This is a genomic window from Daejeonella lutea, assembly GCF_900168015.1.
GTDB classification, from domain to species: domain Bacteria; phylum Bacteroidota; class Bacteroidia; order Sphingobacteriales; family Sphingobacteriaceae; genus Daejeonella; species Daejeonella lutea.
In genome coordinates this window covers 1,887,717-1,945,387 of the sequence record NZ_FUYR01000001.1, presented here as the reverse complement: position 1 = coordinate 1,945,387, position 57,671 = coordinate 1,887,717, and the positions used below count along the sequence as shown (strand labels likewise).

Below are 57,671 nucleotides of genomic sequence, written 5' to 3'. Positions count from 1 at the left end.
TTGTCTAAATCCTTGAACTCGTCCATAATACGTGGAATGTATTGCTCGATCTGAGCCTCATTTACTTCCACATTATGAACTTTATGGATCAAAGCAAATAATTGCTTTTCGCAGACATCAAAGCCGCTTGGAATTTCAGCCTTCGTAAACTGCTTTCCAATGGTACGCTCAATGTGACGGATTTTTCCTAATTCCTTAGAATTGATAATTGCGATCGAAATACCTGTTTTTCCTGCACGACCTGTACGGCCACTACGGTGGGTATAATTTTCAATCTCATCCGGTAGTGAGTAGTTGATTACGTGTGTTACGTCGTTAACATCAATTCCGCGTGCAGCAACATCCGTAGCAATCAATAATTGTAGACTGCGGTCACGGTAGCGTTTCATTACTTTATCGCGTTGTTGTTGTGACAGGTCACCATGCAGTGCGTCTGCGTTGTAACCGTCCTTCATTAAAGATTCGGCTATTTCCTGCGTTTCGATCTTCGTACGACAGAAAACAATTCCGAAAATCTCAGGATTGAAATCTACAATTCGTTTAAATGCAGCATACTTATCGCGCGCTTTCACGATATAGTATTCATGTTCGATATTGACGTTACCAGTGTTTTTGGTACCCATTGTCAATTCGAAGGGGTCTGTCATGTATTTTTTTGCAATACGACGAACTTCGCTTGGCATGGTAGCCGAGAAAAGCCATGTTTTTTTATCGTCAGGGGTAGTCGATAAAATACTGTCAATGTCTTCCTGGAAGCCCATGTTCAGCATTTCATCAGCTTCGTCCAGAACAACATATTGAACTTGAGTAAAATCAATCGCTTTACGATTGATGATGTCAAGCATACGGCCTGGCGTAGCTACTACGATCTGTACGCCGCGTTTGATCTGGCGTAACTGATCTGAAATGTTTGCACCTCCATAAACAGCAACAACGTTAACGTTTTTCATGTTTTTGGAGTAGTTCTTAAGGTCACTTGTGATCTGTAAACACAGTTCACGCGTTGGGCATAAGATCAGCGCTTGTGGATAATTTTCTTCAAAGTCCAGTAATTCTAAAAGGGGCAGGCCAAAAGCAGCCGTTTTACCGGTTCCTGTTTGAGCTAATCCGACAAAATCGTTGCTGCCTGAAAGTAATACCGGGATAGATTGTTCCTGGATTGGTGTGGGATTTTCGAATCCCAGTTCAGTTATGGCATTAACAATATCATGACGGATACCCAAGGTACTAAATGGGTTCATGATAATATTTAAAGCTATCAGCCTTATTGCTGAAAGCGCCGCAAAGGTACGGATTTAATTTCACATACCGAACGACGTGTCTAAGATGACATATCTAATACCAATGTGGGTTAATGCACTACTACTTCCTCTTTGTTACATTGCATAGGTTGCGATTAAGGTTTTGCATCTGGTATAAATGAGAAATTAGTTCTAATTTACATTTCATAAAAAGCAAATATTTTATGAATCGCAGAGATCTGCTTAGGTACATTTCGGTCTTGCCCCTGGCCACCACGAGTCTGGCATCCGAGGCGGGAAAATTCGAATCTGAGTCAGTAGAGAAATTTATCAAATCTTCGCAAAACGCCCCTAAAAGAATTGCAGCCATAGTTACCGAATATCGTCTTGGTTCTCACGCCGACGTTATAGTGGGTAAATATCTTGAGGGATTTAATCAGGACGACCAACCGCCTTATCCCCGCTCTAAAATTATTTCTCTTTTCACCGAGCAGGTACCAGCAAATGACATTAGCCGTAAAATTGCAGCAAAATATAATGTACCGATCTTCAGGACGGTAGTGGATGCTTTGACATTGGGCGGTGATAAACTAGCTGTTGACGGGGTATTGCTCATCGGAGAACATGGTACGTATCCCTCAAATGAAAAGGGTCAAAAGCTTTACCCGCGATTTGAAATGTTTCTTAAAATAACCGACGTTTTCCGACAGTATAATAAATCCGTTCCTGTATTTAACGATAAACACCTATCATGGAGCTGGCGGCAGGCGAAGCGAATAGTTGAAATATCCAGGGAACTCAAATTCCCAATGCTGGCAGGGTCATCTGTTCCGGTAGCCTGGAGAATTCCTGCAATTGATTCTCCATACGGGCTTAAGCAGTCTTACGCAGTTGCTCTTTCCTACAGTGGGTTGGATGTGTACGGATTCCATTTGCTGGAAGCAATGCAAGCAATTACAGAGCGTCGAAAAGGAGGCGAGACAGGGATTAGATCTGTGCAATGTTTGGAAAATAATGATTGCTGGAACTTCCTCGATGAAAATTTACAGGCAAAAAAATTATTTGATGTAGCACTTTCAAGAAGTGCTACAAAAAAGCCTGGAGAACTAAAGCAATTAGTTAAAAATCCAGCAGTATTCATAGTCAATTATAATGACGGCCTTCAGGCTGCAGCTTTTTTAATGACAGGACTGGTTGAGGATTTTACAGTAGCAGTTGACATCGAAGGCCAGGCTGAACCATTTTCTACCTTGATGAAACTACAGTCAGGCAGACCTCACCATCATTTTGGGTGCTTAGTTAAAAATATTGAAATTATGTTTCAAACAGGAAAGTCTCCCTATCCTGTGGAAAGAACCATGCTAACCAGCGGCATGCTCGACTTCATTTTAGAATCGAAATTACAAGGAAGTAAAGAGGTAAAAACCCCTGAATTAGCTGCGGTAAATTATAAATCGCCCCCGGGGTCCCATTACTTTGCGAAAGGGTGGGACAAAGATGGAAAGCGTCTGGATTAATGTAATCTCATTTTAATCATCGGTTATGATATTGAAATTATGAAACGCAGAGAAATTTTAAAAGCCCTGACACTGGTGCCTTTATCTGGAACTACCGCAGGTGTATTAACTCCGTTCGAATCTTATTCGGCACCGCTTCCTAAACGTGATTTAATAGCGGAACTTGGCATCCGGAAGTTTATAAACGCGGCGGGATATTTTACTGCACTTAGCGGATCGCTGATGCATGATGAGGTGTTGGATACTATAAACCAAGCTGCGAAGGAGTTTTGTACACTTGACGAGGTTCAGGACAAAGTGGGAGCAAGAATTGCTTCTCTACTTCATGCCGAATCAGCAACTGTGACCTCGGGGGCGTTTTCTGCTATTATGTTAGGGATGTCGGGTGTTTTAAGTGGTAATGATGCAAAAAAGGCAGCGATGATCCCGAGGTTAGAAGGCTCAGGAATGAAAACGGAGGTGATCGTTCAGAAGGCCCACGACGATGGTTACTCTCATGCCTTAACAAATTGTGGCGTGACCTTGGTGCGGGTGGAAAGCCGCAAGCAGGCAGAAGATGCAATAAATGCGCGGACGGCTATGATGTATTTTGTAAATTATCAGGCAGACCAAGGTAAAATATCACATGATGAATGGTTACAAATAGCAAAAAAATCAGGCGTTCCAACGATGATTGATATGGCTGCCGATGTTCCTCCAAAGGAAAATTTGTGGAAATTTCATGATATGGGTTTTGACCTCGTATGTGTCTCAGGTGGTAAACTGATGCGGGGACCACAAAGTGCAGGAATATTAAGTGGCAAGAAGGATTTGATTGCAGCAGCGCGGTTGAGTGCACCACCACGTGGCAACAACCTAGGCAGAGGAATGAAGGTAAATAAGGAGGAAGTCCTGGGGATGTATATCGCCTTAGAGAAATTTATAAAACACGATCAGGATAAAGAATGGAAAGTTCTGGAAGATCGTATTGCGGTAATAGCAAATGCCGCTCGTTCAGTGAGCAGCGTGAAAGCAGAACTAATACCCCTGCCCGCTATTAACCGAGTCCCAACCTTGAATATTTCCTGGGACAGCACCAAAATCAAGCTGACCAATCTGGCAAAGGTTTTACGGGAGGGTACACCGTCAATCGAAGTGATGAACGGGCCCCGCGGGACCATAAATGTAACAGCCCACATGCTTAAACCTGAGCAAGTAAAAATTGTGGCGTCACGAATCAGAGAGGAACTTATAAAAGCATCCATTTAACGAATATTAACCTAATCACCATGCGAAAATTATTACTTCTTATTTTCTTTAGTGTTTCTCAGTTGGTCTCGAACGCGCAGTCCTATACAATTATTCTGAAGGGTGGGCATCTGATAGATCCCAGGAATGGCATCAATGAGGTGATGGATGTAGCAATTCAGGACGGGAAGATTGCCGCTGTTGCGAAGAATATCGATCCTAAACTGGGTAAGCTTGTTATCGATGCGGTTGGCAAATACATTACACCCGGCTTGATCGATATTCATGGACATGTTTTCGCAGGTACCACAGCAGACGGCCAGTTGGAGAATGGCTTTTCTTCTCTTCCTGCAGATGGATTTACTTTCCGCGTCGGCGTCACAACCATAGTGGATGCGGGCGATGCCGGGGCAAAGTCCTTTCCGGTCTTTAAAGCCAACGTTATTGACAGATCCCAAACCAGGGTTTTGGCGTTCCTTAATATCTCTAATGAAGGAATGCGCGGCGACGAAATGTCAGTATGGCAACAAAATACTGAGTTTATGGATCCCGAAATGGCTGCAAAGGTGGCTAAGCAATACCCTGATCACATTGTTGGCATCAAAGTAGCTCACTTTCACAGCCCAGACTTTATAGCCGTTGACCGGGCTTTACAAGCCGGTCGACTGGCTAACCTGCCAGTAATGATCGATTTTGGCGGAGCTAAACCCAGATTATCAATCGAAGATCTGTTTATCAAAAGACTTAGGAAAGGAGACATTTTTACACACACATTCGGGCAATTACTAGAAACAAAGGAAACCATAGTTGATGTTGAAACTAAGACATTAAAACCCTTTGTCATCGAAGCTCGGAAACGCGGGGTTATCTTTGATGTTGGTCATGGCGGTGGTAGCTTTGCTTTTTCTCAAGCCATACCGGCCGCCAAAGTGGGGTTCTTTCCAGAGACAATTAGCACCGACCTCCATACCGGAAGCATGAATAGTGCTATGAAGGATATGCTAAATGTAATGTCGAAGTTCCTTGCGATAAAAATGCCTTTTAATGATGTAATAAAAGCCAGTACCTGGGCGGCTGCACAGGCTATCAATCATGAAGAATTGGGACATCTTTCGGTTGGAGCGATTGCTGACATCACCATGCTGAATTTGCGCCAGGGAAAATTTGGTTTTTATGATGTGGCGCGTTTTAAGGTTGAAGGTGAGCAATTATTGGAGTGTGAAATGACCATTAAAGGTGGACGAGTAGTCTACGATCTCAATGCCAGATCAATTATTCAGGAAAGCAAATGAGCAGTGGGTCGGTCTCGAGTGCAGTTCTCAAAATCGTTTATGAAACCAGCAAAGAAAAATTATAGATCATGAATTGGAATAGGAGAATTGTCGTATTCTTTGCATTCGTTGCGGGTGCAACTTTAACAGTCGCATTCGGGGATTTGGCAATCCAGGAACCGTGGAAAGCCCCAGAATGGACTGACGGTTTAAAAAGTACATTGAAAGTAACACCCGAATTGCTTGCAGAGGGCGCGCAAATTTATAATACGAACTGCGTGACTTGTCATGGTCTGGCCGGCAATGGTGATGGCATCCTCGGTAAGGAACTGCCCATTAAACCGGCAAATTTTCATACTCCCGTAGTTAGGGATCAAAAAGATGGAGCATTGTTCTGGAAAATGAGCGAAGGAAGAGGTGCAATGCCATCTTACAAAACGCTCTTAAACACTGATCAGCGATGGAAAGTGTTGGCCTATATTCGACAACTTTCGCCTCAGGCTAAATTGGAAAAGGCAGTTAACCTACTGCCAGTCGCTAACTATGTTATTCCCAAAAATCTGTCAAGTAAGTATATTCCACTGCCTAAGAAGATAACTAATGCTGTAGGTTCTGAATCGCTTGTTTTTATGGTTGATACTGTCATTACTCAATTAGTCAGGCCCTGGAGTATGGCTTTTCTGCCTGACAATTCGATTCTGATCACGGAGAGATCAGGTAAGTTGAAAATAGTCAGAGATGGCATAGTACTTCCGAACCCAATCGCTGGGAATGTTCCGAAAGGACTAAGGGATGTGAAAATCCATCCTCAGTTTGTAAAAAATAGAATGGTCTACTTATCGTATTATATTGAACCTGCAAAACCCGACGGAGGTTACACAGTCTTGATGCGAGGCAGGCTGGATGGAGACAAACTTGTCGATGAAACAATAATTTATAAAGCAGGACCCTTCAAGGATGGCGGAGAAACTTACGGCAGCCGGATTGCCTTTGATAAGGCAGGTTTCCTGTACTTTACCGTAGGACAGAGAACTATTGATGAACGTCACCGCTGGAAGACGGTGCAGGATAAAAGCAATCCTTCAGGCAAGGTTTTAAGGTTTAATGATGACGGTACTATTCCGAGGGATAATCCTTTTGTGGATAGTGTTGGAGTGCTGCCGGAGATATATACTTTTGGACATCGGCAGCCGCAGGGTCTGATCAGGCACCCTCAAACCGGGGAGATTTGGGAGAGTGAGCATGGCGAGATGGGAGGGTCGGAAGTTAACCGACTGAAAAGCGGGGGCAATTATGGATGGCCGGATGTTACCTACAGCCGCAATTATGACGGAAGTTTAATTTCGCCAGACACTGCCCGGGTGGGTATGGAGTCTCCGATGCATCATTGGGTCCCATCTATTGCTCCCTCAGATTTTGATTTTTATTATGGAAGCACGTATCCGGGATGGAACGGCAACCTTTTTATCGGTGCAATGATTCAGGGAAAGCTTAACAGGACGGTGTTTAAAGATGGAAGTCCGGTTCACGATGAGAAACTGCTCGACGGTATCGGTCGGATAAGGGATGTAAAAGCTGCACCTGATGGATTTTTATACCTGATGATTGAAGACACTGGTAAAATTGTTAGGTTATTACCGCTGCAGAAAATCAAAAATTAAGCTGAACTCTTGTGATAAAACCTCCTGTGGATAAACCAGCCGAATCAGGCAGCATTAACGTCTCGGGAGCCGTCGTGAACCCGGCGATGCCTATGAATCGGGTTGCATCAGTTGATGTTTATCGTGGATTTGTTATGTTTCTGATGATGGCTGAGGTGCTTTCTCTCTCCGAAGTCTCTGACCTACTTCCGGAAAGTTCATTCTGGAAGATAATGGCTTTTAACCAAAGTCATGTAGAATGGACCTGGTTGAGTCTGCATGATATGATCCAGCCATCTTTTACCTTTTTGGTTGGAGTTGTATTACCCTATTCCATTGCAAGCCGAAAAAATAAAGGAGCTTCGGTCAGCAGACTCATGCTTCATACTTTTAATCGTTCCCTGATCCTCATCCTCCTTGGTATTTTTCTTCGGTCAATGCATTCAAACCAGACTAATTATACTTTCGAAGATACGCTCACTCAAATCGGCCTCGGATACACTTTTCTGGTGTTGCTCGCATTATCATCCCAGCGGGTTCAACTTATAGGTTTGGCAGTAATCTTGGTAGGCTACTGGCTTGTATTTGCTCTGTACCCAATACCCGGTCCCGACTTCAATTATGCGGCCGCAGGGGTTAAAGCTGGATGGGAACACAATCTTAACGGATTTGCTGCCCACTGGAATAAAAATACCAACGCTGCCTGGGCGTTTGACAACTGGTTTATGAACTTGTTTCCCCGAAGTAAGGAGTTTCAATTTAACAGGGGCGGGTACTCCACGCTTAGCTTTATCCCCACTCTGGGGACGATGATACTTGGTCTGCTGGCAGGTAATATTTTAAACTCGTCCCGCGCGCAGATCGAAAAGGTGAAATCTTTCTTGATGATCGGGACAGCACTGATAGCCTTTGGTATATTGTTGCATTCCTTTGGCATAAATCCTATAGTAAAGCGGATCTGGACTCCATCCTGGACTGTTTTCAGCGGAGGTATCTGTTTCCTGTTTTTGGCTTTCTTTTTTTGGATGATTGACATTTCTCAAAAAGGCTCATGGTCATTTTTTCTGGCGGTGATTGGCATGAATTCCATCGCTGCTTACTGCATCGCAGACGGCGGGCTTAAAAATGTAATTAATGATTCTTTGTTCATTCACCTCGGCCAAAATTTTGACAAAGGTTTTGGCCCGTACGCAACACTGGTCAGTGGCGGCCTTGTTTTACTGATTGAATGGCTGATCCTTTACTGGATGTACAGACGAAAAATCTTCATAAAGGTCTAAAGCTTGTGGACAATTTTCGGACGAAATTTGATTTGTTACACACGATCTCATGAAAGTTTCGCATTTTAAGGACTCGAAAATTGCCGGAGGAAGGACATCATTAAAATTATCAATCATCCGGATCCATTTTGGTTAATTGATCCTAAATCGACATACACAACTGAACAATAATAAATGAAAAACAATCGCAGAAATTTTCTAAAAGCGAGCGGCCTGGCTGGTCTCGGTCTTGCTGGGGGTGGAATTTTAAATGGCTTAGCAAGCGAATCGAAAAGTAGTTTGTTTGCTAACCCAGTTTCGGGGAGACCATACATCCAGAAATTCAATATGAGCGGCTATGGAGCACCAAAAATTGAAAACGTTCGTGCAGGCTTTATCGGTCTGGGTTCAAGGGGACCTGGTCACGTGATGAATCTTACCAAGTGTGAGGGCGTTCAAATCGTAGGCTTATCTGACCTTTTGAAAGAAAATGTTGAAAAAGTTCAGAAAAGGGTCGAACCTCTCGGACATAAGCCAACGCTTTATTCGGGGGCTCCGGATGAATGGAAGAAATTATGTGATAGGAAGGATGTGGATATTATTTACATAGCTACTCCATGGCACCTGCATGTACCCATGGCATTATACGCTATGGAAATGGGAAAACACGTTTTCATCGAAGTTCCGGCCGCAGTTACTGTTGAAGAATGCTGGCAGATGGTGGAAACCTCTGAACGGACAAAGAAGCATTGTATGATGCTGGAAAACTGCTGCTATGACTTTTTCGAGCTACTCACTTTGAATATGGCAAGACAGGGTTATTTCGGTGAGCTGGTTCATGTTGAAGGCGCTTACATTCACAATTTAATAGACCTGAATTTTAGCAAAACTGGCTATCAGGACATGTGGAGGCTGAAGGAAAATGCGACCAGGCGCGGTAGTCTATATCCCACTCATGGTCTAGGGCCTGTATGCCAGGTGCTGGACATCAATCGCGGGGATAAGCTCGATTACCTGGTTTCAATGCAAAGCAACGACTTTCAAATGGCAGCAAAAGCGAAAGAACTGGCTGCAACGGATGCGTTTTACAAGCAATTTTCTAATGATACCTTCAACGGAAATATGAATACTACCACCATCCGTACCAACAAGGGGCGGACGATCATGATACAACACGACGTCACCTCTCCACGACCCTACTCACGAATTCACCTGGTTAGTGGCACTAAGGGTACGGCAATGAAGTATCCATTGCCTGGACGCATATCAAACAGTCATAACGGTTGGCTGTCTGCTGAGGAGTTTAAACTGGTTGAAGAGAAATATGCCCCACCCATTGTGAAAAAGGTAGGGGAACTGGCAAAACAGGTAGGCGGACATGGTGGAATGGATTTCTTGATGGACTGGCGGGTAATCGATTGTCTTAGAAATGGCCTCCCTTTGGATCAGGATGTATATGATGCTGCTGCCTGGAGTGCTGTGTTTCCGCTGAGCGAATGGTCTGTTAATAACCGTTCAAATTCAATCGATATACCCGATTTCACCGGCGGCTCGTGGCGGTCGAATAAACCAGTAGATATCGACTTGAAATTCGGAGGAACTACTCAGGTCAAGATTAAATAGATTACTGAATACTTTGGGACTTGATTAAATCAATTATCGGCAATAATAAAGACGATGAATAAGAAAGTACTTGCCTTACTAATTTGTGGATTTGGTGCAATGTTTTTCGCATCATTCAAAACATTCAACGTTGTACAGGAGCCCTGGAAAGCGCCTATAGAAGCCGATACCATTAAGAGTCCTTTCACCTTCAGCCCTGAAGTGATCAGGGAAGGTGAAAAGCTGTTCACCGCTTATTGCGTTTCCTGTCATGGCAAAACAGGATTAGGAGATGGTTCACCTGGTAAATTCAAAATTGAGCCAGCGAATTTTCATAGCAAAAGAGTAGTTGATCAAACAGACGGAGCATTGTTTTGGAAACTTTCCAACGGCCGTGGAATTAGTATGCCTTCGTATAAAGCAGTTTTTTCTGAGGAGAAGCGATGGCAATTGATCGCCTATATCCGTCAATTTGCGAAACAGCCTGTGGCCGCGCCGACTTCATCCACCTCAGTTATTATCAAGGATGTAACGAACTACAAGTTTGACGCAGGAACGCCAGGCAACTATTTTCCATTGCCCTCAAAGGTAGCAAACGTAACACGGTCGGAAACCCAAACATTTATGGTTGACACAGTGGTGAAAGGACTAACCAGACCCTGGAGTATGGCTTTCTTGCCAGGAAATCGTGTGCTAATAGCTCAGCGGGATGGAAAGCTAATGCAGGTTAAAGGTGGTCAGTTGCAATCTGCTCCGATAGGTGGTAACGTTCCAAAAGGTTTAAGAGATATTAAGCTTCATCCGGATTTTTCCGCAAATAAGCTAATCTACTTATCCTATTATATCGATCCTGTTCGACCAGAGCCCGGCTATTCGGTGCTGATGCGGGCACGGCTAGAAGGCGATAAATTAGTCGATGAGAAGATCCTCTACAAAGCCGGACCCTTTAGGGGAAACGGAGAATGGTATGGCAGTAAGATCGCACTCGATAAACAGGGATACCTTTATTTTACCGTTCCAATAAAAGCGGATCGGAAAACTGCTCAGGACCTTTCGTTGCCGGATGGCAAAACAATGCGATTCAAGGATGACGGCTCAATTCCAGCAGATAATCCCTTTTTAAAAACTCCTAACGCACTGCCAGAAATTTATACGTTTGGGCACCGGGTGCATGAGGGCCTGGCTGTCGATGCAAAGTCGGGTAAAATTTATTCTACAGAGTTTGGCGAGCTTGGCGGAGATGAGATCAATATGATTAAACGGGGTGCCAATTACGGTTGGCCGGTAGTTTCGCATAGCCTCGAATACAATGGTGCTGTTATCTCCAAAAGCCCCATCCAGGAAGGAATCGAGGCTCCCTTGCATCATTTTGCAATTGCTCCATCAGATATCGAATTCCTCTACAGCACCCGTTATCCCCGCTGGAACGGCAATATCTTCACGGGGGCGCTGGCAGCCAAAATGTTACAGCGTTCGGTAGTGAAAAATAATGGTGTTATCCATGATGAGAGACTTCTGGAAAATATTGGACGAGTTAGGGATGTCAAAGTTGGCCCGGACAAATTTTTATATGTAATGACAGAGGATAGCGGGATAATTGTGAGACTTATACCGGTAAAACGCTGATAGCTAAAAGCTGCCAAATCGCTGGAAATGCAAAACATCATCAACATGTCTAAAATCAATTTTTTGCTATTCTTGGTTTCTTCGGCAGTCGTTGGTTGTGTTGCAGTTAAATCAAATTTAGTTTCAATAAGAAGTGATACAGATAACGGCGGATTATATCTTCCGGGAGGCTTCGGGGCGATTGTAGTTGCCGATAGTGTTGGCCCAACCCGGCACATTGCAGTAAATGCGAACGGAGACATTTACGCTAAATTCAGCCGGTCGAGAAAGGGTATGGGTGGAACGGTCGCCCTTCGTGACTTAAATGGTGATGGTAAAGTTGACTCAATGGTTCGCTTCGGAAATTATGAAGATGTAGGTAGTTCGGCAGTTGGTGTTACGATTTACAACGGTTACCTGTATACGAGCACAGTTAATCAGGTTTTGCGCAATAAGCTGAAAGCGGGAGAGTTAGTGCCAACGAGCCCTACCGAGATTGTATTGACAGATACAGATCCAAATGTAGCCCGGAACTGGCATACCACAAAGCCGCTTGCTTTTGATAAAAAAGGAAACATGTATGTGCCTTTTGGCTCGCCTTCCGATGCCGGACAGGATCTGGCAAAGTTCGGACCTATAGGCATTCCAAACGGTAAAGGGCTGGATCCCTCACCTGAATTGGGGTCCTATGGCGGGATCTGGCGTTTCGATGCGGGTAAAGTGAATCTTACTCAAAAGGACGGTCGGAAATATGCAACAGGCATCCGTAGTGTAGTCGGCATGATGTGGAATCCCCAAGATGATAATCTCTATGCGGTTATGAACGGGATTGATAATTTCCATACAATTTATCCTGATCTTTTTACGGCTTGGCAGGCGGCGGTCCTGCCATCTGAGCCTTTGTTGAAAGTTACGCCAGACGCTAATTTTGGGTGGCCATATGCATATTACGATCATATACAAGGTAAGAATTTGCTGCAGCCCGGATATGGGGGAGACGGAAAAACTATTGGACGAGCAGCGAAATTTGATGTCCCCGTAGCAGGATTTCCAGGCCATTGGGCGCCCATGGATATTTTATTTTATCAGGGTAATCAGTTTCCTCCCAGGTATAAGCAAGGCGCTTTTATTGCGTTTCACGGTTCCACCGATCGTTCACCTTATCCGCAGGCTGGCTATATCGTATGTTTCGTGCCATTAGCAAAAGGAAAGCAATCTGGTGACTGGGAGGTTTTTGCAGATGGGTTTACAAAGGTCGACACTGTTGTGAATACGAGCGATGCTGTTTACCGTCCAATGGGTTTAGCCGAAGGACCCGACGGTTCACTCTATATATCGGAATCCAACAAAGGAAAAATCTGGCGTATTTTATATAATGGGGATAAGAACAGTTTTGGTAATGATCAACTTGCGAAGATGGAGCTTAGGAAGACAAGCCGGTCATACATCAAGCAGCCGGATGTCATTAAAGACAACCTTCAGCGGCCGGATAGATTAGCTGGCGGCATCCTCTACAATACATATTGCGCAAGTTGTCATCAGCGCGACGGAAAAGGCGACAACAGCCGGTTCCCTCCGCTTGCTGGTTCAGATTGGGTAACGGGAGATAAAACCCGATTAATCAACACCATTCTTAATGGTCTTGATGGCGAAATAAAGGTCAATGGGCAAACCTGGAATGGCCTTATGCCTGCTCATGGGGGTTTTCTCGACGATCATGCCGTTGCATCGATTGCTACATATATCCGTCAAAGCTTTGGAAACAGAGCAAGCTCAATAACAACAGGAGAGGTAAGCAAGCAAAGAAAATAATCTTATTGAGTCAGATGCATAACCAACTGGAACTCGTTGCTGTCGCCTAAGTAAATCCCATAAATTCCATCGCACACTCCCTGGAAGATGTGAATGAGAATATCTTTGATTTCTTTACATTAAAACTTGCTCGTTTATTTGGAAAATTGCGAAAAAGTCGTGAATATGCATACATATTATACCCTTTTACAAAATTCTTAAAATGACACTTAGAATACGCCTGCTATCTTCCGTTAGCACCCGAGTTAAAATCCTTTCTTTCCTGGGTTTAGCTTTTATCATTTCTATAAGTTTTATCAGGTCAAATGGTTCGGCAGGCCTTCCGGATAAATCTCCAAATAACGGTGGTTTATTTCTACCTGGCGGCTTCGAAGCTGTTGTGGTAGCAGATTCACTGGGTAAAGCGCGACACTTAGCAGTAAATTCGAATGGCGATATCTATGTAAAAATGCGAAACCCAATTAATAAAATGGGAAGCATTGCCCTCAGAGATACGGATAATGACGGGAAAGCCGATATAGTGCAATCATTTGGTGATTATCCGGACGAAGGCAATTATGGTACTGCTATGCGGATCCACAAGGGTTACTTATATTTTACAACCGCTGGGGAAGTGTTTCGTACTAAACTCACGCCCGGTAAGCTGGTTCCTGAAGGTAAATCTGAACTGCTTGTAAAGGATGATTACAGAAATGACCCGCACGGTTCATCCCATATCGCAAAACCGATAGCATTTGATGATAAAGGTAATATGTATGTTCCTTTTGGATCTCCAAGCGACGTATGCGGAATCAAGGATAGGCAACCTGGTTCTTTAGGACAGGATCCATGTCCTGAGCTTGCTGAGCATGCTGGTGTTTGGAAATTTAGCGATAGCAAACCGAACCAGACTCAAAAAGATGGTGTTAGGTATGCAACCGGTATTCGTAGTATAGTAGCTATGGAGTGGAATAAAAAGGAAAATGCTCTTTTTGCACTTCAGCATGGCAGGGACGACTTTGTTCGTCAGTTCCCGGATTATTATAACCCATGGCAGAGTGCTTTGCTTCCTGCTGAGGAGTTTTTCAAAGTCACAGAAGGATCAGATGGTGGTTGGCCATATGTGTATTACGATTACATGCAAAATAAAAAACTGTTGAACCCAGAATATGGAGGTGACGGCAAGAAAGAACCAACAAAGAAATATCTGCAGCCGCTGGTAGCCTTTCCAGGCCACTTCGCGCCAAATGACTTGTTCTTTTACACAGGAAATCAATTTCCAGATCGTTATAAAGACGGAGCGTTCGTAGCATTTCATGGATCTACAATTCGGGCACCTTATCCTCAGGGTGGTTATTTTATAGGATTTGTTCCTTTCAAAAATGGTGCTCCATCAGGGGATTGGGAAGTATTTGCTGATGGTTTCCCTGGTGTTGATACGATTGTCAACACAAGTAATGCAATGTATCGTCCAATGGGCATAGCAATGGGGCCCGATGGCTCACTTTATTTTTCCGAAAGTGAAAAAGGAAAGATCTGGCGGGTTATGTACAAGGGCGATAAAAAGAAATTTGGCCCCGCTCAACTTACTGCTATGCAGAAGCGAAAAGAAACCCAGCCACATATCAAGACTCCTGATATTGTGAAAGATAATGTTAACACAGCTAAAATTGCAGCAGGAGGAAAACTTTACAGTACCTATTGTGCGACCTGTCACCAGGCTGATGGTAAAGGCGATGGTACGCGATTCCCTCCTCTGGAGAATTCTGAATATGTTAAGGGTGATCCAAGACGCCTTGTTAATATTGTATTGAACGGCCTTAGCGGACCAATAACAGTTAACGGGGTTGGGTACAATGAAGTGATGCCGCCTAACAGTTATCTTACGGATGATCAAATATCTCTGATACTTACCTACGTGAGGGCTAATTTCAAAAACAACCTGAATGGCATTACGCCCCAGCAGGTTGCTAGGATACGTGCTAATCCAAATCCAGCTCCGCGGAATTAATGAATTATCTAAGCTATTTATTACTATTAATCCTGCCGGTAAATTTCGCCGGCAGGATTGATAATATCCAGGAAAGTAAAACATCAGCCATGCAAGCTCATGAAGCACCGGTTTATAAAGTCGCAAAACTTAAGAGAAACCTTGTAATTGATGCGGATTGGAACAAAACTCAATGGAAAAAGATTAAGCCAATTGAGATTAAACATTACATGGGAAAGGTTTCTGCATTTCAACCTGAAGTGACATCCAAAATGATGTATGACAATGCAAACTTGTATGTGATCTTTCAAGTTAAAGACCGTTTTGTTAAAAGTGTAACTACAGAATATAATGGACCCGTTTCAACAGACTCATGTGTCGAGTTCTTTTTTTCGCCTGATGCAGCGCTTCCGCTACATTACTTTAATCTGGAGGTTAATGCCGGCGGAACACCCCTGATGTTTTATATTCCAAAGTCGATGTCGGGTCATAAGAAATTGCTTCCTGAAGAATTAAAACAAATAAAAATTGCACATTCATTGCCGTCAAAGGTAGATCCTGAAATCACGGAACCAGTTACCTGGACGATCGAATATAGTATTCCAATTTCATTGCTGAGTAAATATTCAAATGTCACTCAGCCTGCCAAAGGCGTAAAATGGAAGGCTAATTTCTACAAAACCGGAAGCAAAACCTCTAATCCAAATTACCTGACCTGGGCTTTCGTTGACAACCCAAGACCAAATTTTCACCTCCCTCAGTTTTTTGGAACCTTACTGTTCCAATAGAGAGATGCCTTCACACTTTCACATAATTTCTTGTAAACCTTTAGAAATTCTTTCACCTTTAGGGCTTAAATACTTTTTATGGATATCGGAAAGCTTTTGGAGAACATCCTGCCAAAAGAAAGGATAAAATGTCGGCTGGTCGACCTTGTTGCATATGCTTCTGACGCAGGGTTTTATTACCTCAGGCCTAAAGCAGTTGTGAGGCCGGTAAATGAAGATGAAATCATTGCTATCTTGCAATTTTCGCATGAGCATAAAGTACCCGTTACATTCCGTACAGGTGGAACCAGTTTGTCGGGACAATCTATAACCGACGGTATCCTTGTAGACCTAAAGCAATATTGGAATCAGATAGAAATTGAAGATTCGGGAAACAGGGTGAGGGTTCAACCCGGCATTACAGGAACAATGGTGAATGTGTTTCTCAAAAAACACAAACGCAAGATAGGACCTGATCCATCCAGCATAGATTCCGCAATGATTGGCGGGATACTCTCTAACAATTCAAGCGGGATGTGCTGCGGTGTGAGTATGAATTCATATCACACGACAAAACACGTCCGATTTATCCTTCCAAATGGGAAAAGTTTTTCAACTGAGATTAAAGACGATTATGTAAGATTTGAACAGGAATGTCCTGAGATATATTCTTCAATACAAAGCTTAAGCCAGCAGATTTCGGAAAACCCGGTCCTGGCCGAACGGATCAGGACAAAGTACCTTACAAAAAATACAGTAGGATATTCATTGAACTCATTCATTGATTATTCTCACCCCTTAGACATTTTCTCGCATTTATTAATTGGCGCTGAAGGGACACTGGGGTTCATCGCCGAAGCGGTGATGGAAACAGTGCCCGACTACCCATATAAATCAACAGCCTTTATTTATTTTCAGGATATATATTCTGCGTGTCAGGCAATCAAGCCACTTACGGATACCGGAGCTGAGGCAGTCGAGTTGATGGACAGGGCATCACTTCGCTCAATAGAAAATATCAAGGGGGTTCCTTCTATTCTAAAGTCACTCCCTGAACCTACCGCTGCGTTGCTAGTAGAATACCAGGCTAACACCGTCGAAGAGCTTGATACGAAGATTGAAAGCCTGAGCCCGCATTCCAAAGAATTTTTATTACTCCAGCCAATTGTTTTCACTCGGGATACAGTAGAGCAGGCATTGTATTGGAAGCTTCGTAAGGGAATGTTTCCGGCGGTGGGCGCAGTAAGGGCAAGCGGAACCACGGTTATTCTGGAGGATATTGCTTTTCCTGTCGAACAGTTAGGCGATGCAATACTTGACCTGCATGTACTTTTTGCCAAGTACAATTATGACAACGCCATTATTTTCGGCCATGCAAAAGATGGGAACATTCATTTCGTAGTCACTCAATCTTTCAACTCTGCGTCTGAGGTCGACCGCTATGATCGTTTTTTACAGGAAGTTGTCGACCTGGTTGTGAACAAGTATGATGGGACGCTTAAGGCGGAGCATGGTACCGGCCGTAATATGTCGCCCTTCGTAGAGACCGAGTGGGGTTCCGAGGCTTACCAAATCATGAAACAGTTGAAGGCGGTTATTGACCCCGAAAACTTACTGAACCCGGGTGTGATCATAAACGAACATAAAGATGCCCATATTCTGGATTTAAAGTCACTTCCAACAGTAGAAGAGGAGGTTGACCGGTGCATAGAATGCGGTTATTGCGAACACAAATGCCCGAGCCGTAATATTACTACCACTCCTCGGCAGCGAATAGTTATCCGCCGTGAGCTGGCTTTGCTCAAAAGCAAAGGAGATATGGTGACCCACAAGCATCTATCTTCGCAATACCAGTACGATGGCCTCGACACATGTGCTGTGGATGGCCTCTGCGCTACCAGTTGTCCGGTCGACATTAATACAGGCGATCTGATCAAGCGCTTGCGCAGGGAAAATCATTCCGACTTTGCTAATAACACCGCCCTATGGATTTCCAGAAACTTCAAAACGGTGACAGCGGTCGTAAATTTTGCCCTTTCAAGCGGTGAGGTTATCAATAAGCTATTTGGTAAAAATGCCATGGTTGGCGTGACAAAAACAATAAAGAAAATCATTCCGCCCTTTCCGTTGTGGAGTAACCAGCTGCATACTACAGGTCGTATTAAAGGGAAATATTCGACGCGAATAGTCGAATACACCACTGAACAAAGTGCTGTGGTTTACTTCCCAACATGTATTTCAAGGGTTATGGGTGGAGCGGACAATAAAAAGAGCATTCCTGAAGCATTTTTAAGCGTCTCACATAAATCCGGTATACAGGTGATCATTCCGGAAGGAATTGACGCGCTTTGCTGCGGACAATTGTTTTCCTCAAAAGGATTCAATATGGCATACGCTTCAAAATGTAATGAGACTGTGGAGAAGCTTTGGCACATCACTAATGAAGGCAGAATCCCGGTAGTGCTTGATGTTACTTCATGTTCTCAAACTCTGCAAAAGTCCAGGCCAATTCTGGATGAACTTAATAAACAGCGTTTTGATCAGCTGACAATCATCGATAGCATTGATTATTTGCATGACCATGTGATACCTGCCGTTAATGTTGTTGAGAAAAAGGGTTCGATAGTACTCCACCCGGTATGCTCGCTGCAAAAAATGGGGTTGGAAAGGAAATTCCTTGCTGTAGCCAATCATTTCACAGAGTTTGTTCATATTCCGGTTAATGCCGGATGCTGTGGTATGGCGGGAGACCGGGGATTCCTGTTTCCTGAACTAACGGCTGCTGCAACGGCACCCGAAGCAGGAGATGTGAAACTGAAGCAATATGATGGGTATTACTCGTCGGGTAAGACGTGTGAAATTGCCATGTCTGAGGCTGTTGGCAAAAACTACGAATCCGTATTGTACCTGGCGGACGAATGTCTGAAATGACCGGAAAAAGGGACTTACCTTAACCGGTCTGCAGATTTTATCAGTCTGTCATCTTTCTTCATACCGCGAATTGCCAGGATAAGGAAAAGTATACTGATAGACGGAATTAGACTGCCAACTCCGTAGTTTTCGGCCTGAAGCTCGACAGAACCAAGAACGCCTTTGGCAGTTTGAATTAGCCAAAAGCTAAATCCGATGACCAAAATTATCGCGATGTAACTCAAACCAACCTGCTTTTTCCGGTCTCTAAACATGAAAATGATTGCGAATGGAATTAGCGCTAGAATTACAGTTGCGATTGTAAGAGCCAAAAAAGGTTCTGTCTGCACTTGCTGACCGGCGATGCTTTGATAGACCCCGGTTACTTTGATAAGGCTTGCTGAACCGTCGGCATTGAGAACTTGAAGATAAGGAAATAGAAACAAGCTAAAAATGCATGCTGTTGCGAAAAATAACCAGACGCTTTGGATCCTTTGTATCATATGTGGGAATTTTGAACAAATATAGGAATAGGATCAATAATAATAGGATTTGTCGTCACTCGGATTAGTAGGATTACTGGATTAAATTTATTCAGAGTGTCATTTATTGAGAGCGAAGGATATTGATACTTGATACTTGTTTTTACATTTGCATCTTGGACATAGCTAAGAGATATTTTTTAGAAGTAGCATATAATGGGACTGCTTACCATGGATGGCAGGTTCAGAAAAATGCTAATTCTGTTCAGGAGGTATTGAATAAGGCCTTATCCACGATTTGCAGGGAAAATATTGAGACTTTAGGCTGTGGACGAACCGATACGGGTGTGCATGCCAGACAGCTTTTTGCCCATTTTGACCTCACAGGAGATGCGGAGGTTATGGATCCCAGGTTTTTACTTAGCCTTAATTCGCTACTGCCGTATGATATATCTGCAAAGGCAATTGTTAACGTTCACTCCGATGCTCATGCTCGCTTTGATGCATTAAGCAGATCATACGAATACCATATACATTTTAAAAAGGATCCTTTCAAGCATAACTTGTCCTGGCTCATAAGGGATATTCCCGATCTCGAAATGATGAACAAAGCGGCTGAAATCATTAAAGGTTATACTGATTTTAGTTGCTTTAGTAAATCTAACACCCAAACTTTTACTAACAATTGTAGGATATCAGACGCTAAATGGGTTAAGAAGGATGATGGGATGGTATTTTACATTTCTGCTGATCGATTCCTTAGAAATATGGTACGTGCGATAGTCGGAACGCTAATGAGAGTTGGTAAGGGAGAGATTGTTCCTCACGACATTCGTGCGATTATAGAAAGTAAAGACCGGTCAAATGCCGGTGAATCTGTTCCAGCCTGCGGACTTTATTTAACAGAAATTACCTACCCATATCTTAGAAACTCACAATCGCTAACATACAATTCAAACCATGGCAAAAGTTAGCGGAAAAGCGGTTGATATAAGTCTTCTTAAAAGGATTTTTCATTATGTAAAACCCTATAGGAAAATTTTTGTCTGGTCAATATTACTCACGGTTATACTTGCCGGCTTAGCACCAATCAGGCCCTGGTTAATTCAGTTGACCCTGGATAAATACATCGTGGAAAGTAACGGGGCAGGGCTCTTAAATATGACCCTTATAATGATCAGTGTATTACTTGTGCAGACGCTCGTACAATATTTCCATACTTTTTATACTAACATTCTTGGCCAGTCAGTCATAAAAGACCTTCGGATAAGTGTTTTTAACCATATTACCAGCCTTAGACTAAAATATTTCGACCGTACACCCATAGGACAGCTTATCACCCGGACGGTCTCTGATCTGGAAACGATAGCCGATATCTTCTCAGAAGGTCTTATTGTCATTATTGGTGACATACTCCAGGTCGTGGCCATTATTGCAGTAATGCTATATACCGATTGGGAGCTTACGCTGGTGGTATTAATTCCGATGCCCTTCCTGATAGTTGCTTCATACGTGTTTAAAGAGGCAATTAAATCTGCTTTTCAGGAAGTACGAACGCAGGTTTCTAATCTTAATACATTCCTGCAAGAGCATATTACCGGCATCAAGATTATTCAGTATTTTGCCCGGGAGAACCAGGAAATTCGAAAATTCAAGCGCATTAATGCGAAGCACCGGGATGCACATATACGATCTAACTGGTATTACTCTATTTTTTTTCCAGTCGTCGAGATCATTTCCGCAATGTCATTAGGGCTGCTTGTCTGGTGGGGTTCTGAGTCAATCCTTGCCGACAGGATCACTCCCGGAGTTGTTGTTTCATTTATTATGTTTATCAATATGCTGTTTCGCCCGATTAGAGAGCTTGCAGATAAATTCAATACGCTTCAAATGGGAATGGTAGGTGCCGAAAGGATATTTAGTGTTTTAGATACTCAGGAGCGGACAGAGGATAAAGGAAAGCAAAGACCCGAGAATCTAAAAGGTGATATTGAATTTAAAAACGTTTGGTTTGCCTACAACGACGAAAATTGGGTATTACGGGATATATCATTTCATGTAAAACCCGGTGAAACACTTGCCCTGGTAGGTGCAACCGGTGCCGGGAAATCATCTACCATCAATATTCTCAATAGATTTTACGAGATAAATCGAGGGTCAGTTAAAATTGATGGAATCGATATCCAAGATTTTGAGTTGAGTTACCTTCGTTCACACATAGCTACTGTCCTGCAGGATGTCTTTTTATTTTCAGACACTATTGCAAATAACATAAATCTCAATAACAAAAAGATCACGAGGGAGCAACTTACGGCTGCAGCGCGGGAAGTGGGTGCTGAAGAATTTATCCGGCGTCTTCCCGGAGGTTTTGATTACGACGTAATGGAACGCGGTGCTACTCTTTCTGTTGGGCAGGCGCAATTGATTTCCTTTATCAGAGCAATGGTATACAATCCGAAAATACTTGTCCTCGACGAAGCAACAGCATCTGTTGATACTGAAACGGAAGAACTGATACAAAATGCGATCACTAAACTGATGGAGGGTCGCACCTCAATCGTTATCGCGCATCGTTTATCCACTATCCAGAATGCTGACAGGATAATTGTCCTAGATCATGGGGAAATTAAGGAAATGGGTTCACATCAGCAACTCTTGAAGATTGATGGTTACTATAAGCGCCTATATGATCTGCAATTTAATTCTGAAGGAATAGCCCGCGAGGAGTGATAGGTTCGGCGTTTTACGTTTTACGTCTCGACGGATAGTCAGGCGCCTAACTCAGCGTTTAGTAACGTAAAACGTAAACCCTATCACGTACAACGTATAACTTTTCCTACATTAGTTCCCCATGAAGCGTGTAATCACCCATCTAACCTTTCAGGTACTTGTTGCAATAGTTATTGGAGTTCTGGTGGGATTAAATTTCTCAGGATTTGCCCCAACGGCAAAACTCATCAGCCAGACCTTTATCAATATGATCAGCATGCTAATCGCGCCGATCATTTTCTTTACGATTGTGCTTGGCATCGCGCAGATGGGCGATATGAAAAAAGTTGGCCGTGTTGGAGGTAAGGCGCTTTTATATTTTGAAATCATCACAACGCTTGCTATTGTGATCGGGCTGTTGGTCGCTAACATCTTTCAGCCGGGTAAGGGAGTCGACATACGGTCTACTCATCCTGATATTTCTAAAATTCAACCCTTTCAGGAAGGTGCGTCTGAGATGAATTGGCTGGAGTTCGTCGCCCACATTGTTCCCAAGAATATTTTTGACTCTTTTGCAAAAGGTGATATCCTGCAGATCCTTTTCTTTGCAGTACTCTTTGGCTTTGCACTGAGCCGCATGGGTTCTACCGGTACATCATTGATCAATACGTTCGAGAAGCTCTCTCAAGTCATTTTTAATATCATGAAAATGATCATGAAGTTGGCACCCTTTGGTGCTTTCGGGGGGATGGCGTACACTATTGGAACTTATGGAATTGAGACACTTTATCCTTTAGGCAAATTGATGGTTTCAGTTTACATGACAATGATCCTGTTCATTTTTGGTGTTCTGAACGTCATCGCATACATGTTCAAATTCAGTCTTTGGAAATACCTCAAATTTATAAGACAGGAGATTGTAATCGTTCTGGGGACGTCATCATCAGAGTCTGCCCTCCCCAGCATGATGCAGAAGATGGAGAAATTTGGCTGTTCCAAGCCGGTCGTTGGCTTGGTTATTCCGACGGGATATTCGTTTAACCTGGACGGTACATCGATCTATTTGTCGATGGCGGTAATTTTCCTTTCGCAGGTATTCAATATCAATCTGACCCTTAGCCAGCAGCTGACTATCATTGGGGTTCTAATGATCACGTCGAAAGGTGCTGCGGGAGTTACGGGCAGCGGATTTATTGTACTGGCATCCACTCTTACTGCTTTGAAAGTAATACCAATTGAAAGTATTGCGATATTGCTGGGTGTCGACAGGTTTATGTCTGAAGCACGAGCCATAACCAACCTGATCGGGAATGGTGTGGCAGCGATAGTTATCGCTAAAAGCGAGAGGGAGTTTGACCAGGAGGCTTATAAGCGTGCAACCGATCCCAGAACAGCCGATCTGGTTAGCGAAGGGTAATAGACAATGGACATTTGACAGTTGACAGTTGACAGTTGACAATTGACAATTGACAATGTGCAGTTTGGGTGGAGCGCTCTCCGTCCAGATCCTATGAATCCTATCATCCTACTAATCCTATTTCAGACAATTTGCTATTCACGGCAATCAATCTTATTACATTCTTTTTCCTAATTACCTTTTGACATTCTAGCCTATTCTGTTAGCTTTGCGATACAAAAATATATTCAATGAGCGTACTGGTTAATAAAGATTCAAAAGTCATAGTTCAGGGTTTTACAGGAAACGAAGGCACATACCATGCCTCGCAAATGATAGAATACGGAACGCAGGTAGTTGGTGGTGTAACTCCAGGAAAAGGTGGTCAAACTCACCTTGACAAACCAGTATTTAATACTGTTAAGGACGCGGTTGATAAGACCGGAGCTAACGTATCGATAATTTTCGTACCACCTGCATTTGCTGCTGATGCCATTATGGAAGCGGCTGAAGCTGGTATTAAAGTAATTGTATGTATTACTGAAGGAATCCCGACTAAGGATATGATCCTGGTTAAAGAATACCTTGCAGACAAGGAATCACGTCTTATTGGTCCTAACTGCCCTGGGATTATCACAGCAGATGAAGCTAAAATTGGCATCATGCCGGGCTTTATTTTCAAAAAAGGCGGCGTTGGCATTGTTTCTAAATCAGGGACTTTAACTTATGAAGCTGTTGACCAGGTTGTAAAAGCAGGCTTAGGCATCACTACAGCAATTGGTATTGGCGGTGATCCAATCATTGGAACCCCTACTAAAGAAGCTGTGGAATTATTAATGAACGATCCGGAAACCAAGGGCATCGTAATGATAGGGGAGATCGGCGGAAGTATGGAGGCTGATGCAGCGCGTTGGATCAAAGAGAATGGAACGAAACCGGTTGTTGGATTTATAGCTGGTCAGACAGCGCCTCCGGGACGTCGTATGGGGCATGCAGGAGCTATTGTGGGCGGAGCTGATGATACAGCGGCTGCGAAGATGAAGATTATGAGAGAATGCGGTATTCGCGTTGTTGAATCACCAGCTGAAATTGGTGCGGCGATGGCGGAGGAATTGGCCAAACTATAATAAGAGCAACGAACCAGGAACCAGAGATCAAGATCCTTAGATTTGATTAGAAAATCCTTCTCATAATAATATAAAAACCGGCTTAATGCCGGTTTTTTTGTTTGATTAAAGAATGTTTTTTTGTCGGAAATCCTTTCCACCCAGAGCTGTCAACTGTCAACTGTCAAATGTCAACATCCCTCGAATTTGCTCATTCCATCTGAAAACCTCATCTTTGCACCCGTTCAACAAATGAATGAAGCATATGAAAACACTAATTTTTATACTCTTCACACTTTTTGCGACAGCATCAGGAGAGCCCACAGGGAGTAATACAAAGTCATCAAAAACAATGACGGTAACCGGAAAGGCTACCTATTACGCGAGCAAATTTCATGGTCGCAGAACAACCAGCGGCGAAGTCTTCAGCAATAAAAAGCTTACAGCAGCCCACCTCAAACTGCCGTTTGGCACTATAGTTAATGTGACGAATGTTGACAATGGCCGGACCGTAGAAGTCAGAATAAACGACAGAGGTCCTCACAGCAAATTTTATATTATCGACCTTTCGCAGGCCGCCGCTAAGAAGATCGGTATGTTTGGTAAGGGCGTTGCAAATGTGGAGATAACTTATACGTTACCCGGAGAATAAGCACTACCCTTTACGCCTTTTTTCAAACTTGTTGCTTTAGCAATTTGAATAGAATTGTTTCGGGAAGGTCATTTCTCCGGCTCACTAAACTCTTTACCTATCTGCCTGTTTATCTTTGTAAAAATATTTAAAGATGGAGTACAACAAACTAACACCTGAAGAAGAATATATCATTGTTCATAAAGGTACAGAAAGGCCATTTACCGGAGAGCTTTTAGACAACAAACAACCGGGTACTTATGTATGCAAGCGATGTGACACTCCTCTTTATCGTTCAGAAGACAAATTTGAATCCCATTGCGGCTGGCCAAGTTTTGATGATGAGATTCCTGGTGCGGTGAAGAGCGTAACTGATGCCGATGGACGCCGAACTGAAATCTTGTGCAATACCTGTGGAGCACACTTAGGGCATGTATTTGAAGGCGAGCGGTTTACCCCGAAAAATACACGTCACTGCGTGAACTCACTTTCCATGAAGTTCGTTCCGGCCAGCTAATTATTCTCAATTTCTGTATTAAAACTTACTTCACGTAAACCTCACCCTTGTATGGTTCTATAACAGAATGGAACTCAAACCCGGCTACGTGCACTAGGTAATAGGTCATAATATCGCACCAACAGATCTCATCTTTAAATATTTCAAGTTGGGGAAGTGAACCTCTTTGGCAACTCTGATCTTTATCGTAATCATATTCACCTTTGTTATCAACGCACCATTTCCTGAAAAGCTCAAATTCACTGGGATCTGAAAATACGATCTTGAAAAATGTTTCTTCGCGAACATCTTTAAGATCGTCATTCATATAATGGTGATATTTATGGCGATGCCGGATGATCTTTGCTGTGGTCATATGAAATAATTTACTTCCTAACCAATAGGCCCTTAATTTGTTCTGAATGTTTTCTGAATTTTACTTTCTTGCCCAAATTACTGCCCACAATAGGTATTTCCAGAGCAAGTCAGTTTCTGTAAAACCTGCATTTGCAAGTTCTTGCAGGTGCCACGGGACTGGGGTATGAAAGTCATGTGCATCCTGATGTTTCATCCACATATCCCAGTTCTCCTGTGTTGAGCCTAATTTGAAAGCTTCGTTTTTCCAGCTTGATATATTTTTATGATAAATTTCATCCGTTATACCCCTTGTTTGGTCGGCGAAAATAAAAATCCCTTTATCAGTTAGCGCCTGGTAAACTTCTTTATACAATTTGCTTTTATGATAATCTTCAATGTGATGAATAGCTATAGTTGACATCACAAGATCGTACGATCCCGGGGCAAGATGCAGGCTTTTAAAATCTGCTTGTATGTATCGGATATTAGGAATTTGGGAAAAACGTTTACGGCTTTCTTTCAGGATATTTTCTGAAATATCAAGAGCGTCGATCTCAGCTTCGGGGAATGTTTTGAGCATAAGCTCCGTAAGGTTGCCGGTTCCGCAGCCAAGGTCAAGGATGCGCTTAGGCTGAAAGTCTGACGGCAGGTATCTGAACATATTATCCATCAGCTCGGGATAACGCGGGACGCATTTTATTATCAGCTCAGAATACTTGCTGCTTAATTGGTCATAAAACTCTTCGACTCTGATCATGATAAAAAACGTTCTACTATAAAATTGCAGGTTTTTTTCGGAAAAATCCTAATTTCACAGTTCTAAATCCAGACTATGAAACTACTTGAAGGAAAGATCGCACTAGTAACCGGAGCATCTAAAGGTATTGGCCGTAAGATCGCAGAAAAATTTGCCGAGCATGGTGCTGATGTTGCATTCACCTATTTATCATCTGTGGAACAGGGTGAAGCACTGGAAAAGGAGCTTCAGAGCTTTGGTACAAAAGTAAAGGGCTACCGTTCAGATGCATCTAAATTTGCAGATTCAGAAAAACTGATTAATGATATCGTTGCTGATTTTGGTTCGCTTGATGTTGTAGTAAATAATGCCGGAATCACAAAAGATGGCTTACTTATGCGGATGACTGAGGAAAATTGGGACGATGTCCTGAATATTAACCTCAAGTCTGTGTTTAATATCACCAAAGCGGCCTCGAAAATAATGATGAAAAACCGTAAAGGAGTTTTCATAAATATGAGTTCGGTTGTTGGTGTTCAGGGTAATGCAGGTCAGGCTAACTATGCTGCCTCTAAAGCTGGAATTATTGGTTTTTCAAAATCTGTAGCGAAAGAACTAGGTTCCAGAAATATTCGTTCAAATGTGGTCGCTCCCGGATTTATTCGCACTGAAATGACCGAGGTTCTTGATCCGAAAGTTGTTGAAGGATGGGCTCAGGCAATTCCGCTGAAACGAGCTGGAGAAACCGATGACGTGGCAAACCTATGTGTTTTTCTTGGATCGGATATGGCTGGATATATAACTGGTCAGGTTATTCCTGTGGACGGAGGCATGTTATAAAATTTCAAGTGATTGCTTAGGTTTAAGCATCAAATTTTGCGAGAGGTAAGCAAATCGTTGCTTGGCATATCCTCATTTTCCAATAGATTAGAGAGTCTTTTAGTTAAAGTTTATAAAGAGAATAAGGCTTTACGGAAAAAAGGCATATTTTTATAATTATGCCATTGTTACTTCAGCTTCAATTCACCTCCACTTCTTTTTTATGGCTTTTGGGCTGCCTGGCATTAGGCATTGGTTATGCAGTGCTGTTATATAACTCATCTTCTCACCTCAAAAAGCCAGTCCGTAATTTATTATTCGCACTAAGAACCCTGGCGATAACTATTATAGCGTTTTTACTTTTTGCCCCACTTGTCAAAAATGTAAATACCAGCATAGAAAAACCCCTGATTATAATAGCCCAGGATAATTCGGCTTCGATACTGGTATCAAAAAATAAGGATTTTAATGATAAGTTGTATGTCGCCAGTTTAAAGAAACTCGAATCAGAGCTTTCGCAGGATTATGATGTGCGGTCATTTAACTTTGGTTCAAGTGTTAAGAACGGCCTTGACGTTAAATTCAACGGACCTGTCACGGATATTTCATCGGTATTTAAGCTTATAGAAGATCAGTTTTCGAATCGTAATATCGGAGCATTGATCATTGGAAGTGACGGGATTTATAACCGCGGCCAGAATCCGGAGTACGAAGCCAGGAATGTAAAATCATCAATATATACCGTGGCGATGGGTGATACAATTGCAAAACGGGATCTGCTGATTTCAAATGTTAATTATAACAATATCACTTATCTGGATAATCAGTTTCAGGTGGAAATCACGGTTGAAGGATATCAATCTCAGGGAAGTTCAAGTCTACTAACCGTATCTGACAAAGGAGGTGTGGTCTTTTCAAGACCCATTGCAGTTAATTCGAACGAATTTCGTCTGACTGTTCCAGTTACGCTGCTCGCAAAAACAAAAGGGATACAGCAATATAATATACGGCTTGGGGCGATCTCAAATGAACTATCAATAAGAAATAATAGCCAGACTATTTTTGTTGAAGTTATTGACGGACGTCAGAAGGTCCTCATCCTTGCCAATTCCCCTCATCCCGACATTGCAGCAGTCAAGCAATCAGTAGAGATCAATAAGAATTATTCTGTTAAAACAGCTTTTGCATCTGAGGTTTCCAAAACGGATATTGACGAAGCTGGTTTGGTAATCCTGCATCAATTGCCCTCTGTAAGCGCAAATGCTCAGGACATTATTAAAATGGTAGGGAAAAAACCCGTGCTGTATATACTGGGCGCGCAAAGCAATGTGGCAGCATTTTCCACATCTCAACCACTCTTGGGGATAACTTCAACCGGGAATACACAGGAGGTGGTGGCAAGTTTTGAACCAGACTTCTACTCGTTTACCCTCACTGATGCAAATAAACAACGGATCCGCAATTTTGCACCTCTAATTAGTCCGTTTGGAAATTACGGATTAAAAGGACCAGGAAATATCATGATGAGCCAGCAGATAGGTAAGGTTGTTACCAAGATGCCGCTCCTCGTTTTCGGTGAGGAAAATCAGCGCAAAATGGCGGTTTTAGCTGGTGAGGGTATTTGGAGGTGGAGGCTTGAAGATTTTCAAGAAAGTGGAAATCATGAAGCAATCGACGAGTTAGTCGGTAAAACGGTCCAATACCTGTCAACACGCGATGACAAAAGAAAATTCCGCGTTTATTCGTCGAAGAATGCGTTTGACGAGAATGAACATGTAATCCTCAATGCCGAACTCTATAATAACGCCTTTGAACTCGTTAATACCCCAGATGTCAATATATCGCTAAGCAGCCGGTCCGGTAAGAGTTATTCATTTGTTTTCTCCCGTACAACGAATGCTTACAATCTGGACGCCGGAGTTCTGCCGGCGGGTGAATACGGTTACAATGCACGCACTGAACTAGGAAAAGATAAGTATACTGCAGCAGGTCAATTTGTAATTACTCAGCAGCAGGCGGAATTTAAGCAGACCAGAGCAAATCATCAGTTATTATACACTCTTGCCCAGCAAAGCGGCGGTAAAATGGTTTTCCCTTCACAGCTGATGGATCTCGCGAGGTTGATTAAAGCCAATGAAAATGTTAAAACCGTTTCTTATGAAGACCGTAAATATGAAGAGCCAATTAATTTGAAATTAGTATTCTTTATTATTCTCACCCTTCTTAGCGTTGAATGGTTCTCCCGAAAACGAAACGGCGAGGTTTAAATTTTGTGTAAGTAGCTATGGAAGAGAAAAAGACACATTCAATATTTAAAAAAGTAAAAGAGTTAACCCGCGAAGATAAGATCCTTTGGAAAGAGGAAGCGGATGGAAGTACTTTTTATACATCGGTGAGTGATTTTAAAATCTACATTGGAAAAAGCGTAGGCACCGTATCATTTGAGTTGTTTAATCATCATAATGAAAAGATCGGTCTGCTTGAAGAAGGCGGTTATTTCGAAAATACCCAAGGTCTTGATGCATTTTATGAGCAAGTGAGAAAGAAAGTCTTAAAAATTGATGATGGCCTGGATGATCTTCTGAATCAGCTGGAGCGGCTTGACTAAATGATCTGACCGTTTCTTTGGCTGGTACTGCCGTTAAATAACATTCCGATTTACTTGTATCTTTCCCCTATAATCTGGTAATACATTTAGGCATATTAACAGAAATATGCCAGTATTGATGCCATTTGCCGACGGTGACCTCCCACTTTCTATCGTTCACGAATATAGAGTTGGCAGGAAGAGCCGAATAATATATTTGTTGGCAATCTTTGCTGTCATTATTTCTCTCACATGCCTGACAATTGCAGGCATTCCGACAACGGTAACAAGTAGCGGAGTTATTTATGAAAATGACTCCCATCATGATAAAGGACAATTACAAACTATAAATCCCCGTAATCCTGGTTATAATGAGCTTGCTGCAATTTGTTATGCCAAGCCATCCGACATTGATTTGATTAAGGTCGGTCAGGAAGTACGTATACTGATGGATGGTTTTGACCATGAAGATTGGGGAGCGCTCAGTGGCCAGGTTACCATGATTTCCGAAGATATTATTCTAAAGCCTGGTCAATCACCTCTCTTTACAGTTTACTGCCGTGTGGATAAAACCCATCTTCAGTATAATGGCAAACGGGTGCTATTAAAGAAAGGGATGACATTCACCGCTGAATTCAGGATAGCGCGCCAAAGTGGGATGGTATTGTGGGCAGAAACAAATGCACCTTAATTAACACGTCACTGAATAGCATGGATATAAAAGTTAAACAGCGCGACGGAATGGATTGTGGAGCAGCTTGTTTGGTTTCTGTAGCCAGATTCCATAAGCTTCATGTGCCGGTAGCACGGGTACGGCAATTGGCTGGTACCGATAGGCAGGGAACAAGTCTCAGGGGACTGATTGAAGCCGCTGAATATTTCAAGTTTGAGGCCAAGGGTGTAAAAGGGACATTTGATAGTCTATTCAATATACCGTTGCCGGCAATAGCTCATATGATAATTAATGATTCTTTACATCATTACTTGGTGATCAGTAAGGTCACTAAAAGCGCAGTGGTAGTTATGGACCCTGCGGATGGTGAAATTCATGAGGTATGCCATCAAGATTTTAAAAAAGAATGGACAGGTGTATTAATGCTATTGGCTCCTGCTGTAGATTTTTGTCCCGCAGATGGTAATTCTGATCATTTTACAAGATTTTGGATGCTCATTAAACCACATAAGGACATAATTTTCCAGGCACTTTTTGGCTCTTTGATTTACACAATTCTTGGCCTCTCAACCGCAATTTTTATTCAGAAGATTGTGGACCACGTCATTACTGGCAGAGATTTTAAACTACTCAATTTCTTGGTGATTGCAATGTTCCTGGTCCTGGTACTGCGCGTTCTTATAAATATGCTGAAAAATATTTTCATTCTCAGGACGGGCCAACTAATAGATACACGGCTGATACTTGGTTATTATAAACACTTGTTAAAGCTACCTCAGCAATTTTTTGACACAATGCGTGTCGGCGAGATCATGTCGAGGTTAAATGATGCGGTGAAGATCCGCTTGTTTATTAATGACGTATCCGTTAATCTTTTAGTCGGTGCCTGTATGCTGATTTCTTCACTGGCATTAATGTTCACATATTATTGGAAGCTGGCCCTCGTTATGTTATTAGCCGTTCCTGCATATAGCCTGATCTATTTTATCACTAATAAGTTAAACAAACGTGGGCAGCGCAAATTAATGGAAGATAGTGCTGCACTTGAATCCCAATTACTTGAGAGCCTGAATACCATCGGTACAATAAAGCGTTTTGGACTCGAGCATCATGCAAATGACAAAACGGAAAGAAAGTTCATAGTTTTATTGAAATCTGTATACCGATCGGGACTAAACTCCCTGTTTTCAGGAGCATCTACCGATTTTACATCCCAACTATTCGTTATTATTCTGTTATGGCTTGGTTCAAACTTTGTCCTTCAAGAACAAATTACTGCTGGGGAATTGTTATCGTTTTATGCTTTATTGAATTACTTCACTGCACCGGTGTCGTTGCTGATTGGCATGAACAGGGTGGTACAGGATGCGATGATTGCATCAGACAGGTTATTTGAAATTATGGATCTCGATCGAGAGACCGAAAAGGTTGACAATAAAATTGTGCTAAGTAATTCCAACCTTGGTAATATCAGGTTTAATAAACTTTCTTTTCGCTATGGAACACGGGAGAATATATTTACAGACCTGGAACTGGAAATTCCTTTGAATCAGCTGACCGCTGTCGTTGGTGAAAGTGGCTGTGGAAAATCATCATTGGTATCTCTTCTGCAGAAGATATATCCAATTAACGCCGGGAATATTTTTTTCGGAGAACATTCGATTAAATACATTACTAATAGTTCTCTAAGGAAGATCATTGCTGTGGTACCGCAGATTACCGAGCTTTTTTCAGGGAGTGTAATTAGCAATATTGCAATCGGAGACGAAGACATTGAAATGGAAAGAGTTTTATTCATCTGCAGACAGCTGGGGCTTTTAGATTTAATAGAAAATCTTCCTGACGGTTTCCAAACTAGTATAGGGGAGAATGGGGTAACCCTGTCTGGTGGTTTCAGGCAACGCCTGGCCATTGCACGAGCGCTATATAGAGATCCTGAGATCTTAATACTAGACGAAGCGACTTCATCGCTTGATCCCAGGTCGGAGCAGCTTGTGCTCGACACACTAAATACTTTCTTGTCCTTTCGGAAAACTGTCATTGTTATTGCACATAGACTTAGTTCCATCCAAAGGGCAGATAAGATTATAGTACTTAAAAATGGACGCGTGGCAGAACAAGGTTCACATTCAGAGCTGCTCGCGCGCAGATCAGAATATTATTCACTATGGGCTGCGAACTTGCCTCAGGATATTTCATCCTCAAATTATGAAATTCATTGAACAAATTGAAAGGATCAACCGTCTTCATGAACTGATCAAATTTCGTAGGACCGGTACGCCACAGGAATTAGCCAGACGGCTTGATTTGTCCACCTCAATGGTATTCAAGCTGCTGGAAGAGTTAAAGGTTAAAGAAGCACCGATCGAGTACTCAAGGGAATTCCGCACATATTATTATACTCAGCCTTTCCTCATGAATATCACTCTGAATTTCCGGCCATTGTCGGCGGAAGAATCTATCGATTGAGATTATACCGGAAACTAAATACTAATACACATCCGGCAAGGAAAACGGACCACTCCAAGTTTTTTATACTGTGCCTTACTTTCTTTGGTAATCGCGATAATGCTGTGCAGCAAAAGGCCGAAACCGAAAAGCCTGAATAGAGTAGGTGATTTTACAAATTATAATGCTATGAAAACATTAAAAAACATTGACGGATTAACAGAGCTGGACGTTTGTGAACAAAGGAAAATTAATGGGGGTGAGAGCCTTTGGTATTATCTGGGACATGCGATTGGCAAAACCTACAGGTATGTTGCAGATAGTTTGGGCAATTCGTGTGATTGTTCGTGCCCTGCATCTAAATAATAATTAATTGGGAGTATAAAGAATACTCCCAATTCAATTCCCGTTTTATTAAGGGTTTATCCTAATTGGTACGTTGCAGGGGCAAGATACAAAGATGCGGATCCGGAGAATCTCTGTTATTCTGGAATTATAAAGTACAGAAGAAGATAGGCTGTTATTTAGAAAAAAGAGCTTTTTTCTTTTTTCGCCTCTTCCTTGATGATCACAAACACATCCTCGTTCTCTTTCTTCATCAGATACTTTTCACGGGCGAATTTTTCAAGTTTACTGCGGTCTGTAGTAAGTTCCGTAAGGTCTTTTACTGTCTTTTCGGATTCGGTCGTGTAGAATTCTTTTTCAGCTTCCAGCTTGTTCAGTTGCTGGCGGTATTCATATTGCGACATCAGGTCATTTCGGTCAAAGAATAACATCCACGTAAGGAAAGCTATCCCAGCGATCAGGTATTTATTCTTAATTAGATTGAAAGCCCTTGTCATCATAACAAATATAGAATTCTGCCGGTATAAGGTATAGTGGAGAATTTAGGTTTTTATCAACTTATCAACAAAAGGCAGTATGAGTGGAGTGTAGTGCCAATTCTCTTACGAAGCCGGACTGCTTCGGGAATATGATAGTATGGAAGCCGGAAGTTCATCAGACCTCCGGCTTCCGACTTCCTCTTTATTTCTTAAGATACTTGAAATCTTTTCCGATAAAACGGGCATTCGAGCCAAGTTCTTCTTCAATGCGTAACAGTTGATTGTATTTTGCAATCCTGTCTGAACGTGAAGCTGACCCGGTTTTAATCTGACCGCAATTTAACGCAACTGCAAGATCGGCAATTGTGTAATCTTCTGTTTCGCCAGAACGGTGACTCATCACAGAGGTATAGCCGTTATTTTGTGCGAGGCTTACAGCGTTTATCGTTTCAGTAAGCGAACCTATCTGGTTTACTTTAACAAGTATTGAGTTTCCAGTATGTGTGTCTATACCTTGTTGAAGACGTTTAACATTCGTGACAAAAAGATCATCACCAACAAGCTGCACTTTCGAGCCGATCTTATCAGTTAATAATTTCCATCCATCCCAATCATCTTCAGCCATACCATCTTCGATTGAAATGATCGGGTATTTTGATGCTAATTCTGCAAGATATTCAACTTGCTCTGCACTCGTCCGGATTGCTCCTTTTTCACCTTCGAATTTGGTGTAATCGTATTTACCGTCTTTGTAGAATTCAGAGGCAGCACAGTCAAAAGCTAAGAAAATGTCTTTACCTGCTTTGTACCCGGCTTTTTCAATTGCTTGCAGGATTGTTTCAACCCCGTCTTCCGTTCCATCAAACTTCGGTGCAAATCCACCTTCATCGCCAACAGCTGTTGACAGTCCCCTGTCGTGCAGGATTTTCTTCAGTGTATGGAATACTTCAGTGCCCCAGCGTAATGCTTCAGAGAATGAAGACGCGCCAGCTGGCATAATCATAAATTCCTGGAATGCTATCGGAGCATCTGAATGTGAACCACCGTTTATGATGTTCATCATCGGTATAGGCAAGGTATTGGCATTAACACCTCCGATGTAGCGGTACAATGGCTGACGGCTTTCCTGTGCAGCGGCTTTTGCCACAGCCAGTGAAACCCCCAGGATTGCATTTGCCCCCAGATTCCCCTTATTTTCTGTGCCATCTAATTTGATCAGCAGAGTATCGATGCTGTTTTGTTCAAAAACGTCTATACCGTTCAGCTCCGGAGCGATTTTCTCATTTACGTTAGCAACAGCTTTCAATACGCCTTTACCTAAGTACACTGCCTTATCACCATCGCGAAGTTCAACTGCCTCGTGTATACCTGTAGAAGCTCCTGATGGAACAGCTGCGCGGCCAATAATTCCGTTTTCGGTAATTACATCTACTTCGATAGTGGGATTTCCACGGGAATCCAGAATTTGTCTTGCGTGTACGTCGATAATTAAACTCATGATTGTTTTTTAATGTATGAAGAATATTAAACTTAGTGTAGTGGTTACACTATTATACTGTGTATCTCAAAAATACTATTTTTCTTTGAATTGGAGTCTGAATACTTATGCTCCAGTCCGGCATCAGACTTCCGACTACAGACCTCGAGTTTTACTTAAGCATGCCCACGAAGTCATCGAACAGATAACGCGAATCGTGTGGACCTGGTGAAGATTCCGGATGATACTGCACCGAGAAAGCTTTCTTGCCTTTTACCCTGATTCCTTCTATGGACTGATCATTGAGATTAATGTGAGTTATCTCGACCTTATCCGATTTTCTAACATCTTCCTGTATAACACCAAAACCATGATTTTGAGAAGTAACCTCACAATGGTTGATAATCACATTTTTTACCGGATGGTTTAGACCACGGTGACCATTAAACATTTTCATAGTGCCGATGTCATTCGCGAGTGCAAGAAGCTGATGCCCCAGGCAAATTCCGAAAAGTGGTTTATCGGCAGCCAGGATTTCTTTGACAGTGTCGATAGCATACGGCATTGCAGCAGGATCGCCGGGCCCGTTCGAGATAAAATATCCGTTCGGCTGGAATTTCTCCATTTCGGCAAAACTTGTCTTCGCAGGAAACACTTTTGCAAAAACACCACGATTATCGAAACTTCTTAGAATGTTTTTCTTAACACCCAGGTCAAGAACGGCTACTTTATAACTTGCATTCGGGTCGCCATATTCGTAGGGCTCTTTTGTTGATACCTGCGACGAAAGTTCCAACCCATCCATTGAAGGGACAGCAGCAAGCTTTTCTTTTAATATGTCGATATCAAGAATCTCTGAAGAAATGATGGCATTCATGGCTCCTTTATCCCTGATATGACGTACCAAAGACCGCGTGTCAACATCCGATATCCCGACAATATTCTCATCCTGAAAATAATCCTGAATAGAAGTGTCCGACATCTTACGACTGTATGTAATATTGAAATTCTTGCAAACCAGGCCAGCGATCTTTATATCACCTGATTCTATTTCATCATTATGTATTCCGTAATTTCCAATATGGGCGTTGGTTGTAACCATGATCTGGCCGAAATACGAAGGATCGGTAAAGATCTCCTGATATCCGGTCATGCCTGTGTTAAAACAAATCTCACCAGTAGTGGTACCAATTTTTCCTGCAGCTTTTCCATGGTAAACTGTTCCATCTTCCAAAAGTAATACTGCTGGTAATTTGATGTAATTATTCATTGATTTTAATTGAAGAATTAAGAAAATCGGGGAAATAAAAAGCCAGCTCGAGTGAATTCTGACTATATGGAAGGAAGTTTATTACTTCATTTATCACAAAGGACAAAAGTATGAATTTATTAGGAATTGCGAAAGCCTAAATAAGGGTTTTTATATCAAATGAAGTTCGTCAGTTATAATTGTTTCTTTAATCCTAACTTTGATCAGGATTAACTAAACTCAGGCAAATGTCAGTTCACAGCGAGGTCAAGCGTATCACCACAAATACTATTCTTGGTATGAAGCAAAAAGGCGAAAAAATCGCTATGCTTACATCCTATGACTATTCGATGGCTACGATTGTCGATGAGGGGGGTATCGACGTAATTCTTGTTGGTGATTCAGCGTCAAATGTAATGGCCGGCCATGAAACGACATTGCCTATTACACTGGATCAGATGATCTATCATGCTGCCTCCGTGGTGAGAGCCGTTAAAAGGGCCTTGGTTGTCGTTGATCTGCCATTCGGTTCTTACCAGGGTAACTCAAAAGAGGCTTTAAACTCAGCTATCCGGATTATGAAAGAATCGGGGGCACACGCCGTCAAGCTGGAAGGGGGAATAGAGGTTCGTGAGTCAATCGATAGAATAATAACTGCAGGAATACCGGTCATGGGGCACCTTGGTCTAACTCCGCAGTCCATTTACAAATTTGGAACTTACACGGTGAGGGCAAAGGAGGAGGCAGAAGCTGAGAAATTGAAAAGTGACATAGTTGTTCTTCAGGAAGCTGGTTGCTTTTCTGTGGTGCTAGAAAAGATTCCGGCTAAACTTGCTGATGAGGTAACCAAAAGCGTCAAAATACCAACAATAGGTATTGGCGCAGGGCCGCACTGCGACGGCCAGGTTCTGGTTGTTCATGATATGCTTGGGTTGAACAAAGGCTTTAAGCCAAGATTCCTGAGACAGTATTTAAATCTTTTCGATGAGATTAACGGTGCCGTTGGGAGTTATGTGAAAGATGTGAAATCAGGCTCATTTCCAAATGAGTCGGAGCAATATTGAGCTAGATAGTTTGATATGAATAATTCTGATTACAAAAAGGCTAAATTTCCGGCTCAGGTTGCAGATATTACCGACGAGGATATTTTATTTGAGGATAACCATTTGATCGCTGTGAATAAGCGCGCGGGAGATATTGTTCAGGTAGACGATACCGGCGACGAATCACTGGACGAGAAGGTGAAGCGCTATATCGCCAAGAAATATAATAAGCCTAACGGAGCATTTCTTGGGGTTGTACACAGGCTTGATCGACCAGTGAGCGGCGTTATCCTCTTCGCAAAGACCAGCAAAGCTCTGGACCGTATCAATAAAATGTTTAAGAACAGGGATATGCATAAGACGTATTGGGCGGTTGTCAGGAACAGGCCCGCAGTGGAACAGGGTAACCTCGTTCATTGGCTTGTGAAGAACCCTCAAAAAAATGTTACTAAGGCTTACGATAAAGAGGTCCCGGGAAGCCAGCGTGCCGAGCTAAATTACAAGCTTATCGGAGAGCTAGGTGGTTATTACCTGATAGAAGTTGACCCGATAACCGGACGGCCACATCAGATCCGTGTACAGCTCTCTACGCTGAATTGTCCAATAGTTGGCGATAATAAGTATGGTTATCCGCGGGGCAGTCTTAAAAAGAGTATTTGCCTGCATGCCCGCCGTCTTCAATTTATACACCCCGTAAAACAGGAGCCGGTAAATATCTTTGCTGCTCTACCACAGGACGGATTCTGGGAGCGATTTGAAGTTTTCGGTTAACCTCCTGCATTTCTTATACCGTTTAGTCTCAGACCTCAAACCTCCGACTTCTCTCATCCGACCTCAGTTTACTCCTCAAACCCCGTATTCGCACTCAGCTTCTCCCATTCATTCAGTTCTCTTTCAAGAAGGTTTATCTTCTTTCTGATCACGTCAATAGCAATTTTTCCTAACGCTAACCTGAGGGGAGGATTCTCGCTGTTTACAATTTTAAGGATAGCTTTTGCAGCTTTAACAGGATCTCCGGGCTGCTTGCCGCTCATTCCGTTTATTGCCCGGATTCGCTCTCCGGCAGTTGAATCGTAATCAGGTATTACCTTAACGGATCTAACGGATGACGATCCTGCCCAGTCCGTCCTGAATGGACCAGGTTCGATCAAAGTTACTTTTATATTCAGGTCTTTGGTTTCCATGTAAAGGGCTTCAGTAAAACCCTCGAGGGCAAATTTACTCGCATTATAGATTCCCAGGCCGGGGTTGGAACTTAAACCGGCAATTGATGAGACTTGCAGGATATGCCCGGATCTTTGGCTTCTCATTATTGGGAGAACAGCCTGGGTAAGGGCCAAAGCTCCGAAAAAATTAGTTTCCATTTGTTCTCGCGCCTCCTGCATACTAACCTCTTCAGCCGCTCCAAAAAGGCCGTAGCCGGCATTGTTTACCAGCACATCGATACGGCCAAACTGATCAATAATATGCGTTAAAACTGGTCCGATGTCAGTATGATTGTTCACATCCAGCTGAATCCCGAACGTTTTGCCATGTACGAGGTCGCTGAATTCATCCACCTGGCCCTCTTGCCTGAGCGTGCCGAAAACAATGTCTCCATTACGAGCTGCTTCAAGAGCCAGGGCACGTCCCAGGCCGCCTGAAACTCCCGTAATTAACCATATTCTGGAAGATGTTATCATATATGCAATTTACCAATATTACCTGTAATGATTCAAAACTTTGAAGTATTTTAGGATTCTGACTCAACCAGCAAAATATCGAACCATGAAGCTAAGCTACCATTTTACCATTTTATTGATTTTGATTTCCCTGACTGGCTCAACAGCCATCGCTCAGGCAATCACATCGTCTGAGGTTGATCTCTTAGTCGAACGCACCTTAAAAACATTTGATGTGCCGGGTATTGCTGTAGGCATCGTAAAAGATGGGAAGCTGATTCATTCTAAAGGATATGGAGTGCGTACCCTGGGATCGCCTGAAAAAGTAGATGATAATACATTGTTTGGGATCGCCTCAAATAGTAAAGCTTTCACTGCGGCTACACTTGGGATTCTGGTTGATGAAGGAAAACTCAAATGGGATGATCGGGTGATTGACTTCATTCCAGAATTCAGGATGTACAATGCTTACGTAACTGAGGAATTTACGATACGGGATTTGCTCACCCATCGTAGCGGTCTGGGTCTGGGTGCAGGTGATCTCATGTTCTGGCCGGGTCAAAATAGTTTTACTATGAAGGACATTATACATAACCTCAGGTATTTGAAGCCGGTATCAGGATTTCGAACAAAGTATGACTACGACAATTTACTATATATGGTGGCCGGTGAAGTTGTCGCACGGGTGTCAGGCATGCCGTGGGAGGAATTTGCAGAACAACGGATCATGCGTCCGCTCGGGATGATGAAAAGTGCGTCTTCATTTAACAGGCTAAAAGATAAGTCAAATGTGATTGGAGCGCATGCTGTGGTAGATGGAAAGGTAAAAGTTATAGCCCGCGATCGTTTTGAATTTGGGAACTCTGCCGGGGGTATCAATTCAAGCGTTAGCGAGCTTAGTAAGTGGGTGATCATGCAATTGGCTCATGGCAAATATGGCGGCGGAAAGCAACTGTTTTCTGAAAATGTCCACGAGGAGATGTGGACTCCTCAAACAATTATTCCTGTACGTTCACCTGGGATCTATAACACTCACTTCAACGCATATGGATTGGGATGGAATCTTAGTGACGTAATGGGTTATAAGCAAGCTAGTCACACTGGCTTCGTAGCTGGTATGGTGACACAGGTGACTTTGATTCCCGAACTTAATTTGGGGATTATCGTATTGACTAATCAGCAAATTGGTGCAGCATTCAGCTCGATCACCAACCAAATAAAAGACAGTTATTTCGGGATCAAAGGTAAAGATCGGGTGCAGGAAAATGCGGACAGGATGCAATCGAATCTGGGCGATGCCGATAAGGTAACCTCTGAGGCATGGAAAGTGGCGGCCGCAGCCACACCACCGGCAAACCTCGAACAATTTACAGGTATATACAACGACGTCTGGTTTGGAGATGTCGAAATCAGCCTCAAAAATGGGAAGTTATTTTTCGCATCGAAGCGCTCGTCGAGAATTTCCGGCGAGATGTCTTTCTACAAAGGCAATACATTCCTCGCCAGGTGGACCGACCGGAGTTTAGATGCCGACGCCTTCATTATGTTTTCACTGGATTATGAAGGAAAGCCGTCGGGTATTAAGATGAATCCGATCTCTCCGTTGACGGATTTTAGTTATGATTTTCAGGATTTGGACTTTAAGAGGAAGTAGTCCGTTATACGTTGTATGTTTTACCTGGCCATCGCCTATGCACAGCGTTACTAATTTATATGGTACAATAGAACGTGCGTAATATGCTGTTATCCCGATAGCACAACGCTTAGAAACTTATATCATATAACGTTTCATATTTAACGTAAAAAGGCTGCATCTTTCGAAACAGCCTTTTTCTTTTTAATTATTTTCCGTACACCATTTGCAGCGTTTAGAAACGTAAAACGTATAACTTATTTCAGTCTCGACTGAAGATTCTCGTCAATCGCAGCCAAGAACTCCTCTGTGTACAGGTAATGCTCACCATGATTCACTTTATTGCCGTGAATACAAACTGCAAGATCTTTCGTCATCTTGCCGCTTTCTACCGTTTCAATACACACTTCTTCAAGCGCCTGGCAGAAGTCGATCAATGCCTGGTTATTATCAAGCTTGCCGCGGAATTCAAGTCCTCTCGTCCAAGCAAAAATAGATGCTATTGGATTTGTTGATGTTGGCTTGCCAGCCTGGTGATCGCGATAGTGGCGTGTTACTGTTCCATGAGCCGCTTCAGCTTCCATAGTTCCACCATCCGGGGTAACTAATACAGAAGTCATTAATCCGAGTGAACCAAAACCTTGTGCTACTGTGTCAGACTGCACGTCACCGTCATAATTTTTACAAGCCCAGACGAAGTTTCCATTCCATTTTAAAGCTGATGCAACCATGTCATCGATCAAACGGTGCTCGTAAGTGATACCTGCTTCGTCAAATCTGGCTTTGAACTCTTTCTGGTAAACTTCCTCAAAGATATCTTTGAACCTTCCATCGTATTTTTTTAGAATGGTGTTTTTTGTCGACAAGTATAAAGGCCATCCTTTTGAAAGCGACTGGTTAAAGCATGCGCGAGCAAATCCGTAGATACTTTCATCTGTATTGTACATCGTTAGTGCAACACCGTCACCTTTAAAGTTATATACTTCAAATGATTGCGCCTCGCCACCATCTTCCGGCGTAAAGGTTACCGTTAATTTTCCTTTTCCTTTTGTCAGAAAATCTGTTGCACGGTACTGGTCTCCAAAAGCATGACGACCGATGCAGATCGGGGCAGTCCAATTTGGAACCAGACGTGGCACGTTTTTCATAACGATCGGTTCACGGAAAACAGTACCATCAAGGATGTTACGGATAGTTCCGTTAGGTGATTTCCACATTTGCTTTAGCCCGAATTCCTCAACACGCTGCTCGTCAGGTGTGATGGTAGCACATTTGATACCTACCCCATATTGTTTTATGGCATTCGCTGCATCGATAGTAACCTGATCATTAGTTTCATCACGGTATTCCATCCCGAGATCAAAATATTTAATATCCAGATCAAGATATGGAGTGATCAATTTGTCTTTAATAAACTTCCAGATAATTCTGGTCATTTCATCACCGTCTAATTCTACTACCGGATTTGCAACTTTAATTTTTTGTATTGACATATACTTAATAATGAGGGTTTTTGGAATTTCGACAAAGATAGGAATTTTGGGTTGACGCTAAAAGCCCCCGTACGTATTTTTAATGCTAACAATGTCGATTATTTTAAAAACTAAATGTATGTGCTCACGTTTCAATAGTAGAAACAAATTGAACTTATGGAACGCAGACAAAAACCCGGAGAAGAGCTTCTTCCGGATAAGACCGATAGAGACCAGGCATTAAAAGATGACCTGAATATGGAAGTGAACATCGATGATCTTGCATTTGATGAAGAGAAAAACAGTTATGAAATTGACGTAAAAAGCGAGGATCCGGATTACATCCACCCCGATCCATACGACACTGCAGTTGAAAATGGAGGTGATGCCGATTCCGATTTTGATGAAGCGAACCCTACTGCAGTGAATGAATACGATAAAAACCTGAGCCTTGAAACCGACCTTGATGAGCTGGGAATGCACATCGATAATGGGAATATTGTTGAAGTGCTGCCAATTGATGAGCAACTTTCAAGAACTCCGGAAGATGACAGAGACGATTTGGATGAAGAGGGTTATCCGAAGAACGACCGGATCTAAAGTCGGAAGTCTGAGGTCAGAAGTCAGAGAAGGATATGTTAAGACAGGAGGATGCCTTATAATACGAATACACATTTGCATTCCTAGACACTCCGATGTTCATTTCCGCCCAGCTCAGACCTCTGACCTTCGACTCGGACCTCAATAATCGATGTCAAGGTTAAACCTTCTCCTAAACTCCTCCAAACTAGGGTTCTTTTCAACCATATGATTGTACTTCTCTGAAGAAGTATACAAACGCTTTTTGGTATTATTCTCTACATGCCTGGTAGTCAGCTCGATTCCGAAATTCTTTAGTTCGGTTCTCAGGAAATTAAGCAGATCTACCTTTTCATTTATCAGCAGCTCTTCCTGAACTTTGTTTTCAATGATCAGTTCGATCACAAAATTTTCAAGTAGAGTAGGAGGGTTCGAAGTCATGATCGTGAAAATATTAATCTTTCCGTCCTGTTTTATTCTCGACGCATATTGGTTCCAATACTTTAAAAGTGTGTCAGAGTCAAAATCATTCCGGCTTTCTCCGCTAACATACTCAGGCTTTAACTCCTCTTTTTTTGAATAACTTGCTTCAAGGTCGTTCAGATTTGGAATAAGGGATGCGCCGCCAGATAATGATGGTTTTGGAATATTGATTTTAACTTTTTTGTCCTGACCTTCAGCCTCCAATTCCACGGGTTTCGGCTTTTCCAGAACCGGATCAGGGGTTAAAGGTGTCTCTTCCGGTGTGACCGATACGTGGGACTTTTTCAATACCGGTTCTACCGGGACAGTCATAACTTCCGAAGTTAAAGATGAGTTCACCTCGTCAGCAGCAGGAAGCGGACCTTTTACTAGTGGCTCAAGTTTTTTTTTTACTTCCTGATTTTCAGAAGGGGCAGGCTGTGCGTTAGAAAGATTTAGTATGGAGGGTAGATGGCAGAGCTTAATTAATGCAAGTTCAACCTGCAGGCGTTGGTTCTTGCTGGTCTTGTAATTAAGATCACATTGATTGGTAATGTTTAGGGCTGATATCAGGAAAGAAGCAGTTGAAGCAGCTGATTGCAGCCCATATTTCTGACGTATTCCTTCGCTCACCTCTAAAAGTTTCAATGTGGATGCGTCTTTTGAAACTAGCAGATTTCGAAAGTGAGAGGCTAGTCCCGTAATAAAATGATTCCCGTCAAAGCCATGGCTGAGTATCTCATCAAAAATTAAAAGGCAACCGGGAACGTTTTCTGATAATATGGAGTCTGTTAGTTTAAAATAGTAATCGTAGTCAAGAATATTCAGGTTTTCAATTACAGCCTTGTAATTGACATTTTTATTCGAAAAGCTAACGATTTGGTCGAACATAGATAAAGCATCCCTCAGGCCCCCGTCGGCTTTCTGGGCAATAAGATGCAGGCCATCCTGATCGTAACTTACACCTTCTTTAACGGCAATCTCCTGAAGATGCAAAGCCATATCCTCCACTTTGATCCGGTTAAAGTCGAAGATCTGGCATCTGGAAAGTATCGTTGGTAATATTTTATGCTTTTCGGTGGTCGCAAGGATGAAAATCGCATATGAAGGAGGTTCTTCGAGTGTTTTCAAAAATGCATTGAATGCTGCCTGCGACAGCATATGTACCTCGTCTATTATATAGATCTTATACTTTCCTGCCTGTGGCGGTATTCTTACCTGCTCAATCAGACTGCGGATATCATCCACGGAATTGTTGGATGCGGCATCCAGTTCATGGATATTAAACGAATTTCCGTTCTGAAAGGAAACGCATGAATCACAAATGCCGCAAGCCTCCGCTTCAGGGCTCAGATTCTGGCAATTTATTGTTTTCGCTAGGATCCTGGCGCAAGTTGTCTTCCCCACACCACGCGGCCCGCAGAAAAGAAAGGCCTGGGCCAGCTGATTATTTTTGATGGCATTTTTCAGCGTTCCCGTTATATGCTGCTGACCTACAACGGTTTGGAAGGTGAGCGGCCGATACTTTCTTGCTGAAACTATGAAGTTATCCATCGGGTCCTAAATTAGAAAGTGCAACGGGTTAAACCAAACTTAGATTCAGTTTTTTATTAACTGTCGGCAGAAATTTGAAAACATTTCCCGTGTGATGGCTGTTAACTAAAATACCCGTTTTCGGGTATGGCTCATGTGGAGCCTTAAATTCATCTTTGTAGAACTAGCGATGGGCGATGAAAACATTTAATAAGTATCTGAAATTCACTATAGGCTTTATTGTGTTTATTGTTAAAAGGAACACAATGTAAACTTCTCCTCTTCATAAGTCCAAATTACTCTTCTGCTAAACTAAGACCAACTTGGCAGAGCACTTCCTTCGTTAACATTTTCTAAAACCGTTTGATAAATAGAAAATTATACCTATTTTTGCATCCCGCTTTGAATCCTGTTTAGCAGGTTCCGTGGCGATTAATAATTAAAAAACAAACAGCAACAATGCAACAGTACGAAACAGTGATCATTCTGACCCCGTTGTTATCTGAAGAAGCTGCGAAAGAGGTGTTAACCAAATTTGGCAAGCTAATGACTGATAACGGAGCCGAAATTGTCCATGAAGACAATTGGGGTTTGAAAAAACTAGCGTATCCGATTCAAAAGAAAACAACAGGATACTATCACCTAACTACATTCAAAGCTCCGGGTGAGTTTATTAACAAACTTGAGGTTGAATACAAACGTGACGAACGTATCATGCGTTTCTTAACTGTCGCGCTTGACAAGCACGCTCTTGCTTTCAGTGAGAAAAAACGCAGCGGTGCTTTCAACAAACCCAAGGAATCTAAAACTGAGGAGGTAGCGAGATAATGGCAAAAGATACAATCCAATACGTTACCGCTCCAAAAGTTGACGAGAGCCGTAAGAAATACTGCCGCTTCAGAAAGAACGGAATTAAGTATATCGATTACAAGGATGCTAACTTCTTATTGAAGTTTGTAAATGACCAGGGTAAAGTTTTACCTCGCCGTTTAACGGGTACGTCATTGAAGTTCCAGCGTAAAGTTGCACAAGCTGTAAAGCGTGCACGTCATATCGGGTTATTACCTTATGTTACTGATTCATTAAAATAGAGGGAGATAAGCGACATGGAACTAATTTTAAAACAAGACATCAAGAATCTCGGAGAGAAAGATGATGTTGTAAATGTAAAGCCAGGATACGGTCGTAACTTCCTTATACCAAAGGGTTATGCAACATTGGCTACAGGATCAGCAAAGAAAGTATTAGCTGAAAACCTCAAGCAAGCTGCTTTTAAACAAGATAAGATCAAGAAAGATGCTGATGCAATTGCAGGCAAGCTTGAAGGTGTTAAATTGTCTATCGGCGCGAAAGCTGGTGAGAGTGGTAAGATCTTCGGATCAGTGAATACCATTCAAATTGCTGATGCTTTGAAGAAAGAAGGATTTGATGTAGACCGCAGACGCATAACATTTGAAACTGAGCCTAAGTTTGTTGGTGAATACATCGCAAACTTGAATCTACACAAAGAAGTGAAGGTGAAGGTTCCGTTTGAGGTAGTAGCAGAGTAGTGAGTTGCCAGATGTCATTTACCTGTTAACAGGTAAATGACGTCAAGGCTAACGAGCTAATTGTTATCCAACCAGCCTGGTAATTTTCATCGGTACACTGGTAAAACATAATAGATATTCAATAAATAAAATGCTTTCTGATTAATTTCAGAAGGCATTTTTTATTTTCAGGAATCGCAGCTTATCGTAACTTGCCTATCCGGATATTTAACAATAAAGACATTTGAAAATGCCTCTCATATAAGCCTGGCAATCATCACGAACAACTAACAACCAGCCAAAATGGCAAAACGAAGATCCACCAGACCCGCTCCCCAATCCAAACTAAAAAAGTACGGCCGAATTCTCGGAAAAGTCATTCTCTGGTTTATCGGGATTACATTTTTCTGGGTGCTTGCCTTGAAGTTCATCAATCCTCCGATTACTTTCCTTATGTTACAGCGTGGTATTGAACAAAAGGCTGCAGGAAAGAAATGGAAGATCGAGAAAGAATGGATTCGGTTTGAAGATCTATCAGATAATTTAAAGAAAGCAGCTATCGCCGGTGAGGACGTGAATTTTCTGAAGCATTGGGGCTTTGATTTTAAAGCCATGGAAAATGCCTTTGAGAAAAATCAGAAAAGTAAGCGTGTGATCGGTGCAAGCACAATCAGCCAGCAGACGGCAAAGAATGTTTTTTTATGGCCTGGACGTTCGTATATCCGCAAAGCTTTTGAAGGTTATTTTACTGGCCTGATAGAACTTTTATGGAGTAAGGAGCGTATCCTTGAAGTTTATTTAAATGTGATTGAAACAGGTGATGGACTTTATGGGGCTGAAGCTGCATCCTGGAATTACTACCACAAATCTGCAGTAAGTATGACTAAACAACAGGCTGCACTATTAGTAGCAGTATTTCCCAATCCTCGGAGATGGTCTCCGGCTAAACCAACCTCATATATTTATCGCAAACAACGTCTTATTTTACGTAATATGAACAGGTTAGGTAAGCTGCCTTTTTAAATCATTTTTTGAAGGTTCTGCTAAAAGGATCAGGCGATTTTGTCTGCAAAAACTTGAGCATGCCAGCTGTCTTTGATGGCGACTTCCCACAAATTATTGAGGTCTTTCCGTGTAGATATCATATTGTTAAAAACGATAGAATCCCGGCTAAGCGTACCTTGGTTTAAGAGTTCCTCAAACTCCTCGCGACTGCAATTTACCACTTCAGCTCCCTGGCGGTAAGCAATCCTGAAACGGTCGAAAAGATCAAGGTCAAATTCCTGCTCTATTTCTTTCATCAGGTAAACGGATTTATCTATCGAACAACCAGTAGCGCCGGCAACCTGTTCATCTACCGATAAAATAATAAACTGATGATGGCGAATCTCTCCATGTGCAGCCAGGTCATGGCCATGTGCCTGCCATTGGGATGTGAAGTCATTAAGCTTTTGCTGAATTTTTTGTTCCTCCTCAGAACTTAGAATCCGATTGGCCTGATAGATCCAAATGCGTGAATTTTCTGAAATATTCATGTACAAAAATACGAATAAAAGCTGAAGTCGGATGTCGGCGGACAGATGTCTGATGGATTGCCGACCCTCCATATTTGATGTATCTCCAACCAGTCAGATCTCAGACCTCAGAATTTTTCGGCTTGCTGGTGAAGAGTATGATGGTTCTAAAAACCTTTGCCACTCTCTATTCTCTATTCTCAACTCAACTTCTGTTCTCCGTTTAAAGGCAGGGTAAAATAAAATGTTGAACCCTTCCCTTCCTGGCTGTCTACTCCAATTTTACCCTTATGTCTCTTTATAATCTGAGAACAGATGTATAAACCCAGTCCAAATCCTGAAATAACCGAGTTGCTATCTTTCGCCCTGTAAAACCTTCCGAAGATCTTCTTATGTTCCGACCCTGCAATTCCAATTCCACTATCGGTAACTGATACCGTAATATCATTGTCTGATGTGACGGTTTTTACTGCGATGCTTGTGCCGTTGGGTGAGTATTTTGCGGCATTGGATAAGAGGTTTATTAGAACTTGCTCCAGCCTGTCTCTGTCTCCGTGGATAATTTTATCGCATTTTGTACCTTCTCTTAGGATCGTATGATTAACAATGTTCATTTGCGCATCCTGAATACATTCGTCAATAAGATCGTCTATGGACAGATCTTTATGATTGAGCTGAAGCTGTCCGGACTCAATCTTCGATACGTCAAGCAGGTCAAGGATAAGGTTATGCAGTTTTTTTACACCGTCCTTTGATTTTAGTATAAAGGTGTGAACCAGGGGCTCATGCTTCATTTTAGACAGGGCGTCAAGGTATAGCTTCACGCTGGTAAGGGGTGTTTTGAGTTCATGACTTGCTATCCCGATAAACTCATCTTTTTTCCGATGACTATTGGCTACTTCATCCATCAAATTGTTAAACTCGGAAGAGAGGATACTTATTTCGTCTTTTCCAATTACATCAACATGGCGGCTGTAATCACTATTTTCCCGGATCTGTTTCATCACATTTACGAGATTAAGAATGGGTGCCGAAATATAACGCTGATTAAGGTATGCGATCAGGAATGCAAGGGCGATACCAACGAATAGAAGTACAAATGCAATTTCGAATTTTTGTTTTTTGATTGCTTCAAGCTGTGAAAGTTCTACCTGCAGGCAAACCGTACCGAATATTTGACCCTGCTGGTCGACAATATTTTTATATACATACAGATATTGATCATCAAACCAATGTCTATTCCTGAACGGAGGCTTAAAGACGTGAGTCGTTTGATTTGGCCGGGTATACGCTGCAAAAATTTTCCCCCTGCTATCAACAATACTTGCGTTAACCACGTCTGTCTCAACCTCCTGAAGGTCAAACAGCGTTTTCTCGGCAGCTTCGTTATCCAGAAACTGGATAGCGGAAATGCTGTTGCTTCCGATAACCTGCGCAAAGGAAATGGTACTGGCTACCTTTCTGCCTTTATATCCATTAATGTCGGTGATCACAAATGCCGCGAAACATAAACCCAAAACCAGTACGCAGGTGAGTACCTGCATTAACACCAGTTTATTCTTTATTGAAAAATCGCGTAGACCAATCATTAAATTTTATTTTTTAATTAATGTAGCATGCTGCAGCAACTGTGACCCGATCTTGATTCCTGATCGTGCAGCTGTTTTCAGATTAACCTCAAACTTTAACTTATTATCGGCGATCAGGAAATTTATATGGCTTCCCTTTTCTACGTCGCCTTTCTGCTCACTAATGATTAATGCGGGCTTATCGAGCATCCGGTTAAGCACAGCGTCAATCCCATACTTATAATTCCTCGAGACAAAGATCACCTGGCTTGATCCGATTTCACTTACACTATTGATTTGTCGGACCCTGATTGTTCTTGTTCCGGCTTTTTTATCCCTGCTGATTTCCATCAGGGGGCCATAAAGACCAGACTCACCAAGGATGGCAATTCTTAAAGGATCTTCGGTTGTGTTATTCCACGAGCTGTTGTTATTCCACTCGACATAATCCAGGAAGCGGTATAGAAAGGCTGCTTTCAAATTATACTCCTGACCCTGAGGCTGCCTAACCTGGAACGCATAATTGCTCAGCACCAGAATTGATGTCAGAAATATGAATATGAATTGTTTAATCCTCATCAATTTATATTCTACAAGCGTACGGCGACTTTAAGCATGCCAGTTCTACGCGGCTGCTCCAAAACTGTGGAGAAGAGGAATCCATCGGCCGTTCTGAATCCCGGATCAAGCCATTCGGTGTTGAACAGGTTATGGATATTGAGGCTGGCCGTAACACGCTCATTGAAAAGAGCCCTGGTCCTGAAGTTTAAATGTGTCAAAAAGTACCCGTCGACCGAGCCATAAGGACTCGTAGCCGGCGCACGCCGTTTACCGATCAGATTACCTGTAAGACTTACATTGAATAGGTCTTGTACATTTAATGATAACCCGGCATTTCCTTTAAAATTTGCTATTCCAGGCACAGGCCCTTTCTGATTGGTAAGGGTATTCTTTCCCCGGCCATCCTGAATAGTAAAATTCACAAAAGTTGACAGCTTCGATGAATACACATAGTCCATTTGTCCTTCTATCCCGTGAATGGTTAGTTCTGCCGGATTTTTATTTACTGTAAGATTGGATGAGAGGTTGCCAATAGTTATTACATCCGACAGCTTGTTTCGAAATCCGTTCAATTGGAACATGGCTCTTTTAGAAATTTCGTACCCCAGGTTTAACTCGTAGGTTCGGATTTTTTCCTCTTTTAATTTCACGTTAAGTGGAGCCTGATAGATCTCGGTGTTGGTAGGCGCACGGTAGGCTGTGCCATATTGCAATTTAACAGTAAGTTCATCGGTTGGCTGATTGACAATAGCTACCCTTGGGCTGAAATTACTGCCATAATAACTATTATAGTCATAGCGTGCTCCGAAGGTAAAATTAGTCTTTCGTAGAAATTCGCTTGTATGAATGTATTGCAGGTAGCTCCCAATATTATTACGCAGGTCATATTTTCTGGGCAAAAACGTAGAGTATAAATTGGCCACAACTTGCTTTCCATCGATAAGGTATACTGTGTTTGTGTCAATTGTGGCTTGTCGGCTGCCTTTTTCTACGTTGTCCCGGAAAAACTGAATTCCAGCCGAAAGTTTATGATTTTTTGAAGGGCTATAATTTCCTAGCACCTCACCAAACCCGCGGGTTGATTGGCTCGCTGTAATAATCCGGTAGAGCTTCTTGCCGTCGACTGTAAGGTATACGTATGAATCCTCGCCGATACCAGTTTCGCGGTATACTGCGCGTGTCAGGAGGCTGAATTTCTCGGTGGGTTTAAATTCATTTTGCAGGAAAATCGTACGTGCATACGGAGATTCAAGTCCCGAACGTTCGTTTCTCACATCTCGGGTAAGAAGGCCCAGCACCCCTTTATTTTCATATCCCTGGGAAGGCAGGCCGAGAAATTGAGTCGGACTATTGAAAAACGTTCCCCAACCCATAGGCGTGCGGTAAGCCCGAAAACCCAGAGTCGTTACAGATCGACGGGCGATATATCCCAGGGAGCCGGTTATTGAATATGCCTTATCAACATATGATGCCGTATAATTTGGGTCCCTGTTAGAGAATCTCGGCCCATCGGTGCTGTACAAAGACCCTGATAGGGAAATGTCAAATTTTGTAGTGCGAACACCCATGCTGACTTTGTCCATGGAAGCATTGAATGTACCAAAGCCCTTTTCGGCAACTACACCATTAACGTCTGCGCCTTTTTTAGTGATAATATTGATCACGCCTCCGTATGCATTGGCCCCATACAGCACAGATGCCGGCCCCCAGATGATTTCTATACGTTCGGCATTGTGGAGGTTATAAGCAGGCCCCGCCATGTCATTGCTGCCGATAATATTATTCTCAACTATCCCGTCAATCATTAGCAATGCCCGCAAGTTCTCTGCTCCGTACATTCCCCTGAAATAGATAAGGGTAGGTGCGTAACCGTTTAGATGAATCATGTCTATGCCTGGGATGTCACGCAGAGCATCCGTCAGCTCTTCGTATCCTCTTTCGGCAATCTGTTTAGCGCTTATCACCTGAATGGTAGATGGGGCTTCAGAGGTTTTTTGAAGATAGCCTGAGGCTGTGATTACTTTAACGTTAAGTAATTCTTCTAAAGACAGATCCGATAGCGTTGAGATTGAATCTACCTGGGCACTGGCCTGCAGGCAAGCGAAACAGGCAACTAGCAAGGAAAAACATTTAAACCTCATTTTTGTATGATCATGGTAGCGCCTGAATTCCCGGTCGGGGAAATAGCAGCTTTATTTCCAGGGTTAAAATTGCGTATTTTATCAGTATTTCGTCTCCCGACTTTAAATCAGCCATTACCCCCATAATGCTATTGACTTCACAACCGCCAAACGGCCGAATTGTTCTTTACAAGACCTTGTTTTTATCAAAAAGCCAAATCGTTTTCTAGGCGGGATGAAAAGTGACCATATATGAAACAATTTAAATTATTGCTATTTTCGATAACGATGTGTTCAACATTCTCTTTTGAAGTAATTGCCTGCCATGATTAAAAAATACAAAGGCCCATTTTTCAAAGTTTTTACGAAATGCTGCTGCTGTGTTATCGGCGCACTTTGTTTTACCGCATTCCGAAGTGATGAGCTTCTGCATAAACTGGCGTTAGAAACCCAGCATAAGCTCAGCACCCTTCATAGTTTAGATATGGAAGCTATGAAGTTAAAAAAAAGTGAAATCACCATTTCAGATGAAGGCTTTCTGCGCTATCGTAAAACCTTTCTGAATGGCAAGCAGGAATACTATTCCTTGAACGTATCCCGGCTCAGGGATTTAAATTATTGGGGAACTACTGGTTCGGGGCGGCTGAACATCAAGACCATCGAGGATGATGTGATTGTTCAAACGTATAATGACCGCGCAGGAAATGTCGACTCTATGTCTGTATTGTTAAGTATTCCTATGAAGGATGTCGACCCGCAGGAGTTGATTTCTATCCAGCACAATCTTTTTGAGATAAAGCGCCTGGTCGGCCAAAATTGATCTCCTATTTCAATAAAGCTTTGTAGAATTTACTCCTGTTTATACCCACTTCAGGGTAGTTTTAAATTTAGAATATCTCTGTATTTTGCCTCGAATCTAAATCGAAAACAAAATACAACAGATGATGAAAAAACTATTCTTTTTGTTCGCGCTAGGTATCGCAACCAGTACCTGCATCGCGCAAGATCAGAGCGCTCAATCTGAATCACGGCAATCCGCAGGATCAGATGGAAAAAACCTCGTTAAACTGAATCTCCTTTCATTGCCGCTTCGAAACATATCTCTTGGATATGAGCGTCAAATTGGGGGCAAAACTACGGCAGGACTTGGCTTTCGTGTTATGCCAAAAGGGGGTTTACCACTTAAGTCGACTTTCTCAAACCTGATTGATGATCCAGAAACTGACAGACAATTAGATGAACTGGAGATCGGCAATGTGGCTTTTACTCCGGAAGTAAGATTCTACTTAGGTGCAGAAGCCATGCGGGGTTTCTATCTGGGACCGTTTGCACGCATTAGCAGCTATAATGTAGATATGCCTTTCGAGTTCGATGTAAATGGTACTACCCAGGTGATGCCTTTAAGCGGGAAACTCAACACCTTTACCGGCGGCCTGCAAATTGGTGCTCAATGGCGACTTGGAGGCAAAATGTATCTTGATTGGTGGATTCTCGGACCGCAGTATGGCAGTGCAAACGGATCAATAGACGGCAAGAAAACCCTCAATGCGCAGGAGCAGCAGGAACTAAGGAACGAGCTTCAGGATATTGAAGTCCCTTTTGCAGAAACAACCACGACAGTAAATGCCAGCGGTGCCAGACTTGATATCAAGGGTCCATGGGCTGGTTTGAGAGCTGGTTTATGCCTGGGTGTTAGGTTTTAGGCCTGCCTGACGAATTAGTAACTTAAGTTATAAATGACTAACAGGCGAATGGGATTTAATATAATGTGTTAAATACCCACTTATGGGGATTTACTACGTGGTTTATATTCCATATGTTCGCCCTAAAAAAAATAAAATGGAGAAAAAATTACTACTTACCCTGGTTTTGTTTTTGGGTATCGCAGTTGCCATTAAGGCTGACGAAAAACTAAAGATCAATGTTTCTGAACAAGACGCAGTTATCTACGTCGACGGCAAACCATCTGGCTCATCGGCAGAGATCAAAATTGACAAAGGTTCGTGTGTAACTGTTAAAGTCGTGAAGACGGGCTTCCTGACTGAAAACTTATCCTTCTGCGATAAGAAGAATGCAGCCAGCATTCCGAAATCACTTTTTGTGGAACTGAAAAGGGACGATTCTTATGATGCTTCCCTGAAGATCGATTTTGCTAACAATGATATCGATGTAAGGACGTCGAAGCCAGAGAACGATGCCTGGAGACTTATGAACCAGATCATCACTTCTCAGTTTGATATTATTGAGATCACTGACAAAGAAACTGGTTACCTGCGTACAGCCTGGGCTGTCCAAACCTTTAAGGGAAATACCATCAGGACCCGTATGGTAGTTAAATTAGGATCAAATGACCCGCTATACTATAAAATCAAGTTAATGAGTGAGCAATCCGGAGAGCCTGGCACGAGCCCGAAATCGGATGAAAAATTTCAGGAATGGGATCGCGTCTTGAGAAAATACGAAAGCGTTGTTACTGAGATTCAAAACCGTTTGAAATAACCCAAACCTTTATTACACAATAAACTCCCGGTTTTCTTTCGAGACGATCGGGAGTTTTTTTATGAGGCTTTTCACCTATCCAGCCCATTTGCCTTAACCGTAATCTCCGCAATATCCAGCACTTTTACTTCCTGCTCTTTGTTGTAATTCTTCACTCCGTCACTTAACATGGTCATGCAGAAAGGGCAGGAAGAGGCAACAATATTGGGCTGCAATGAAAGGGCCTCATCAATACGTTCTATATTGATATCCTTAACTCCCTTCTCAGGTTCCTTAAACATCTGCGCTCCTCCTGCACCGCAGCAAAGGCCGTTCGATCTGCAGCGTTTCATCTCTACCAATTCTGCATCAAGTATTTCGAGCGCAGCACGGGGTGCTTCATACACGTTATTGCCTCTGCCCAAATAACAAGGATCATGGAAGGTTATTTTTTTTCCTTTAAAAGATTCTCCACCCTCAGCTTTTAGCTTCCCCTCGTCAATGAGCTGCTGTATGAGCTGCGAATGGTGGATCACTTCATAGTTTCCGCCTAGTCCGGGGTATTCATTTTTAATCGTATTGAAGCAATGCGGGCATCCGGTGACTATCTTTTTAATTTCGTAGGCGTCCAGGGTTTGTATATTGGTCATGGCCTGCATCTGAAAGAGAAACTCATTGCCAGCGCGTTTAGCCGGATCGCCTGTGCAGCTTTCTTCTGTTCCAAGAACGGCGTATTTAATACCTACATGCTGCAATATCCTGCAAATATCACGGGTAATTTTCTGAGCCCGTTCATCAAAGCTTCCGGCACACCCTACCCAGAACAGGATTTCAGGGGATTCGCCCTTTGCGGCTAGTTCAGCCATTGTGGGAACGGTTAAGTCTTTCATGTATCCGGTTTTGTATGAGTTATTAGTAATCAGTTTTCAGTATTGGGTATTCAGTAATCAGTAATGAGTATTCAGTAATCGGTATTCAGTAATCAGTAATCAGTAACCGGTAATCAGTAATCAGTAATCAGTGATCGGTATTCAGTAATCAGTATTCGGTAATCAAGTTAAACGTTTTTCAGTTAGGTACGTCTTCAACTGTTAACTGTTAACTGTCAACTGTCAACTGTCAACTGTCAACTGTCAACCGTCAACCGTCAACTCTCCACCCTCCAGTTAAGCCGGTCTGCCGGAGAATATTTCCATGGTGCACCGTTGTTTTCTACATTACCAAACATATTGTTTAAACTCGCCGGGGCCTGCGATTCTTCCATCACGGCGTACCGTCTGAGGTCCATAATAATGGCAAGTGGATCGATGTTTACCGGGCAGGCTTCTGTACAGGCATTACAGCTCGTACATGCCCAGATCTCTTCCCGGCTGATATAGGTGTCCAGCAATGTTTTGTCATCCTTATATTCTTTGCCATGTCTGTCGATATTGTTACCAACTTCAGTCGCTCTGTCGCGGGTATCCATCATGATCTTCCGCGGAGATAAAAGCTTGCCGGTGATATTTGCAGGACAAACAGAGGTACAGCGACCGCATTCTGTGCAGGTATAAGCATCCATCAGATTCTTCCAGGTGAGATCGCTTATATCCTTAGCACCAAATCGACCGCCTTCTTCAACCGGAGCCGGCACAAATGATGGATCAAGCATGGCCTTCACTTCGTTGGTGACCACAGCCATATTGTTGAATTCACCTTTGGGTTCCAAATTCGAATAATAGGTATTTGGAAAAGCAAGGAGGATATGAAAATGCTTGGAATAAGGTAGGTAGTTGAGAAATGCAAATATTCCCACAATATGAAACCACCAGCACGCTCGTTCAATCACAATCAAGGCCCCTTGTGATTCGGGCAGAAGCGGACTTAGCAGACCGCTGACCGGGAATGAGCCTCCCGGAGTATAATGCGCTGCACCCATTAGCTGGAGTTTATAATCTGCTGCATTCATGGTTAGAAATGCACTCATTAACAAAACCTCCGCTATCAGAATGATATTGGCATCCGATTTTGGCCATTCGGTCATCTCCACACCAGTGAAACGCTGTAACTTCAGGATGTTGCGCCTAACGAGAAATGCAATAACTCCGAAAAGGACAAGTGCGGCCAAAATCTCAAATGAAGCAATAAGTACATTGTAAAATCCGCCAAGTGGTGCAGCAAATATGCGGTGCGTGCCGAATAAGCCATCGATGATGATCTCGAGCACTTCAATATTAATAATGACGAAACCTATATAAACAAATAAGTGCAGTACTGCTGCAATAGGCCTTTTAACCATTTTGGTCTGACCAAAAGCCACTTTAAGCATGACCATCATCCGTTCGCCAGGTCGGTCAGAACGATCCACCGGACGGCCCAGATTAATATTACGCGCAATCTTTCTCACGTTTATGGTGAAAAAAGTAATTGCGGCAATGGAAATCAGCAGGAAAATTACTTGTAGAAGCATATGATATAGCTTGATTAAGCTAAAGTAAAAAATATCCCGCAGATGCAATTGCTATGCATGCATAATAGTTGAAATTTAGAATCAGTTTAAGGAGCTTGGTTCTTAAATTGCAAATTTGAATTTCCAATTTATAACTGTGTAGTCCGGCATCATGAGTCCATCCCAGCAATGGCATGGGATGAGAAAACGCAGTTTCTGTCAGTGCAAAGTCTCTTTTATAAGCCTGTGTTTTTCTTCATGTTGTCTTCATCCAGGTATC

The 57,671-nt window shown here is 42.5% G+C and carries 51 protein-coding genes (1 of these 51 only partly in view); 35 read left to right on the top strand and 16 right to left on the bottom strand.

What is annotated here, in order from left to right:
- Positions 1-1,241: the 5' portion of a DEAD/DEAH box helicase gene (locus B5X60_RS08680; RefSeq protein ID WP_079702188.1), read on the bottom strand. It extends 628 nt beyond the left edge of the window; 1,241 of the gene's 1,869 nt are visible here — the first part of the coding sequence; its start codon is at positions 1,239-1,241; its stop codon lies beyond the left edge, outside the window.
- A 224-nt stretch (positions 1,242-1,465) separates the two neighbouring features.
- Between B5X60_RS08680 and B5X60_RS08675 the strand changes: the two genes are divergently transcribed.
- The 11 genes from B5X60_RS08675 to B5X60_RS08625 all read left to right on the top strand — a co-directional run bounded on the left by B5X60_RS08675 (position 1,466) and on the right by B5X60_RS08625 (position 18,841).
- Positions 1,466-2,758: a hypothetical protein gene (locus B5X60_RS08675; RefSeq protein WP_079702187.1), complete on the top strand. Its 1,293-nt coding sequence runs from the start codon at positions 1,466-1,468 to the stop codon at positions 2,756-2,758.
- A gap of 39 nt (positions 2,759-2,797) precedes the next feature.
- Positions 2,798-4,006, top strand: a complete 1,209-nt coding sequence (locus B5X60_RS08670) for an aminotransferase class V-fold PLP-dependent enzyme (protein WP_079702186.1) — start codon at positions 2,798-2,800, stop codon at positions 4,004-4,006.
- A 20-nt stretch (positions 4,007-4,026) separates the two neighbouring features.
- Complete coding sequence (locus tag B5X60_RS08665) at positions 4,027-5,277, top strand: amidohydrolase/deacetylase family metallohydrolase (RefSeq protein ID WP_079702185.1); 1,251 nt, start codon at positions 4,027-4,029, stop codon at positions 5,275-5,277.
- Between the two features lie 68 nt (positions 5,278-5,345).
- Positions 5,346-6,917 carry a PQQ-dependent sugar dehydrogenase gene (locus tag B5X60_RS08660; protein WP_079702184.1) on the top strand — a complete coding sequence of 524 codons (1,572 nt, stop codon included), beginning with the start codon at positions 5,346-5,348 and terminating at the stop codon, positions 6,915-6,917.
- Positions 6,918-6,928: 11 nt separating this feature from the next.
- On the top strand, positions 6,929-8,176 hold the full coding sequence (locus B5X60_RS08655) for an acyltransferase family protein (protein WP_221406217.1): 1,248 nt from the start codon (positions 6,929-6,931) through the stop codon (positions 8,174-8,176).
- A 174-nt stretch (positions 8,177-8,350) separates the two neighbouring features.
- Positions 8,351-9,778, top strand: coding sequence for a Gfo/Idh/MocA family protein (locus B5X60_RS08650; RefSeq protein WP_079702183.1), 1,428 nt, complete (start codon positions 8,351-8,353; stop codon positions 9,776-9,778).
- Between the two features lie 54 nt (positions 9,779-9,832).
- On the top strand, positions 9,833-11,383 hold the full coding sequence (locus tag B5X60_RS08645) for a PQQ-dependent sugar dehydrogenase (protein ID WP_079702182.1): 1,551 nt from the start codon (positions 9,833-9,835) through the stop codon (positions 11,381-11,383).
- A gap of 27 nt (positions 11,384-11,410) precedes the next feature.
- Entirely contained in the window at positions 11,411-13,174 is a 1,764-nt protein-coding gene (locus B5X60_RS08640) for a c-type cytochrome (RefSeq protein ID WP_079702181.1), read from the top strand.
- Between the two features lie 202 nt (positions 13,175-13,376).
- Entirely contained in the window at positions 13,377-15,164 is a 1,788-nt protein-coding gene (locus tag B5X60_RS08635; protein WP_079702180.1) for a c-type cytochrome, read from the top strand.
- Positions 15,164-15,931: a carbohydrate-binding family 9-like protein gene (locus tag B5X60_RS08630; RefSeq protein ID WP_079702179.1), complete on the top strand. Its 768-nt coding sequence runs from the start codon at positions 15,164-15,166 to the stop codon at positions 15,929-15,931. Before B5X60_RS08635 ends, B5X60_RS08630 begins: the two co-directional genes overlap by 1 nt.
- Positions 15,932-16,009: 78 nt before the next feature.
- Positions 16,010-18,841 (top strand): FAD-binding and (Fe-S)-binding domain-containing protein, encoded by a 2,832-nt coding sequence (locus B5X60_RS08625; protein WP_079702178.1) that lies wholly within the window; start codon positions 16,010-16,012, stop codon positions 18,839-18,841.
- A 14-nt stretch (positions 18,842-18,855) separates the two neighbouring features.
- Here the strand turns inward: B5X60_RS08625 and B5X60_RS08620 are convergent, their stop codons facing one another.
- Positions 18,856-19,323 carry a DUF4293 domain-containing protein gene (locus B5X60_RS08620; protein ID WP_079702177.1) on the bottom strand — a complete coding sequence of 156 codons (468 nt, stop codon included), beginning with the start codon at positions 19,321-19,323 and terminating at the stop codon, positions 18,856-18,858.
- A 155-nt stretch (positions 19,324-19,478) separates the two neighbouring features.
- Here B5X60_RS08620 and truA point away from each other — a divergent pair, with 155 nt between their 5' ends.
- The 6 genes from truA (at position 19,479) to B5X60_RS08590 (ending at position 25,661) form a co-directional block, all read left to right on the top strand.
- Positions 19,479-20,276 (top strand): tRNA pseudouridine(38-40) synthase TruA, encoded by a 798-nt coding sequence (gene truA, locus B5X60_RS08615; protein ID WP_079702176.1) that lies wholly within the window; start codon positions 19,479-19,481, stop codon positions 20,274-20,276.
- Positions 20,263-22,032: an ABC transporter ATP-binding protein gene (locus B5X60_RS08610; RefSeq protein WP_079702175.1), complete on the top strand. Its 1,770-nt coding sequence runs from the start codon at positions 20,263-20,265 to the stop codon at positions 22,030-22,032. Before truA ends, B5X60_RS08610 begins: the two co-directional genes overlap by 14 nt.
- A gap of 121 nt (positions 22,033-22,153) precedes the next feature.
- A complete protein-coding gene (gene dctA, locus B5X60_RS08605) occupies positions 22,154-23,428 on the top strand; it encodes a C4-dicarboxylate transporter DctA (RefSeq protein WP_079702174.1) in 1,275 nt (424 codons plus the stop codon).
- Between the two features lie 230 nt (positions 23,429-23,658).
- The gene (gene sucD / locus B5X60_RS08600) at positions 23,659-24,534 is read left to right on the top strand and encodes a succinate--CoA ligase subunit alpha (RefSeq protein ID WP_079702173.1); all 876 of its coding nucleotides are present in this window, start codon (positions 23,659-23,661) and stop codon (positions 24,532-24,534) included.
- A gap of 244 nt (positions 24,535-24,778) precedes the next feature.
- Positions 24,779-25,165, top strand: a complete 387-nt coding sequence (locus B5X60_RS08595; protein ID WP_139377405.1) for a septal ring lytic transglycosylase RlpA family protein — start codon at positions 24,779-24,781, stop codon at positions 25,163-25,165.
- A 133-nt stretch (positions 25,166-25,298) separates the two neighbouring features.
- Positions 25,299-25,661, top strand: a complete 363-nt coding sequence (locus B5X60_RS08590) for a methionine-R-sulfoxide reductase (RefSeq protein WP_079702171.1) — start codon at positions 25,299-25,301, stop codon at positions 25,659-25,661.
- Positions 25,662-25,686: 25 nt separating this feature from the next.
- On the opposite strand, the gene B5X60_RS08585 is transcribed toward B5X60_RS08590, so the two are convergent.
- Both B5X60_RS08585 and B5X60_RS08580 read right to left on the bottom strand, forming a co-directional pair.
- A complete protein-coding gene (locus B5X60_RS08585; RefSeq protein ID WP_079702170.1) occupies positions 25,687-26,016 on the bottom strand; it encodes a hypothetical protein in 330 nt (109 codons plus the stop codon).
- A 60-nt stretch (positions 26,017-26,076) separates the two neighbouring features.
- Positions 26,077-26,754: a class I SAM-dependent methyltransferase gene (locus B5X60_RS08580; RefSeq protein ID WP_079702169.1), complete on the bottom strand. Its 678-nt coding sequence runs from the start codon at positions 26,752-26,754 to the stop codon at positions 26,077-26,079.
- Between the two features lie 75 nt (positions 26,755-26,829).
- Between B5X60_RS08580 and fabG the strand changes: the two genes are divergently transcribed.
- The 7 genes from fabG to B5X60_RS18265 all read left to right on the top strand — a co-directional run bounded on the left by fabG (position 26,830) and on the right by B5X60_RS18265 (position 33,626).
- A complete protein-coding gene (gene fabG, locus B5X60_RS08575) occupies positions 26,830-27,573 on the top strand; it encodes a 3-oxoacyl-[acyl-carrier-protein] reductase (RefSeq protein WP_079702168.1) in 744 nt (247 codons plus the stop codon).
- Between the two features lie 158 nt (positions 27,574-27,731).
- Entirely contained in the window at positions 27,732-29,819 is a 2,088-nt protein-coding gene (locus B5X60_RS08570; protein WP_079702167.1) for a BatA domain-containing protein, read from the top strand.
- A gap of 17 nt (positions 29,820-29,836) precedes the next feature.
- Entirely contained in the window at positions 29,837-30,160 is a 324-nt protein-coding gene (locus B5X60_RS08565; protein ID WP_079702166.1) for a hypothetical protein, read from the top strand.
- A gap of 106 nt (positions 30,161-30,266) precedes the next feature.
- Positions 30,267-30,830 (top strand): putative HlyD family type I secretion protein, encoded by a 564-nt coding sequence (locus tag B5X60_RS08560; RefSeq protein WP_139377404.1) that lies wholly within the window; start codon positions 30,267-30,269, stop codon positions 30,828-30,830.
- Positions 30,831-30,850: 20 nt separating this feature from the next.
- Entirely contained in the window at positions 30,851-33,034 is a 2,184-nt protein-coding gene (locus B5X60_RS08555; RefSeq protein ID WP_079702164.1) for a peptidase domain-containing ABC transporter, read from the top strand.
- Positions 33,021-33,281 (top strand): hypothetical protein, encoded by a 261-nt coding sequence (locus tag B5X60_RS08550; protein ID WP_079702163.1) that lies wholly within the window; start codon positions 33,021-33,023, stop codon positions 33,279-33,281. The genes B5X60_RS08555 and B5X60_RS08550 overlap by 14 nt, the downstream gene beginning before the upstream one ends.
- Positions 33,282-33,449: 168 nt before the next feature.
- Positions 33,450-33,626, top strand: a complete 177-nt coding sequence (locus tag B5X60_RS18265) for a hypothetical protein (RefSeq protein WP_170878410.1) — start codon at positions 33,450-33,452, stop codon at positions 33,624-33,626.
- A 158-nt stretch (positions 33,627-33,784) separates the two neighbouring features.
- Here B5X60_RS18265 and B5X60_RS08540 read toward each other — a convergent pair whose 3' ends face one another.
- The 3 genes from B5X60_RS08540 to carA form a co-directional block, all read right to left on the bottom strand.
- Entirely contained in the window at positions 33,785-34,105 is a 321-nt protein-coding gene (locus tag B5X60_RS08540) for an FtsB family cell division protein (protein ID WP_317043745.1), read from the bottom strand.
- Between the two features lie 181 nt (positions 34,106-34,286).
- Positions 34,287-35,582: a phosphopyruvate hydratase gene (gene eno, locus B5X60_RS08535; protein WP_079702160.1), complete on the bottom strand. Its 1,296-nt coding sequence runs from the start codon at positions 35,580-35,582 to the stop codon at positions 34,287-34,289.
- Between the two features lie 151 nt (positions 35,583-35,733).
- Positions 35,734-36,831 carry a glutamine-hydrolyzing carbamoyl-phosphate synthase small subunit gene (carA, locus tag B5X60_RS08530; protein WP_079702159.1) on the bottom strand — a complete coding sequence of 366 codons (1,098 nt, stop codon included), beginning with the start codon at positions 36,829-36,831 and terminating at the stop codon, positions 35,734-35,736.
- A gap of 227 nt (positions 36,832-37,058) precedes the next feature.
- Here carA and panB point away from each other — a divergent pair, with 227 nt between their 5' ends.
- Positions 37,059-37,874 carry a 3-methyl-2-oxobutanoate hydroxymethyltransferase gene (gene panB / locus B5X60_RS08525; RefSeq protein ID WP_079702158.1) on the top strand — a complete coding sequence of 272 codons (816 nt, stop codon included), beginning with the start codon at positions 37,059-37,061 and terminating at the stop codon, positions 37,872-37,874.
- Positions 37,875-37,889: 15 nt separating this feature from the next.
- A complete protein-coding gene (locus B5X60_RS08520; protein WP_079702157.1) occupies positions 37,890-38,624 on the top strand; it encodes an RluA family pseudouridine synthase in 735 nt (244 codons plus the stop codon).
- Positions 38,625-38,692: 68 nt separating this feature from the next.
- On the opposite strand, the gene B5X60_RS08515 is transcribed toward B5X60_RS08520, so the two are convergent.
- On the bottom strand, positions 38,693-39,535 hold the full coding sequence (locus tag B5X60_RS08515; RefSeq protein ID WP_079702156.1) for an oxidoreductase: 843 nt from the start codon (positions 39,533-39,535) through the stop codon (positions 38,693-38,695).
- Between the two features lie 85 nt (positions 39,536-39,620).
- Here B5X60_RS08515 and B5X60_RS08510 point away from each other — a divergent pair, with 85 nt between their 5' ends.
- Complete coding sequence (locus B5X60_RS08510) at positions 39,621-41,168, top strand: serine hydrolase (protein WP_079702155.1); 1,548 nt, start codon at positions 39,621-39,623, stop codon at positions 41,166-41,168.
- Between the two features lie 236 nt (positions 41,169-41,404).
- On the opposite strand, the gene B5X60_RS08505 is transcribed toward B5X60_RS08510, so the two are convergent.
- The gene (locus B5X60_RS08505; RefSeq protein ID WP_079702154.1) at positions 41,405-42,640 is read right to left on the bottom strand and encodes an NADP-dependent isocitrate dehydrogenase; all 1,236 of its coding nucleotides are present in this window, start codon (positions 42,638-42,640) and stop codon (positions 41,405-41,407) included.
- Positions 42,641-42,796: 156 nt separating this feature from the next.
- Between B5X60_RS08505 and B5X60_RS08500 the strand changes: the two genes are divergently transcribed.
- Positions 42,797-43,219 carry a hypothetical protein gene (locus tag B5X60_RS08500; RefSeq protein WP_079702153.1) on the top strand — a complete coding sequence of 141 codons (423 nt, stop codon included), beginning with the start codon at positions 42,797-42,799 and terminating at the stop codon, positions 43,217-43,219.
- A 141-nt stretch (positions 43,220-43,360) separates the two neighbouring features.
- Here the strand turns inward: B5X60_RS08500 and B5X60_RS08495 are convergent, their stop codons facing one another.
- Entirely contained in the window at positions 43,361-45,214 is a 1,854-nt protein-coding gene (locus tag B5X60_RS08495) for a DNA polymerase III subunit gamma/tau (protein WP_079702152.1), read from the bottom strand.
- A gap of 438 nt (positions 45,215-45,652) precedes the next feature.
- Here B5X60_RS08495 and rpsF point away from each other — a divergent pair, with 438 nt between their 5' ends.
- From rpsF to mtgA, 4 genes are all read left to right on the top strand, one after another.
- Positions 45,653-46,021, top strand: coding sequence for a 30S ribosomal protein S6 (rpsF, locus tag B5X60_RS08490; RefSeq protein WP_079702151.1), 369 nt, complete (start codon positions 45,653-45,655; stop codon positions 46,019-46,021).
- A complete protein-coding gene (gene rpsR, locus B5X60_RS08485) occupies positions 46,021-46,284 on the top strand; it encodes a 30S ribosomal protein S18 (RefSeq protein WP_079702150.1) in 264 nt (87 codons plus the stop codon). The genes rpsF and rpsR overlap by 1 nt, the downstream gene beginning before the upstream one ends.
- Positions 46,285-46,299: 15 nt before the next feature.
- Positions 46,300-46,743: a 50S ribosomal protein L9 gene (gene rplI, locus B5X60_RS08480; RefSeq protein ID WP_079702149.1), complete on the top strand. Its 444-nt coding sequence runs from the start codon at positions 46,300-46,302 to the stop codon at positions 46,741-46,743.
- 282 nt (positions 46,744-47,025) lie between these two features.
- Positions 47,026-47,745 (top strand): monofunctional biosynthetic peptidoglycan transglycosylase, encoded by a 720-nt coding sequence (gene mtgA, locus B5X60_RS08475; RefSeq protein ID WP_079702148.1) that lies wholly within the window; start codon positions 47,026-47,028, stop codon positions 47,743-47,745.
- A 29-nt stretch (positions 47,746-47,774) separates the two neighbouring features.
- Here mtgA and B5X60_RS08470 read toward each other — a convergent pair whose 3' ends face one another.
- The 4 genes from B5X60_RS08470 to B5X60_RS08455 all read right to left on the bottom strand — a co-directional run bounded on the left by B5X60_RS08470 (position 47,775) and on the right by B5X60_RS08455 (position 52,506).
- Positions 47,775-48,257: an ABC transporter ATPase gene (locus B5X60_RS08470; protein ID WP_079702147.1), complete on the bottom strand. Its 483-nt coding sequence runs from the start codon at positions 48,255-48,257 to the stop codon at positions 47,775-47,777.
- A gap of 179 nt (positions 48,258-48,436) precedes the next feature.
- On the bottom strand, positions 48,437-49,825 hold the full coding sequence (locus tag B5X60_RS08465) for an ATP-binding protein (RefSeq protein WP_079702146.1): 1,389 nt from the start codon (positions 49,823-49,825) through the stop codon (positions 48,437-48,439).
- Between the two features lie 6 nt (positions 49,826-49,831).
- Positions 49,832-50,383, bottom strand: a complete 552-nt coding sequence (locus tag B5X60_RS08460; RefSeq protein ID WP_079702145.1) for a YfiR family protein — start codon at positions 50,381-50,383, stop codon at positions 49,832-49,834.
- Between the two features lie 11 nt (positions 50,384-50,394).
- Entirely contained in the window at positions 50,395-52,506 is a 2,112-nt protein-coding gene (locus tag B5X60_RS08455; protein ID WP_079702144.1) for a TonB-dependent receptor plug domain-containing protein, read from the bottom strand.
- A gap of 304 nt (positions 52,507-52,810) precedes the next feature.
- Here B5X60_RS08455 and B5X60_RS08450 point away from each other — a divergent pair, with 304 nt between their 5' ends.
- The 3 genes from B5X60_RS08450 (at position 52,811) to B5X60_RS08440 (ending at position 54,984) form a co-directional block, all read left to right on the top strand.
- Positions 52,811-53,305, top strand: a complete 495-nt coding sequence (locus B5X60_RS08450) for a hypothetical protein (RefSeq protein ID WP_079702143.1) — start codon at positions 52,811-52,813, stop codon at positions 53,303-53,305.
- 121 nt (positions 53,306-53,426) lie between these two features.
- A complete protein-coding gene (locus B5X60_RS08445) occupies positions 53,427-54,188 on the top strand; it encodes a DUF3575 domain-containing protein (protein WP_079702142.1) in 762 nt (253 codons plus the stop codon).
- Positions 54,189-54,324: 136 nt separating this feature from the next.
- On the top strand, positions 54,325-54,984 hold the full coding sequence (locus B5X60_RS08440) for a hypothetical protein (protein WP_139377403.1): 660 nt from the start codon (positions 54,325-54,327) through the stop codon (positions 54,982-54,984).
- Positions 54,985-55,055: 71 nt separating this feature from the next.
- Here the strand turns inward: B5X60_RS08440 and B5X60_RS08435 are convergent, their stop codons facing one another.
- Together B5X60_RS08435 and B5X60_RS08430 are read right to left on the bottom strand one after the other, a co-directional pair.
- Positions 55,056-55,853, bottom strand: a complete 798-nt coding sequence (locus B5X60_RS08435) for a (Fe-S)-binding protein (RefSeq protein WP_079702140.1) — start codon at positions 55,851-55,853, stop codon at positions 55,056-55,058.
- A gap of 257 nt (positions 55,854-56,110) precedes the next feature.
- On the bottom strand, positions 56,111-57,412 hold the full coding sequence (locus B5X60_RS08430; RefSeq protein ID WP_079702139.1) for a (Fe-S)-binding protein: 1,302 nt from the start codon (positions 57,410-57,412) through the stop codon (positions 56,111-56,113).
- Positions 57,413-57,671: the final 259 nt, after the last annotated feature.

Bases quoted from the DNA above. Each gene is read 5' to 3' on its own strand.
- B5X60_RS08540 (WP_317043745.1), bottom strand. From the start codon at position 34,105: ATGATGACAAGGGCTTTCAATCTAATTAAGAATAAATACCTGATCGCT.
- B5X60_RS08455 (WP_079702144.1), bottom strand. From the start codon at position 52,506: ATGAGGTTTAAATGTTTTTCCTTGCTAGTTGCCTGTTTCGCTTGCCTG.
- fabG (WP_079702168.1), top strand. From the start codon at position 26,830: ATGAAACTACTTGAAGGAAAGATCGCACTAGTAACCGGAGCATCTAAA.
- B5X60_RS08640 (WP_079702181.1), top strand. From the start codon at position 11,411: ATGCAAAACATCATCAACATGTCTAAAATCAATTTTTTGCTATTCTTG.
- B5X60_RS08585 (WP_079702170.1), bottom strand. From the start codon at position 26,016: ATGACCACAGCAAAGATCATCCGGCATCGCCATAAATATCACCATTAT.
- B5X60_RS08650 (WP_079702183.1), top strand. From the start codon at position 8,351: ATGAAAAACAATCGCAGAAATTTTCTAAAAGCGAGCGGCCTGGCTGGT.
- B5X60_RS08520 (WP_079702157.1), top strand. From the start codon at position 37,890: ATGAATAATTCTGATTACAAAAAGGCTAAATTTCCGGCTCAGGTTGCA.
- B5X60_RS08625 (WP_079702178.1), top strand. From the start codon at position 16,010: ATGGATATCGGAAAGCTTTTGGAGAACATCCTGCCAAAAGAAAGGATA.
- B5X60_RS08460 (WP_079702145.1), bottom strand. From the start codon at position 50,383: ATGAGGATTAAACAATTCATATTCATATTTCTGACATCAATTCTGGTG.
- B5X60_RS08515 (WP_079702156.1), bottom strand. From the start codon at position 39,535: ATGATAACATCTTCCAGAATATGGTTAATTACGGGAGTTTCAGGCGGC.
- B5X60_RS08595 (WP_139377405.1), top strand. From the start codon at position 24,779: ATGAAAACACTAATTTTTATACTCTTCACACTTTTTGCGACAGCATCA.
- rpsR (WP_079702150.1), top strand. From the start codon at position 46,021: ATGGCAAAAGATACAATCCAATACGTTACCGCTCCAAAAGTTGACGAG.
- B5X60_RS08470 (WP_079702147.1), bottom strand. From the start codon at position 48,257: ATGAATATTTCAGAAAATTCACGCATTTGGATCTATCAGGCCAATCGG.
- B5X60_RS08495 (WP_079702152.1), bottom strand. From the start codon at position 45,214: ATGGATAACTTCATAGTTTCAGCAAGAAAGTATCGGCCGCTCACCTTC.
- B5X60_RS08440 (WP_139377403.1), top strand. From the start codon at position 54,325: ATGGAGAAAAAATTACTACTTACCCTGGTTTTGTTTTTGGGTATCGCA.
- panB (WP_079702158.1), top strand. From the start codon at position 37,059: ATGTCAGTTCACAGCGAGGTCAAGCGTATCACCACAAATACTATTCTT.
- B5X60_RS08465 (WP_079702146.1), bottom strand. From the start codon at position 49,825: ATGATTGGTCTACGCGATTTTTCAATAAAGAATAAACTGGTGTTAATG.
- sucD (WP_079702173.1), top strand. From the start codon at position 23,659: ATGAGCGTACTGGTTAATAAAGATTCAAAAGTCATAGTTCAGGGTTTT.
- B5X60_RS08635 (WP_079702180.1), top strand. From the start codon at position 13,377: ATGACACTTAGAATACGCCTGCTATCTTCCGTTAGCACCCGAGTTAAA.
- mtgA (WP_079702148.1), top strand. From the start codon at position 47,026: ATGGCAAAACGAAGATCCACCAGACCCGCTCCCCAATCCAAACTAAAA.
- carA (WP_079702159.1), bottom strand. From the start codon at position 36,831: ATGAATAATTACATCAAATTACCAGCAGTATTACTTTTGGAAGATGGA.
- B5X60_RS08435 (WP_079702140.1), bottom strand. From the start codon at position 55,853: ATGAAAGACTTAACCGTTCCCACAATGGCTGAACTAGCCGCAAAGGGC.
- dctA (WP_079702174.1), top strand. From the start codon at position 22,154: ATGAAGCGTGTAATCACCCATCTAACCTTTCAGGTACTTGTTGCAATA.
- rplI (WP_079702149.1), top strand. From the start codon at position 46,300: ATGGAACTAATTTTAAAACAAGACATCAAGAATCTCGGAGAGAAAGAT.
- B5X60_RS18265 (WP_170878410.1), top strand. From the start codon at position 33,450: ATGAAAACATTAAAAAACATTGACGGATTAACAGAGCTGGACGTTTGT.
- B5X60_RS08630 (WP_079702179.1), top strand. From the start codon at position 15,164: ATGAATTATCTAAGCTATTTATTACTATTAATCCTGCCGGTAAATTTC.
- B5X60_RS08675 (WP_079702187.1), top strand. From the start codon at position 1,466: ATGAATCGCAGAGATCTGCTTAGGTACATTTCGGTCTTGCCCCTGGCC.
- B5X60_RS08500 (WP_079702153.1), top strand. From the start codon at position 42,797: ATGGAACGCAGACAAAAACCCGGAGAAGAGCTTCTTCCGGATAAGACC.
- B5X60_RS08430 (WP_079702139.1), bottom strand. From the start codon at position 57,412: ATGCTTCTACAAGTAATTTTCCTGCTGATTTCCATTGCCGCAATTACT.
- rpsF (WP_079702151.1), top strand. From the start codon at position 45,653: ATGCAACAGTACGAAACAGTGATCATTCTGACCCCGTTGTTATCTGAA.
- B5X60_RS08560 (WP_139377404.1), top strand. From the start codon at position 30,267: ATGCCAGTATTGATGCCATTTGCCGACGGTGACCTCCCACTTTCTATC.
- B5X60_RS08550 (WP_079702163.1), top strand. From the start codon at position 33,021: ATGAAATTCATTGAACAAATTGAAAGGATCAACCGTCTTCATGAACTG.
- B5X60_RS08555 (WP_079702164.1), top strand. From the start codon at position 30,851: ATGGATATAAAAGTTAAACAGCGCGACGGAATGGATTGTGGAGCAGCT.
- B5X60_RS08580 (WP_079702169.1), bottom strand. From the start codon at position 26,754: ATGATCAGAGTCGAAGAGTTTTATGACCAATTAAGCAGCAAGTATTCT.
- B5X60_RS08445 (WP_079702142.1), top strand. From the start codon at position 53,427: ATGATGAAAAAACTATTCTTTTTGTTCGCGCTAGGTATCGCAACCAGT.
- B5X60_RS08645 (WP_079702182.1), top strand. From the start codon at position 9,833: ATGAATAAGAAAGTACTTGCCTTACTAATTTGTGGATTTGGTGCAATG.
- B5X60_RS08665 (WP_079702185.1), top strand. From the start codon at position 4,027: ATGCGAAAATTATTACTTCTTATTTTCTTTAGTGTTTCTCAGTTGGTC.
- B5X60_RS08620 (WP_079702177.1), bottom strand. From the start codon at position 19,323: ATGATACAAAGGATCCAAAGCGTCTGGTTATTTTTCGCAACAGCATGC.
- B5X60_RS08570 (WP_079702167.1), top strand. From the start codon at position 27,732: ATGCCATTGTTACTTCAGCTTCAATTCACCTCCACTTCTTTTTTATGG.
- B5X60_RS08660 (WP_079702184.1), top strand. From the start codon at position 5,346: ATGAATTGGAATAGGAGAATTGTCGTATTCTTTGCATTCGTTGCGGGT.
- B5X60_RS08590 (WP_079702171.1), top strand. From the start codon at position 25,299: ATGGAGTACAACAAACTAACACCTGAAGAAGAATATATCATTGTTCAT.
- B5X60_RS08670 (WP_079702186.1), top strand. From the start codon at position 2,798: ATGAAACGCAGAGAAATTTTAAAAGCCCTGACACTGGTGCCTTTATCT.
- B5X60_RS08510 (WP_079702155.1), top strand. From the start codon at position 39,621: ATGAAGCTAAGCTACCATTTTACCATTTTATTGATTTTGATTTCCCTG.
- B5X60_RS08610 (WP_079702175.1), top strand. From the start codon at position 20,263: ATGGCAAAAGTTAGCGGAAAAGCGGTTGATATAAGTCTTCTTAAAAGG.
- B5X60_RS08450 (WP_079702143.1), top strand. From the start codon at position 52,811: ATGATTAAAAAATACAAAGGCCCATTTTTCAAAGTTTTTACGAAATGC.
- B5X60_RS08565 (WP_079702166.1), top strand. From the start codon at position 29,837: ATGGAAGAGAAAAAGACACATTCAATATTTAAAAAAGTAAAAGAGTTA.
- B5X60_RS08505 (WP_079702154.1), bottom strand. From the start codon at position 42,640: ATGTCAATACAAAAAATTAAAGTTGCAAATCCGGTAGTAGAATTAGAC.
- eno (WP_079702160.1), bottom strand. From the start codon at position 35,582: ATGAGTTTAATTATCGACGTACACGCAAGACAAATTCTGGATTCCCGT.